Below are 54,507 nucleotides of genomic sequence, written 5' to 3' on the forward strand. Positions count from 1 at the left end.
CTGCTTACCATGCAGGGGATAATTAATCGGGCAAATTAGCTACAGCCTGAGCCTGTTTTAATAAAGCAGGCAAATCTGCAATAATTTCAAGAACACCGTTAATCATAAATTGAACACCCATACAGATTAATAAAAATCCCATTACACGAGAAATAGCATCAATACCACTGTGACCTAAATATTTCATAATCCTGGTGGAGCCACGCAGTGACAGCCAAACAATCACGCTAATTAAAAAGAAGGTCGTTACAGGGGCAACATATAATACCCATTGTGCAATATCAGTACGCGAAGGAATTGATGCTGCGGTACTGATTATCATTGCAATAGTTCCTGGCCCTGCAGTACTTGGCATTGCTAAAGGAACAAAGGCAATATTGGGTTCTTTGGGGTTGTGGTGAGGATTATTATCGTCGGCAATAGGATCATCAACATTAGGTGTATTAGGAAATAACATACTAAAGCCAATAAAAGCCACTATCATCCCACCAGCAATACGAAGACCGGGTATCGAAATACCAAACGTTGTCATTATGACGCGACCCGCATAAAACGCGATGGTCATAATAAGGAAAATATAGACACATGCCATTAAAGATTGTTGATTACGCTGTTCTTTGGTCATATTTCCTGAAAGACCAAGCCAGAGAGCAACAGTCGTTAATGGATTAGTTAAAGGTAAAAGTAAAATAAGACCAAGGCCTATAGCCTGAAAAAACTGGTAAGCAGAGTGCATGGAATATAAAAGCTCCTATAATAACAGGTAATTAAGGAGCAATTATGATAACAAATTAAACAGCAAAAAAGTTATTTTTAAGCATAATTATCTTAATGTTTATTGGTATTTCTTCATTAACCACTCTAAATGTATTTTTACTGAGTGCCAGTCATAATCAGTAATACTATAAATACATGTATCCCTTTTTTGACCGCCTGTTGTTAGTCGATGATTGCGTAAAATACCATCAAGTTTTGCACCTAGGCGTTCAATTGCTTTGCGGCTTGTTTGGTTTAATATGTGAGTACGAAATTCAACCGCAATACACTGTAACTCTTCTAGCGCATATTTAAGTAATAGGTATTTAGCTTCAGTGTTAATTCCTGTTCTTTGTACTTCTTTTGCATACCACGTTGAGCCTATTTCTAACCGTGGTGTTTGGTTATCAATATTCATAAATGTTGTTATACCTACAATACGGTTATTTGCTTGAGAATAAATGGTGAAGGGCAACATTAATCCTTTTTGTTGTAATTGAAGCTTATGTTCAATATCACGTTTCAATTCTGTTACTGAAGGAACAGTCGTAAACCAAAGTTCATCGGGTTTATCTTTCTTAATTAACTCATATAAGTCTGAATAGTGATCCATACTAAGTGGTACTAAGCGTACGAGCTTTCCTTCAAGAGTTACCCAGTCTGTTATTTTTTTCATTTCATATTTTCCCGCTTTAGCATGAAAAGACTCACCATTAAGAATACTTTTTATACATAACAAATTTATGAAATGGTACGACTATTTAAATAATGGTTAAAAATACGGAAAATTATTAATAATTTAAATAGTGAAAAAATAGAATAGGATGATTCTTTCTCAACAGAGAATGATTGTCTTGCTACAGGTGAGGTTGCATGATGCATGTTAATCTATAACTCAGTAATCAAGATGTCACTGTAAATAAAATAGATTGGTAAAAAATGATAAATGTAATTGAATGGGATGATTTTCTCCGTGTAGAAATGCGTGTAGGAACAATTATTAGTGCCGAAATTAATAAAAAAGCGAATAAACCTGCTTATGTTATGGAGGTAGATTTAGGTGAGTTGGGTATTAAACGGTCTAGTGCCCAAATTACGGTAAATTACACACCTGAAGAACTTGTTGGACGCCGTATTTTATGTGTTTGTAATTTCCCTGTTAAGCGTATAGCTGGCATTAAATCCGAAGTGCTAATTACCGGAGCACCAGATGAAACCGGTGCGATTGTATTAGCTGAATTTAATTTACCTTTACCAAATGGCTCTCGTTTGGCTTAAGTTTGTTTAACATAATAATTTTCTAACAAGATACTCTTCGATAGTGATGTTCGGTTGAGTTTTGATATAGTGTTTATCAACCAGTGTATTGAAAAGGAGGAGTGTCTTTTGTTATTACCTCAATTACATTTACGATGTTATACACAAGAGACTGTATCTCATCAGCATGATAATTTATGGCAGATTATTTTTGGTTTGTCTGGCTCGATGGAGGTTAACTTTAATCGAGAAGATTTTCTTATTTCTAATCAAAATTGCTTAATTATCCCTCCAACTATTAATCACGCTTTTTCTGGCAATAAAGATAATAAAAATCTTATCTTAGAATTGCCCGTAACTTCGCAATGGCAATTGAGTGAAAAGGGGGGGCAATTCGCTTTGTCACCAGCTGCTATAGGGTTATTAGAGTGGTTGCATCAATATCCCCAGCCTCCCGAGCAATATTCAACCATAACACGACTTTTACTTGCTCAAATGGAAATACAAAAAGATTGGCGTGATAATCTTGATGCGTGGTTAGCAAATAAGTTACATACGCCACTCACAACACATGATATTGCATTAGCATTTAATACTTCAGCAAGTACGTTACAACGAAAAATGAAATCTGAGCTGGGCATGTCTGTTATGCAATATGTGACTAAACAGCGACTTAATAAAGCCGCTGAGTTATTGAAATATACATCCACAAATATTGAGAATATTGCTTTAGTGGTAGGTTATGATTCTCATTCCGCATTTAGCCAGGTATTCCGCCAATACTTTAATAAAAGTCCTACAGAATATAGGGAAACCTAATTATTGCGTTGCTTTATTTTCATTTTCGGCTGAGTAAATTCGAGGACATAATTTATCGAAAATTAGCGTAAACAAATAGGTATAGATAAAAAAGAACACCAAAATGGTGATTTCCATACTTATGGCTTTTATAAAAACAACGTTATACCACCACATATAGAGTGGGATCGTAAAGAAAAACAAACCTAATTCAAAGCTAATAGCATGGATAAGACGTATAATAATTGTACGTTTTTCTATTTTTAGCTTTAGCTCAAAAAATTCAAAGAAAGAATTAAAGATATAATTCCAAATTAGGGCAATAACAGAAACAGCAATTGCAACAGGCAGTGAATTATGTGATTGGCTTTGGCTTAATATTGCAAGTAAAACAGTGCTTAATAAAATCGCGAGAGTTTCAAAAGTAATGGCATAGACTAACTTACGAGGACGAGGCTTTAGATAAAACACGTTATACACCTTTTATATTAACGATGAAAGTTCTGGCCCGCCCCAGAGTCTATTATTTTTAAAGCCACGGTTTCCGCTTGGTTACTAGTGATGGTAATAAAACCCTATAAAAAAAGCAAAGTTTGTCTATAACAAGAATATACTTAATTGGTTCGGATGGAGACTAGATAATAACTTTGTAAATACAAGTGATTATCACTGTAATGGATATAACTATGTTAGCGAATAAATTAGGAAAAGAAAAATTTGCGTTAGCTATTTACTTCGATATTTTAGATATAACCCTGTCTTCAAAAATATAGATAATAAAAAAGAGATAGAGAAAAGGATATCAATCAATTAATACAATATGATGTGTGCATTTTCTTGTGGTTTCTATTTGGTATTTTCTTGAGGAAAGAAAGACAGATAAATGTATAAATCTTTACTGTCTGTGATAATATCCCCCCTGAGTTGCGATAAGGCTCAGTGATGCTATGGATATTTATATAATAAATATTGTGTACATAACTGAGTACAAACCTCGCGAGGTAAAGTGAGAAATTGTCGTAACGTACTGAATATATATGAAATAAAAAGCTTACAAGTGATCTTGCGTATGGGTCACCACTGTAAATAAGGATTTTAAATGCCAATTATTACTCTTCCTGACGGAAGCCAACGTCAATTTGAAAATGCAGTTTCTGTCATGGATGTCGCTGCAGATATCGGTCCTGGACTTGCAAAAGCATGTATTGCAGGCCGTGTTAATGGTGAACTGGTAGATGCCTGTGAGTTAATCGAACATGATTCAAATCTAGCGATTATTACAGCAAAAGATGATGAAGGTCTTGAAATTATTCGTCACTCTTGTGCTCACTTATTAGGGCATGCCATTAAACAATTATGGCCACAAACCAAAATGGCGATTGGTCCTGTTATCGAAAATGGTTTCTACTACGATGTAGATTTAGACCATTCTCTCACGCAGGAAGATTTAGAAACTCTAGAAAAACGCATGCTAGAGTTGGCGAAAACAGATTACGATGTTATTAAAAAACGCGTAAGCTGGGCTGAAGCTCGAGAAACATTTGTTTCCCGTGGTGAAGATTATAAAGTTGCTATTCTTGATGAAAATATTAGTCAAGATTCCCAACCGGGTCTTTATCATCATCAAGAATATGTTGATATGTGCCGTGGACCACATGTTCCAAACATGCGTTTCTGTCATAACTTTAAGTTACAGAAAATCGCAGGTGCATATTGGCGCGGTAATAGCGATAATAAAATGCTACAACGCATTTATGGTACAGCTTGGGCTGATAAAAAACAGCTAAAAGCCTACTTAGATCGCTTAGAAGAAGCCGCAAAGCGTGACCATCGTAAAATAGGTAAACAGCTTGATTTATATCATATGCAAGAAGAAGCTCCAGGTATGGCTTTCTGGCATAATGATGGTTGGACAATTTTCCGTGAGTTAGAAACATTTGTACGTTGTAAATTAAAAGAATATGATTACCAAGAAGTAAAAGGTCCATTTATGATGGATCGTGTTCTTTGGGAAAAAACAGGTCACTGGGAAAACTACAAAGAAAATATGTTCACAACTTCTTCGGAAAACCGTGAATATTGTATTAAACCAATGAACTGTCCTGGCCACGTACAAATCTTTAAACAAGGTTTACGTTCTTACCGTGATTTGCCATTACGTATGGCTGAATTCGGTAGTTGTCACCGTAATGAACCATCAGGTGCATTACATGGTTTAATGCGTGTTCGTGGCTTTACACAAGATGATGCGCATATCTTCTGTACTGAAGAACAAATTTTAAGTGAAGTAAATGACTGCATCAAATTGATTTATGATGTATATTCTACTTTTGGATTTGAAAAAATCGTTGTTAAGCTGTCTACTCGCCCAGAAAAACGTATCGGTGAAGATGCATTATGGGATGTTGCGGAAGCAGACTTAGCAAAAGCCTTGTCTGATAATAATATTGAATTTGAATATCAGCCGGGTGAAGGGGCATTTTACGGCCCTAAAATTGAATTTACACTTTACGATTGTTTAGATCGTGCATGGCAGTGTGGTACAGTACAATTAGACTTCTCACTACCAGGTCGTTTAGGCGCATCTTATGTCGCTGAAAACAACGAGCGTAAAGTACCTGTTATGCTTCACCGAGCAGTGCTAGGATCCTTAGAGCGTTTTATTGGTATTCTGACAGAAGAGTACGCAGGATTCTTCCCAACTTGGTTAGCACCACAGCAGGTTGTCGTGATGAATATCACGGATGGACAGGCTGATTATGTACAAAAACTCGTCAAAGAATTGCAAGATGCCGGAATTCGCGCAAAAGCAGACTTGAGAAATGAGAAGATTGGCTTTAAAATTCGTGAACATACTTTACGTCGTGTTCCGTACATGCTTGTCTGTGGTGATAAAGAAGTTGAATCAGGCAAAGTGGCGGTTCGTACTCGTCGAGGAAAAGACCTTGGCAGTATTGACGTTAACGAATTTAAAGAAAAGCTTCTGCAAGAAATTAGAAGCAGAAGTCTTCATCAGTTGGAGGAATAAGGTATTAAAGGCGGAAAAAGAATTCAATCAACGCGTCAGAATCGCATCAATGGTGAGATTCGCGCTCATGAAGTTCGTTTAACAGGTTTGGATGGCGAACAGATTGGAGTTGTTAGTCTGAAAGAGGCTCTTGAGAAAGCCGAGGAAGCAGGTGCTGATTTAGTTGAAATTAGTCCTAATGCCGAGCCGCCGGTTTGTCGTATTATGGACTACGGCAAATTCCTCTATGAGAAAAGTAAGACTCTCAAAGAACAGAAAAAGAAACAAAAAGTTATTCAGGTCAAGGAAGTTAAATTCCGTCCTGGTACAGATGAAGGCGACTATCAGGTCAAACTACGCAACCTGATTCGTTTTCTTGAAGATGGCGATAAAGCTAAAGTCACGCTACGTTTTCGTGGTCGTGAAATGGCACACCAACAAATCGGTATGGAAATGCTTAACCGTATCCGTGAAGATTTGGATGAACTGGCTGCTGTTGAATCTTTCCCTAATAAGATTGAAGGGCGTCAGATGATCATGGTGTTAGCGCCGAAGAAGAAATAGTCGGGCAATTCAAGTAATAGCGTCAGCCTTAATGGCTGATTGCTATTCGCCTCATTATTTTATGTTATCAACAATGCGAAGTGGATTATAGAAATGCCAAAGATTAAAACAGTACGCGGCGCAGCTAAGCGCTTTAAAAAAACTGCTGGTGGTGGCTTTAAGCGTAAACATGCTAACCTCCGTCACATTCTGACTAAAAAATCAACTAAGCGTAAACGTCATTTACGTCCAAAAGGCATGGTCTCTAAAGGAGATTTAGGTCTGGTCGTAGCTTGCTTACCATACGCATAAGTATCATTTTTTTAACAGAATATAGACATTAGGAGTTTAATATGGCTCGTGCTAAACGCGGCGTTGTTGCCCGTGCTCGTCACAAGAAGATTTTAAAGCAAGCTAAAGGTTATTACGGTGCACGTTCACGCGTATATCGTGTAGCTTTCCAGGCTGTTATCAAAGCTGGTCAATATGCGTACCGTGACCGTCGTCAGAAAAAACGTCAGTTCCGTCAGCTGTGGATTGCGCGTATCAACGCAGCAGCTCGTCAGAACGGTATGTCTTATAGCCGTTTCATCAATGGTCTGAAAAAAGCATCCATTGAAATCGACCGTAAGATTCTGGCTGACATCGCTGTATTCGACAAAGTAGCATTTGCTGCTTTAGTTGAAAAAGCGAAAGGTGCTCTGGCTTAATTATTAAGTCAATGGAAGAGGGAGTTTTCTCCCTCTTTTATTTTATCTAAATTTGTGGCTTAATGATATAAATTCAATAAGTTAATATTTGAAGAGACATTACTCATGTTAAATATCGCTTTTTTCCGTTTCTTTTTTTACTTTAGCGCCTAAATTAAGGGGCTTTTGCGCGTAAGAAAAGAAACGAAAAGTAGCGCCTGAGCCTCCAATATGGAGGCTTTTTTGTTTTCAGATCCCAATACTGGGTTAGAAACCAAAAAGGGCAATTTTATTCGTCATCATTGATAACAACTAATAGACCTCATCAGGTCAAAGGAAGAGGAAACGATGCCACATCTCGCTGAACTCGTTGCTCAAGCTAAAGCAGCTATCGAAGAGGCACAGGATGTTGCTGCGCTGGATTCGGTTCGTGTTGAATACTTGGGGAAAAAAGGTCATTTAACGCTTCAGATGTCCACGCTGCGCGACTTACCCGCGGAAGATCGTCCAGCTGCAGGGGCTGTCATTAACCAGGCTAAACAAGAGGTTCAGCAAGCGCTGAACTCTCGTAAAGAAATTATGGAATCAGCATTATTAAACGAACGTTTATCTGCTGAGAAAATTGATGTTTCTTTACCTGGTCGCCGTATTGAAAACGGTGGTCTACACCCAGTAACTCGTACAATTGAACGTATTGAAACTTTCTTTGGCGAATTAGGGTTTTCTGTAGAATCAGGCCCTGAAATTGAAGATGATTATCATAATTTTGATGCATTAAACATTCCTGCTCATCATCCAGCGAGGGCTGATCACGATACATTCTGGTTTGATGCGAAACGTCTACTGCGTACGCAGACATCTGGCGTGCAAATTCGTACCATGCAAGATAAACAACCACCTATCCGCATTATTGCACCAGGTCGTGTATATCGTAATGACTACGATCAGACTCACACACCAATGTTCCACCAAATTGAAGGTTTAATTGTTGATAAAGATATTAGCTTTACCAATTTGAAAGGAACACTGCACGATTTCCTAAAAAACTTTTTTGAAGAAGATATGGAAATCCGTTTCCGTCCTTCCTATTTCCCATTCACAGAACCTTCTGCTGAAGTTGATGTTATGGGCAAAAATGGTAAATGGTTAGAAGTGCTGGGTTGCGGTATGGTTCACCCAAATGTATTACGTAATGTAGGTATCGATCCTGAAGTTTATTCAGGTTTTGCGTTCGGTATGGGTATGGAACGTCTAACTATGTTGCGTTACGGTGTCACCGACTTGCGTTCATTCTTCGAAAACGATCTTCGTTTCCTCAAACAGTTTAAATAAGGTGGGATTATCTCATGAAATTCAGTGAACTTTGGTTACGTGAGTGGGTAAACCCAGCGATAAGTAGCGAAGAACTTTCTGAACAGCTGACAATGGCTGGTCTTGAAGTTGATGGTGTTGAAGCTGTTGCCGGTGATTTTCACGGTGTGTTTGTTGGCGAAGTTGTTGAATGTGGGCAACATCCAAACGCAGATAAATTACGTGTGACTAAAGTCAACGTAGGTGGTGAGAGATTATTAGATATCGTTTGTGGCGCACCAAACTGCCGCCAAGGCCTAAAAGTTGCAGTCGCAACAGTAGGAGCTGTATTACCAGGCGATTTCAAAATTAAAGCAGCAAAACTGCGTGGTGAACCTTCAGAAGGTATGCTGTGCTCATTTTCTGAGTTGGCTATTTCAGAAAATCATGAAGGCATTATTGAATTGCCTGCCGATGCACCTATTGGTATGGATATTCGTGAATACTTAAAATTAAATGATAATACTATTGAAATTAGCATTACACCAAACCGTGCTGATTGCTTAGGTATTTTAGGTGTTGCTCGTGATATCGCTGTTATCAATAAAATGGAATGCCAAGTACCTGATATGTCGCCGGTTGCAGCAACTTCTTCAGCGACATTTCCTATTCGTGTTGAAGCACCAGAAGCGTGTCCTCGATATTTAGGTCGTGTTTTCACCAATATGAATGTGAAGGCAAAAACACCTTTATGGATGCAAGAAAAATTACGCCGTGGTGGTATTCGTTCTATTGACCCAATTGTTGATATAACTAACTTAATTCTACTCGAAATGGGTCAGCCTCTGCATGCGTTCGATCTTGATCGCGTTGAGGGAGCTATCGTTGTTCGCATGGGTAAAGAAGGTGAAAAACTAACTTTACTTGATGGCAATGAAATTACATTAAAAGATGATGTTCTAGTTATTGCTGATGAAAAACACGCATTAGGTATGGCGGGTATTTTTGGTGGCGAATCCTCAGGTGTTAATGAAGAAACTAAAAATGTATTTTTAGAGTGCGCATTCTTTTCTCCATTATCCATCACAGGCCGTGCACGCCGTTATGGTTTACATACAGATGCTTCTCATCGTTTTGAGCGTGGTGTTGATTCTGAGCTTCAATACAAGGCAATGGAACGTGCAACTAAGCTACTGTTAGAGATTTGTGGTGGTGAAGTTGGTGAAGTGATTGATGTAACCAATAAAGCATATTTACCTAATATTGCACCAGTTAAATTAACTCGTAACAAGTTAGACCGTTTATTAGGTCACGTTATTGATGATGCACAAGTTCTGGATTCATTAACTCGTTTAGGTTTCACCGTTACTGTTGAAAATGATGGTTGGTTAGCAAGCGTTCCTTCATGGCGTTTCGATGTTCAAATCGAAGAAGATCTTATTGAAGAAGTCGCTCGTATTTATGGTTACAACAATATTCCTGATGTGCCATTACGTGCTGATTTAGTGATGACTAATCATCGTGAAGCGAACTTGTCATTGAAACGCGTTAAAACAATGCTGGTAGACAATGGTTTCCAAGAAGCTATCACTTATAGCTTTGTTGATCCGAAGATCCAAGCTTTGTTACACCCAAATGAAGAAGCATTAATTCTACCTAATCCAATTTCAGCTGATATGTCAGCAATGAGATTGTCTCTACTAACCGGATTATTAACGACCACTGTATATAATCAAAACCGTCAACAATCTAGAGTTAGGTTATTTGAAGCAGGTCTGCGTTTTGTTCCTGATAATCAAGCAGAATATGGAATACGTCAGGAACTGATGCTGGCTGGTGTGATCGCGGGCAACCGTTATGAAGAACATTGGGCTTTAGAGAAGCAAACTGTTGATTTCTTTGATTTGAAAGGTAATATTGAATCAATTCTGGAATTGACAGGCCAGCTAGATGAAATTACATTTAAAGCAGCTAATCATTCAGCGCTTCATCCGGGACAAAGTGCTGGGATTTATCTGAGAAATGAATACATTGGCTGTATTGGCGTTGTTCATCCAGAGCTTGAACGCAAACTTGACTTAAACGGTCGTACGGTAGTATTCGAAATACGTTGGAATGCAATTGCAAATCGTAGTTTACCACAAGCAAAAGCAGTTTCTCGTTACCCTTCGAATCGTAGAGATATCGCTGTAGTTGTTCCGAATGATGTAGCTGCAGAAGATATTTTAGCTGAATGTAAGAAAGTTGGCGGAAATCAAATAGTTGGCATAAACTTATTTGACGTGTATTGTGGTAAGGGAGTAGCAGAGGGCTATAAAAGCCTCGCTATTAGCATAATCTTGCAGGATATCGAGCATACACTGGAAGAAGATGAGATTGCTGCAACAGTAAGTAACTGTGTCGCAGCATTGAAACAGCGATTCCAAGCATCCTTGAGGGACTAGACCTATGGCGCTTACAAAAGCTGAAATGGCAGAAAATCTGTTTGAAAAACTTGGTGTTAGCAAACGCGATGCAAAAGACCTTGTAGAAGCCTTTTTTGAGGAAGTGCGTCGTTCTCTTGAAAATGGAGAACAGGTGAAGCTGTCTGGATTCGGAAACTTTGACCTGCGTGATAAAAATCAGCGCCCAGGTCGTAATCCGAAAACAGGGGAAGACATTCCTATTACGGCTCGCCGTGTTGTTACTTTCCGCCCTGGACAAAAGTTAAAAAGCCGGGTTGAAAGCGCAACACCAAAAGAGTAAAAATTAAAAACACCCAAAACGGCTTTCTATTGAAGGCCGTTTTTTTTGCTTTTTTATCCATAATTTTATTATGGAGCTCCAATTTAGAGGATGTTTTATTTATCAGATATTATCTGAATAAACATTTGTCTTTAGATTGAGAATTTTTTGTTTTTTTAATAATCTTCGTTTCTTATTGTTTATCATTTAGTTAAATACTGTAATCATAAACACATCTCTCTGTCATTATTCACTCCCAATTAAGGTGTTTTAAAATTAGCTTTTCATCATTGAATACGAACATGTTATGTTGCATTAAAGGTATTTTATAAATAAAAACGATGAAAAAAGCGGTAGTGTTAATAGGGAATAAAATGAGTAAAGATAATCCTCTTATTGAACTTAAAAAAAAGCAAAGTATTGGCGATAGAAAAAAATTATTCTTGATGGCATCAATATTGAGTCTGCTTTTTGTTTTTTCCCTTTCTCTTGGTGAAATTTCCTTATTTCCACATCAGTGGTTAACCGATGAAGCTAAATTATTTATTTGGCAAATTCGGTTGCCAAGAATACTTGCTGTCATGATGGTAGGAGCAAGCTTAGCCATTGCTGGCGCTATTATGCAGGCTTTGTTTCAAAATCCGTTGGCAGAGCCAGGATTATTGGGAGTAAGTAGTGGTGCTGGTGTGTGTATTGTATTACTGATTGTCTTACACGTTGGTTCAAATCCTTGGTTAATAAGCAGTGTGGCAGTATTAGGTGCGTTAGGTATTACTATTTTATTAATGTGTTTTGCTCAAATAAAAAAACTGTCTAATGCCCAGTTGCTATTAATAGGTGTAGCATTAGGTGTTATGGCGAGTGCCGTCATGACTTGGTTAGTTTATTTCAGTTCAGCTTTAGATTTAAGACAATTAATGTATTGGTTGATGGGGAGCTTTGGGGGAATTGATTGGCGTCATCAAGTATTATTTTGGGCTCTTATTCCGATAATTGCGATCCTAATTTCACACGCAGATACTCTGAATTATTTATCATTAGGTTCGTTTAGGGCAAAGCAATTAGGAGTATCAGTTAATCGATGGCGCAATGGATTTATCTTAGCAGTCGGTTTATTGATAGGGCTAAGTGTGGCGATAGCAGGTGCTATTAGTTTTATAGGTCTTGTTGTACCTCATTTATTACGATTAAGTGGCATAACTCATTATAAAACACTGTTACCCGCGTGCGCACTCACGGGGAGTGGATTGTTATTACTTGCTGATCTTTTATCTCGCTTGATGCTAAATGGTGCAGAAGTTCCGATAGGTGTGATTACGGTAACACTTGGTGCCCCTGTGTTTATCTGGTTATTAGTAACAAAAGAGATGGGACGTTTGTAATATGGCGTTGCTTAAGCTTGATAATTTGAATGTTGATAACCGACTTCATACATTTACAGAGATTGTGGATTATGGTGAACGTATTCACTTAATTGGCGCGAATGGTGCAGGAAAAAGTACGCTTTTAATGGCTATAGTGGGAGAAATTTCATTTAGAGGCGGAATTATTCTAAACGAAACCTCAATAAGACATTATAAATATGATGATCTTTCTAGAATGCAAAGCATTGTTATACAACAATTAGAGGCTTTGTCGTTTATGCCCGTTTTTCATTATCTTGCTTTATATCACAAAGTGTCTGAAATGGACGTTGAGCTATTAAATGTATTGTTGAGTGATTTTCAGATTGATGGTTTATTATCAAAAAATATTCATCATTTGTCTGGGGGGGAGTGGCAACGTATCAGGCTCGCTGGCGCATTTATTCAGTTATGGTCAAGTTACGATTTAAAAGGAAAGTTAATGTTACTTGATGAACCAACGAATAATCTAGATGTCGTACAATTGGCAATTTTGGACAAATGGCTTGATATATTTTGCCAACAAGGTGGTACAGTTATTATGAGTACGCATGATTTAAATCATTCCTATCAAAAAGCAGACAGAATTTGGCTAATAAAAAATGGATATTTGGTTGATTCTGGATCACCTGCGCTTTTATTGGACGAAAAATTATTATCAACTACATTTAATACAAATATCAAATGCATCAATGATGTTGATCATATTGATTGGCAAATTTTTTAATATTATGGCTATTGATATGATTATCTCCAAGTAATTATTAAGGTTTTTTTAATGTTTTCTTAATAAGACGGATGTCGGTGAACAATAGTTTGTATATAATTGTATTTATTCATTCATTAATTAGGCTACATTTTTATGAGTCATTTCCTTCCTTTCTCTCGCCCTGCGATTGGCGATGAAGAAATCAAAGCCGTTGAAGATGTATTACGTTCAGGTTGGATCACAACAGGCCCTCAGAACCATCAATTAGAGCAAGACTTCTGTGAAAAATTTGGTAGCAAACATGCTATTGCAATTTGCTCGGCCACTGCGGGTATGCATGTTGTTCTAATGGCTATGGGAATTGGCGCAGGTGATGAAGTTATCACACCATCACAAACGTGGGTGTCAACCATTAATATCATTACATTACTAGGCGCAGAGCCGGTGATGATTGATGTTGACCGTGATACTTTGATGGTAAGTGCAGAGGATGTCAAAAAGGCGATTACCCCTAGAACGAAGGCAATTATTCCGGTTCATTATGCCGGTGCGCCTTGTGATCTGGATGCATTACGAAAAGTAGCACGAGATGCGGGAATTCCTCTTATTGAAGATGCAGCACATGCGATTGGCACACGCTATAAAAATGAATGGATTGGTGAAAAAGGAACCTCTATTTTCTCTTTTCACGCTATTAAGAACGTAACTTGTGCTGAAGGTGGGTTGGTTGTTACTGATAATGACGAATTAGCCAATCGAGTACGTTGCTTAAAATTTCATGGCTTAGGTGTTGATGCTTTTGATAGACAAATTCAAGGGCGTAAGCCTCAAGCTGAAGTTGTTGAACCTGGTTATAAATATAATTTATCTGATATTCATGCCGCTATTGCTGTGGTGCAATTAGGGCGTTTAGAGGAAATGAACGCGAAACGTGCTGAATTAGTGGCACTATATCGTGAAAAACTAAAAGACTCACCATTAGAGATGTTGAGTATTCCTGAGTATCCTCATTTGCATGCTAATCACCTATTTATGGTGAGAGTAGATAAAAGCATTTGTGGTATCGATCGTGATACTTTTATGGAAAAATTGAAGCAAAAGGAAATTGGTACAGGGCTTCATTTCCGTGCGGCGCATACACAAAAATATTATCGTGAGCGCTATCCCGCTTTATCACTTCCTCAATCAGAGTGGAACTCTGCAACGTTATGCTCGCTGCCATTGTTTCCTGATATGAGTAATCAAGATGTTATTCGCGTTGTAGATGCGATCAATGAAATTCTTTCGGAGCATATCTAAGTGTCAACATTTGATAAAATCAAAAAAGTATCGGTTGTAATCCCCGTTTATAACGAAGAAGAGAGCCTCCCTCAACTTTTAGAGCGTACTATAAAAAGCTGTAAGCAATTAAAACAAGCGTATGAGCTGATCTTGGTTGATGATGGTAGTAGTGATAATTCAGCCAAAATGTTAGAAGAAGCCGCTGCTATTGAAGAAAATCACGTAATTGCAATTATTTTGAATCGTAACTACGGTCAACACTCTGCAATTATGGCTGGCTTTAATCAAGCTGATGGTGATTTAATCATTACATTAGATGCAGATTTACAAAACCCACCTGAAGAGATCCCTAGACTCGTTACAACTGCAGAAGAAGGTTATGATGTTGTGGGAACCCGTCGTCGCAATCGTCAAGATTCATGGTTTCGTAAAACAGCTTCAAAAATGATTAACTCCATGATAACCAAGGCGACAGGTCGTTCTATGGGAGATTATGGATGTATGCTACGTGCATATCGTCGCCATATTGTTGAAGCGATGTTACAGTGTCACGAAAGAAGTACCTTTATTCCTATTCTTGCGAACACATTTGCTCGTCGTACTATTGAAATTGATGTCGCACACGCAGAGCGTGAATATGGTGATTCAAAATATAGTTTTTTAAAGCTAATTAATTTGATGTACGACCTTTTAACTTGTCTTACTACAGCACCACTACGTTTATTAAGCATTGTCGGCAGTGTGATCGCTGTTTCTGGCTTTGTTTTAGCATTACTTCTAATTGTTTTGCGTATTATTTTCGGTGCAATGTGGGCCGCTGAAGGTGTATTCACACTTTTCGCAATCTTATTTATGTTTATCGGTGCGCAGTTCGTTGCAATGGGCTTATTAGGTGAATATATAGGCCGAATTTATAATGATGTAAGAGCGCGTCCTCGGTATTTTATCCAAAAAGTGGTTGGTGTTAACAAACCCAACGAAGATCAGGAAAAAGACTAATGAAAGCAATAGTATTTGCCTATCACGATATCGGCTGTGTTGGTTTAAAAGCACTTGAAAAAGCGGGTTATGATATTCAGGCTGTATTTACCCACACTGACGATCCAAACGAAAATCATTTCTTCTCATCAGTGGCTCGTGTGAGTGCAGAAATGGGATTGACAGTATTCGCGCCTGAAAATGTCAATCATCCATTATGGATTGAACGTATTCGTGAAATGAAACCTGATGTCATTTTTTCTTTCTATTATCGTCACATGTTAAGTGATGAGATCCTGAATTTGGCACCTAAAGGCGCATTTAATTTACACGGTTCTTTATTACCAAAATACCGTGGACGTGCACCAATTAATTGGGCGATTGTGAATGGTGAGACAGAAACGGGTGTTACTCTGCATAAAATGACAGCGAAAGCTGATGCGGGTGATATCGTTGCTCAAGAAAAAGTTACCATCACAGACAATGATACTTCTCTGATTTTACATGAAAAAGTAAGAGAAGCAGCGAATAAATTACTCTCTAGTGCATTACCACATATTGCATCAGGTGATTATTCAACAACTGCACAAGATGAAAGCCAAGCTACTTACTTTGGTCGTCGTTGTGCTGATGATGGTTTAATCGACTGGAATGCGGACGCAAAAACAGTTCACAATTTAGTGCGTGCCGTTACTGAACCATACCCAGGTGCATTTACTTTCTTAGGTGAACGTAAAATGATTATCTGGCGTTCTCGTGTTGTTGCAGATAATCAAGGTAAGCGTCCAGGTACGGTTATATCAACAGAACCTTTAGTGATTGCATGTGAGAAAGGCGCAATCGAAGTGGTAACAGGTCAAAGTGAAAATGGCCTTTATGTTCAAGGAAGCCGTTTAGCGGCTGAAATGGGCATTGTGACAGATGTTCGCGTTGGGCCAAAAGCAACGGCACAGGTTAAACGTCGTAAACGTGTTCTTATTTTAGGTGTGAATGGCTTTATTGGTAACCATTTAACAGAGCGCCTATTGAAAGATGATAACTATGATATCTATGGTATGGATATCGGTTCTTCAGCAATTGAACGCTTTATTGGTAACCCACGTTTCCACTTTATCGAAGGTGACGTGAGTATTCATACAGAATGGATTGAATATCACATTAAAAAATGTGATGTTATTCTGCCATTAGTGGCTATTGCAACGCCTATCGAATATACCCGTAATCCATTACGTGTTTTTGAATTAGACTTTGAAGAAAACTTAAAAATCGTACGTTATTGTGTTAAGTATAATAAACGTATTATTTTCCCATCCACATCAGAAGTTTATGGCATGTGTGATGATAAAGAATTTGATGAAGATAATTCACGTCTGATTGTTGGCCCTATCAATAAACAACGTTGGATTTACTCTGTATCTAAACAGCTATTAGACCGAGTTATTTGGGCTTATGGTGCTAAAGAAGGTCTTAAATTTACATTATTCCGTCCGTTTAACTGGATGGGACCTCGTTTAGATAACTTAAATTCAGCGCGTATTGGTAGTTCTCGAGCCATTACACAATTAATTCTAAATTTAGTTGAAGGTTCACCAATTAAATTGGTTGATGGTGGTGAGCAAAAACGTTGTTTCACTGATATTAATGACGGTATTGAAGCTTTATTCCGTATTATTGAAAATCGTGATAACAAATGTGATGGTCAAATTATCAATATTGGTAACCCAACTAACGAAGCAAGTATTCGCGAATTAGCAGAAATGCTGTTAGATTGCTTTGAAAAACATGAGTTACGTGGTCATTTTCCTCCATTTGCTGGCTTCAAGAAAATCGAAAGTAGTAGTTACTATGGTAAAGGCTATCAAGATGTTGAACACCGTAAGCCTAGCATTAAAAATGCAGAGCGTTTATTGGACTGGAAACCAAGTATTGAAACCCGTCAAACTGTAGAGGAAACATTAGACTTCTTCTTACGTGGTGCGGTTGAAGAATTAGGCGATAAATAGGATCAGATAATGAAGAAAGTTGGTTTGAGAGTTGATGTGGATACTTATCAAGGAACGAAGCAAGGTATTCCACAGCTACTGGATGTATTTGCCAGACATAACATTCATGCCAGCTTCTTCTTTAGCGTAGGTCCAGATAATATGGGGCGCCATTTATGGCGCCTTTTAAAACCAAAGTTTTTATGGAAAATGCTGAGATCTAACGCTGCATCGTTGTATGGATTAGATATTTTATTAGCAGGAACAGCATGGCCAGGCAAAAAAATTGCTAAGAATCTAGGTTATTTGATGAAAGAAACCCAAAATGCTGGGCATGAAGTAGGGTTACATTCATGGGATCACCAAGGTTGGCAAGCAAAAGTTGCTCGTTGGTCAACAGAAGAATTAATGCAACAAGTTCGTTTAGGTGTAGAAGCACTGGAAAAAGCACTTGAAAACCCTGTAAAATGTTCAGCAGTTGCTGGATGGCGTGCTGATGAACGCGTATTAACAGTTAAAGAAACTTTTCAATTCGATTACAATAGCGATTGTCGAGGAACGCATCCTTTTAGACCTATTTTAGAAAATGGTTCTATCGGTACGGTGCAAATTCCAGTAACATTACCAACTTATGATGAAGTCGTCGGCACAAAGGTAAAGGATGAGGATTTTAATCAATTTATTATTGATGAAATCAAAAAAGACAGTGGAATACCTGTTTATACTATCCATACCGAAGTTGAAGGAATGTCAAAAGCAGCTCAGTTTGAGCAGTTACTGGCAATGATTGCAAATGAAGGCATCGAATTCTGTCCGTTAAGCGATTTATTACCACAAGATAAAGAAACGCTTCCGATGGGTAAAGTTGTTCGATCTGACTTTCCAGGTCGAGAAGGCTGGTTAGGGTGCCAACAAGAGGTCTAACGAAACTATGTTGAATAACCGGGCGAGTAAAATCGGGGCCATCCTCTTGGCTCTTTTTTTTGTTCTTACCTACTTATTTCCATTGAACAGCCGGTTATTATGGCAACCAGATGAAACCCGTTATGCGGAAATTAGCCGCGAAATGGTGGTGAGCGGGAACTGGATTGTTCCTCATATGCTCGATATTCGCTATTTCGAAAAACCCGTTGCAGGTTATTGGATCAATAATGTTAGCCAATTAATATTTGGCCACACAAATTTTGCTGTGCGTTTTGGTTCAGTTATTTCTATTCTATTAAGCACATTACTTGTTTATTTACTGGCAAGAATGATGTGGCGTAACCGTCAAGTCGCTTTTGTTTCTAGCTTAATTTATTTATCCATGTTTTTAGTGTTTAGCGTAGGCACTTACAGTGTGTTAGATCCTATGTTAGCACTTTGGGTTACCGCGAGTATGGTCTGCTGTTTTTGGGCACTGAAAGCGACGACGGTAAAGACACGAATATTAGCTTGGATAACATTAGGTTTGGCTTGTGGTATGGCATTTATGACTAAAGGGTTTTTAGCATTAGCTATCCCTGTCATTGTGATGATACCTATTACTCTTTATCAAAAGCAATTTACTCAAATGTTGCTCTATGGCTTACTTGCGGTATTTAGTGCTGCATTAATTAGTTTGCCGTGGGCATTAGCTATTGCAAAAGCAGAGCCTGACTATTGGCATTATTTCTTTTGGATTGAACATATTCAGCGTTTTTCTGGTGAAGATGCTCAGCATAGTTCCCCATTCTGGTACTATATCCCTATTATATTATTAGGAGTAATACCTTGGCTTGGTTTATTGCCTGGCGCATTAATGGGGGCATGGAAGAAAAGACGTAAACGCCCAGAACTGTTTTTCTTATTGTGCTGGTTTGTTGTTCCGTTTTTATTCTTTAGTATTGCGAAAGGAAAGTTACCAACATATATGTTGCCATTTATGGCGCCGCTTGCAATGCTAATGGCAAAATATGGCGTAGATTGTGCACGTAAATTTAGAATGAAAGCACTGCGTATTAATGGCTATATCAACATTTTTATTGGTGTTGCCGCCGTTGTCGCTATCTTAATCATTCAACTTGCTTCTTCAAAACCTATATACATGCCTTATGAGTGGTCTAAATGGGTTTTAGCCATCGTCGCATTCTCTTTATGGGGTATTATTGGTTATCTTTGCTCTACGCTTAATGGTAAACATTGGCTATGGGCAGCATCTTGCTCGTTAGGTGTGAGTTTGTGCATTGGGCAGGCAATACCTAACAGTAGTGTTGATGGAAAGTTACCTCAAGAATTTATTCGTCAAAATATTGATACACTCAATGCGAGCAAATACATTGTAAGTAACAGTGTAGGGATTGGTGCTGGATTGGCGTGGGAATTACAGCGTAGTGATATTTATCTTTATGAAAGAACGGGTGAGTTAACTTATGGTATTAGAGAATATCCTGATTCTCAGCATAAATTAATTAAACCTGATAATTTTGCTCAATGGTTAGAGCAAGCAAGAAAAGAAGGTAATGTATCAGTCGTTATTACGTTTAAAGATCCGAAAAAATTAGCTCAACTACCAAGACCTGAAGAGCTTGTGACAAATCATCGAGTTGCTATTTTGACGTATGAGAAGCGTAATTAATGTCCTTTGTTTTATTGCTAATTGTGAGCTTTTTGACCTGCATAGGGCAAGTATGTCAAAAACAAGCGGTGGTTAGCTGGCAAAGTGACTCATTAACAAAAGCCAGAAAAACGATTTTCTGGCTTTTTGTTGCCATTGCGATGCTTGGTTTAGGGATGCTGTTTTGGTTACGACTATTACAAATTCTTCCTCTAAGTATTGCTTATCCTATGTTAAGTATTAATTTTATTGTGGTGACATTAATCGGGCAGTTTGTGTATAAAGAGCCTGTAAATGTGAAGCATTGGATTGGTATTGCATCGATTATGATTGGTATTGTATTGATGAGTATGCAAGCATGAAAGGCTATTTATGGGCGATGGGAAGCGCACTATTAGTCACTGCTGCTCAATTATTGTTAAAGTTTGGTATGTCTGAGCTACCGGATTTACAGCTAGAAAAACGGTGGTTTGATTTTTCATGGCTATGGGACAATATTACACCTTTAAGCATTGTATTTGCTGGGCTTGTAGGGTATATACTGTCAATGGTTTGTTGGTTATTTACTTTACGTACTATCCCTTTAAATAAAGCTTACCCACTTATTAGTTTGAGCTATGTTTTTGTTTATATCCTTGCAGTGATATTACCTTGGTTTCAAGAAACCCCTTCATGGACAAAAACAGCAGGTGTTATTTTTATTATGATAGGCGTTTGGCTGATTAGCCAGAAACCCAAAGAGTCAACATCACACTAAATTCAAAGTTTGGGTTTTATTTTCTGTACCTTGTTGGTTATTGTGCGATTTATTCTATTAATCTTGATTCATTCACCTTCAATAACTTGTTTTTGCTTAAAAAAGCAGATAGATTTTAAAATCTCACATAATAATAATGGTGGATGCAATGAGAAAGTCCGTTTTCTATCCTTTCTTACTCTGTATTATCCTGTTGGCTGGATGTTCATCTAGTCCGTCAAAGCGCATTCCACCAGCGCCTCCTTTAAAAACGCAGCTTTCCGATCCTATTATGGTGATAGTGCAGCTTAAATCACAACTTGAGCAGTGGTATGGTACACCTTATAGTTATGGCGGAATGACATCTTCAGGTATTGATTGTTCAGGGTTTGTCTATAAAACGTACAGTGATCGTTTTGATATTAAATTACCTCGGATGACTATCGATCAAACCAAATATGGAACACAAATCAGTAAAAGTGACTTAATGCCAGGGGATTTAGTATTTTTCAAAACTGGTGGTGGTGAAAATGGACTTCATGTTGGTATTTATGACACTGACAACACATTTATTCACGCATCAACTAGTAAAGGAGTTACTCGCTCCTCTCTTGATAATGTCTATTGGAAAAAAACATTCTGGCAAGCTCGCCGATTGTAATTTAGTGCCATTTAAGACCCTAATATATTGAGAGTTATGCTATCTTATACCTTATTTTCTTCATATAGGTATTCCTTATGTCAGGTAAGTTGCGACTGTTAATTTCCGAATCTTATGATCCTTGGTTTAACCTTGCTGTTGAAGAGTGTATTTTTAGACAAATGCCAGCGGATCAGCGTGTACTTTTTCTGTGGCGTAATGATAATACGGTAGTTATTGGACGAGCCCAAAATCCGTGGAAAGAGTGTAATACGCGAAAAATGGATGAAGATGGCGTGAAATTAGCACGGCGTTCAAGTGGTGGTGGTGCTGTTTTCCACGACCTCGGTAATACCTGTTTTACCTTTATGGCGGGAAAACCAGAATATAATAAAACGATCTCAACTCAAATTATACTTGATGGCTTATCAAAGGCAGGTATACAAGCTACAGCATCAGGGCGTAATGATTTAGTCGTACCGCAAGAAGAGGGTGAAAGAAAAATTTCAGGCTCGGCTTATAAAGAGACTAAAGATCGTGGTTTCCATCATGGCACATTATTAATAAATGCTAATTTATCTAGATTAGCCAATTATCTCAATCCAGATCCGAAAAAACTTCAAGCTAAAGGGATCACTTCTGTACGTTCTCGAGTGACTAATTTAGTCGAACTGAAAACTGATATTACTCACGAAAAACTTTGTGAAACTATTACCGAAAGCTTTTTTGAATACTATGGTGAACGAGTAGATGCAGAGATTATTTCTCCGCAAAAATTACCTGACTTACCTGGTTTTGAAGAGACATTCGCTAAGCAAAGTAGTTGGGAATGGAATTTTGGACAAGCCCCTGCATTTTCTCATTTGTTAGATAATCGTTTTAAATGGGGGGGGGTTGAACTACATTTTGATATTGAGCGTGGTAATGTAGTCAGAAGTCAAATCTATACTGACAGTTTAGATCCCGCACCGTTAGAAGCACTGTCAGATATGCTTGTTGGGCAACGTTATACACCAGCATCTTTAAATGTGTTGATAGAACAACTGATAACACGTTATCCCAGTAATAAAATGGAGCTTAAAGAGCTTCAAGAGTGGCTAGTGACAGCAATCGCTTAATTTTTTTGCTCAAAAAATAGTAGAACACAAAAAAACCAGCTCGATGATAGCTGGTTTTTTTATGACACCTTATAAAGGCTAAATTAATCAGTGAGTTTCACATGACATAAAGCAATGTGTATCTGGCATAGTGCCATTTTCTCTAAACTTAGCAGGTGTAGTATTAAAATGTTTTTTAAAAATACGAGTAAATGTTGCTTGAGAGCTAAAGCCATACATTAAAGCGATGTCTAAAATAGACATATCTTTTTCTTGTAATGATTTAGCCGCTTCTAATAAGCGACGTTTGCGGACATATTCGCCTAATGTGCAGCCTTTAAAATCTTTAAATATGCGTTGTAAGTGCCATTTTGAATAACCACTTTTGTTCGCAATAGTATCGATTTTTATACCTTCGTTACGTTGTAACTGGGTTTCTAACCATTTTAGAATATCATTAACGACATTTTCAGCCATAAAACCTCCCACAAAAATGGTGGGGACACAGTGCCCAAGTAAATAGAATAGTAACGTATGTTATTTATAACCTATTTTAAGCATGGGGAAAATAACTGGTAGGCAAAAAGTGCTTTTCGTTATTGATAATCATTATCAAATTAATAGGTGAAAGCTATATATATCAAGTAAGGTAGAGCTTAATGGAAATTTTTGATTAAAAAAATTGCTTTTAATGCATTTTATTTTGTTGAATTTATTGATTTATTTTTTCTTTCGTCATTCTGTTATACCATTTATTTTTCAGATTGTTATATTTTTCCGTGTGATTTATAATCCAATCAATGATTAAGGTGTATTTTAAAGTCAATTTATTTGACCAAATAGGGAAGTTTAAAAATAAGATTTATTAATTAATTTAGGTGGTGTTACTTAGTGCATTTTATTTGAAATAAATAAGCATATAAAAATAAATTAACTCAGTCACAATCTAGAAAACATATGTTAGAAGGTAACTGAGTAAAACTAAGGTAACTTATGGACGGAGAAAAACTTGTGGATACGAATGCTCTGGATGGGTATCAACACTCACATCTGCACCATACCATTTTTGGATATTTTCTGTTGTAAGGACATTGTGTGGGGTACCTTCACAAACTAATTTCCCTTGATGTAATAATAAAATTCTATCAGCATAAAGTGAGGCTAAATTAAGGTCGTGTAGAACGCAACAAACCATAAGATGTTGTGTTTTTGCTAATTGCTTTAGTAAGCGCAAGCTATGTTGCTGATGGTAAAGGTCAAGTGCTGAAGTCGGCTCATCGAGGAATAACACCGCTTCTTGTGGTGTTGGATGCCATAATTGAGCTAATACTCTGGCAAGTTGCACTCTTTGTTGTTCGCCGCCTGATAATTGACGATAGTCTCTATCTTTAAACTTTAAACAATCTGTTTGTAGTAGAGCCGTTTCGATAGCTATTTTTTTATGTTGTTGCCCATGAGGGCTTCTTCCCATTGCAACCACTTCTTCTACAGAAAAAGAAAATGAGAGTTGGCTATTTTGGCGCATAACAGCCCGGTTTTGTGCTAATTGTTGGCTATTCCATTGCGAATAAGTCTTTTGTTTAAAATAGCACTCACCTTGTGTTGGTGTCGTATAACCTGTCAATAAACGTAGTAATGATGATTTTCCTGCACCATTAGGTCCAATTATAGTGACTAACTCTCCGGCATTAAGTGAAAGAGACACATCATCAATAATGTTTTTTTCACCAATTTGATACGTCAAATTATTTCCATAGAGCAACGAAGTGTTTTGTTTTTGAATCATGACATCCTTCCCGCGGGTTGTCGTAAGATAAGCCAAAGGAAATAAGGGCCACCAATTAATCCAGTAATGAGCCCCACAGGGATTTCAGCAGGAGATACCAGTGTTCTTGATAATGTATCAGCGGCCAGCAACAGTGTTGCACCACCTAAAATGGTAGCAGGTAATAACCATACGTGATTACTACCAACACGCATGCGAATAAGATGTGGAACCACAAGGCCAATAAATCCAATGACACCACTGAGAGCAACAGCACAACCAATTAAAATGGCACTAAGAAGTAATAAAATAAATTTGGTTCGCCTTACGTTTAATCCTAAATAGTGCGCTTCTTCGTCACCAAGTTGTAATAGGTTTAATTTATAGCTTTGCCAACAAGCTAAAAGGCTGACAGGGATAATCACAAGGGTTGCAATTGATAAGGTTTTCCAGTCAATTTGGCTTAATGACCCCATCATCCACAGTGAAAATTGACGTAATTGTTGATCTGTACTGATATAGCTTAAGACACCAATAAAGGACATACAAAGTGCATTGATAGCGATCCCTGCAAGTAGTAACCTTGCTAAATTACCATCGCTCAATTGATGTAATGAGAAAATGATCATTGCCACAATTAAGCCGCCAACAAAGGCGGCAATGATATGACTGTAAAATGCGAATACAGGTGAAAAAGAGAAGGGTAATATAATCACGATAGCAACCATTAGTGCTGCACCGCTACTTATGCCAAGTAACCCAGGGTCAGCTAATGAGTTTCTAAATAATCCCTGCATGATCGCACCTGATATCGCCAATGCCCCACCGACAAGAATAGCCAAAAGCACACGAGGTAAGCGTATATCAAGCCAAATTTGCCATTCCATATCATCAAAAGAGCTATTCCATAATGTATGAAATGAGAGTGCCAATGCACCGCTATTCACAGAGATTAATGTAACAATGGTGAGCAAACAGAGTAAAACTAAAATACTCATCCACGGTGAACGAAAACGAGACATTATTGCTCCAATGCTTGACGAATTTGATGCATGACATCAGGTGTTGAAAGCGTAAAACCTAACAAACCCATATCATCGACGACGACATAATGTTTATTTTTACCTGCAGGTGTGTACTTTATACCGGGTAAATTCCAAAGTTTTTCAATACCGCCAATGCCTTTAATACCTTCTTTAGTCACCAGCAAAATATCAGGTTGGCTTGCAATGACACCTTCTTGAGAAAGAGGGCGATAACTCGTAAAGCCTTGCATTGCATTCTTACCTCCAACTAGTGAAATAATGGTATCTGCTGCAGTATTTTGACCAGCGGCCATAGGAACAACACCACCATGACTCATGATATAAATGACTTTTTTATCTATAGGAGTTGTGGGTATTTGGTTAATAGATAGGGTGAGTTTTTCTTTTAGTTGCTCACCTTCTTTTTGTTTATTTAAAATGGTGGCAATGGTGTCTATTTTTTCATTAATGGCTTCTAATGAATGTGTACCTGTAATCGTTTTAACAGTGACTCCTGCCTCTTTTATTCGGCGTAGTGCTAAAGAAGGGCGAGCGAGTTCACTGGTTATAATTAATGTTGGTTTGACCGATAAGATACCTTCGGGATTTAGCATTCGCATATAACCCACATCAGGGAGTGCTTTCACTTGTTCAGGGACTAAACTAGTGCTGTCTCTTGCAATAATTTGTTCACCTGAACCTAATGCGAAAACGATCTCTGTGATATCACCACCAATAGTGACAATACGTTCATTGGCGGAGCTGGCAAACGACATTACGCTACACAGGATCAAAAGAAGCCATTTTTTCATTAACTCATTCTCCGATTAGGCTATTTTGGCAAGAGTATTAACTTGCTCGCGCCATTGTTGTTGCTCTGCAGTGCCTTCAGTTCGTTGTCCATAAAGCTGGGCAATCTGTTGGCCTTTGCTATCAAAGATTTCAAGACTGGTGACAAAACCATCCTGAGTTGGTTTGCGAGTGATCCAGCTTTCAGCGATTTCACTTTCAATTAAATGAAGTGTAAATGCAGGATTGAAAACGTTAATCCAGACTTGATCGCTATTCTCAAATTGATGAGGAACTAAACGGTCAATTTGCCCTGTAAAGATTTGCACACAACCACGGCTTCCGACAAAAATCATGATCTCATTTTGCGCTTCTTTAGCGAGGGTTAATAAGGTTTTCAGTGCACTGTTATCGACTTGATAAGCAAGGTCATCGGCAACAGCTTTAAAGGCTTGTTGACGACTCAAATTATTTTCTTTTAGTAGTTTGAAAAATTGGTGAACATCGGTCATTGAACGCCATTGTTGTTCAAGTTGCTCTGCCAATTCATGACTAACCGGTGTGTTTGAATAAGGTTCGATAGGGGTAATGTCGAGAGCTGGATTTTCTTCCAATAAGAATGATTGGATTAGCGCATTCCATTCATCCATATTGGTATTGTCAGTTGCATAGACTTTATGTAATGCATCGCCATGCATATCAAAAAACTGAATGCTATAACGAGTTCCTTTTGAGGTTTCTTCAGCAAGTGAGAAAATGCTAGACCAATAAGCGAAGAAAAAGCGTAAATCCATTGCTCGAGGATTTAAAATCAAACCAGCGTGATCGTTAAAGCGAGCATTATTGTATTCACCAAGATGTTCGTGAACGGCGATATCGTTACGAGTAATGGCTTTGACTTCACCTACTTTACTTAAGGCTTTTAATAATTCTTGCACATCGTTACGTAAGCGTTTTGCATCATGTCCTATGCGTGCATGTGTTAATTCGGCTTCACTTACATTTAAGTATGCAGCCAGATCACGGGCATAAGGTGCTTTTTTATCCGCTTTAGCTTGCAGGTAGCTCTCATAAAGAGGTTTATTCACAGAAACTCCTATTGTATCTATCGTTGATTTTATTGTTAATTACCATTGATAACTCACAAGTACTTTTGCATTACGACCTTCCTGAGGAATACCAGCAGAAGAATAATAAGTTTTATCAAATGCGTTACCCAGCACAAATGAGGTTGTTAATCCTTTTAATGAAGCACTTCCTTCATAGCGAAGGTAAAAATCATTGACGCCATAACCTGCTTGTTGATTATTAACTGGGCGATTAAAGCGATTATGTTTAGTAAAATCTGTTTTTTTCGTAAATTGACCGACCCAACCCACTGAAAAGTCTGTGCTTGGAACTGGAACATCAAAGCGACTGGTTAAAGTATCCGGTTCAATCGAAGTAATTGAGGCATTTGTAGCATTATCTTTTCCTTTGGTGTGGTTATATGCTAAGTCCCAATTAAAGAATTTAGATTGGTAGCTCATAGAAACATCCCACCCCCAAATAGTTGCTCTTGGAATATTTGTTGATTGTGTATATCCCTGAAAAATAGCGACATCTGCATCAATATAATCTTTTGCGCGAGTATTGAAATGGGCAGCTTTAATTTTCAGATTATCATTATTAGATAATAAGTCATCGAATTGAAAACCAAATCCGTATTCAGTGGTTGAATTGGTTTCAGGCTTTAAATTAGGGTTAGGACGCCAATAGTTTGTTGGTGCTCCTGGGAACGGGGCATCAAAATGCTTAGCATCGTTGTACATTTCGCCTAAAGAAGGTGCCCTAAACGCTTGTGAATAAGAGGTATAAAGCATTGACCAATCGGTAGGTGTGATGCTGATGGCTCCTTTGGACGACCATTTATCAGCGGTAATATCATCATAACGATCGTTTTGGCTTTTATATTTATCAAAACGGGTTCCTAAAATTAAGGAGACAGGCAAATCACGTAAAGTGACTTCATCTTGAACCCAACCTGACATAAAACGAATATCTGCTTGTGGGAAGCTTTCTGTATTTTGACTTGGTGATTGTTTCTGTTTATATACTTCACCACCATAAGTAAAACCATGTGATGCGAAACTCTGCATGGCGAGTTGTGAGCGGTTTTCTAGTTTTACGCCATACGTCTTTTGTTCTCGACCTTCAAATCCTTTTTGTACTGTTTTGGCGTTGATATCAACTTCACTGTAATAGGCTTGTGTTTTTAGATTAATCCATTGTAAATCTGAAGGATTGTATTGATAGGTTAACTGTGCATCTTTTTGTGTTGTTGTTCGGTCAGTTTCCACATTTGTCAGTGTGGAATTTCCAGCAATTTGAGGGTTTTTAGGTTGATGAGCATTATTATGGTAATAGCGGAATTGACCACTTAAAGTATTGCTATCATCAATAAACCAACGCCCTTTGGAGAGTAGGTTAATAATGGTTTCATCATTTTGTGCACGATAACCTCCACCATAACGAGTATCACCTTTATCACGAGCTGATAATGCAACAAGACCATCAAGCTTCTCGTGTTTACCAAAAGCGGTAACTCCTAAACCTTGGCTATGTTGTGCGGTATTACCAAGACCAGTGACACGTACACCGCCTTGTTCATTTTTTGAAAGTAGATCGCTCGCATCAACTGTATCGTAAGCAATAACACCACCAAGTGCCCCACTACCATACAACAATGCAGAAGGCCCCCTAACCACTTCAACTTGCTTTATAAGAAGGGGGTCAACAAAAATACTATCAATATGGCCAGTGTCAGTTCCTTGACGTACACCATCTACAAGTGTCAATATTCCATTTTTACTGTATCCACGCATACTGATGGTTTCACCATTAGTACGACCTGCGCCTGAAATAGAAATTCCGGGCACATGACGAAGTAGTTCAGATGCACTACCCGCGGTTTCTGACAACGCATTGTTATTTTTAATAACGGTTGACATCATAGGTAACGTAAAGCTATCACGCTCATTACCAGTCGCATAAACGGTAAGTACTTCTGTTTTTTTCTCCTCGCCAGTTTGTGTTTTTTCTTGTGCTGACACACAAGCAGAAGAAACAGCAACAGCAAGTAAACTAAATTTAATTAATAGGAATGACTGAGACATGCAGATGGATCTCCATTATTTTAATGGGCTGTTTAAACAGCCCTCTGTTATGTAAATCATTGCTCCTCATCTACCAGCGATAACTGACGGACATTTTGATATTTCTGCCTTCTTGAGGTACACCTCGAGTTGAGAAATACTCATAATTAAAGGCATTTGCCAACATAAGTGTTGCTTGTAGATCTTTATTTTTCTTAGATTGATAGCTGAGTGAAAAATCGTGGACAGCATATCCAGGAAATTGTTGAACAACTTCTTGTAATCGAGTGACTTCTTTCCCCCGATTATGTGGAGCAACCATGCCCTTGTAGCTACTTTTAGAATCAGTAGCACTGGCAAATTGCCCAGACCAACCTAATGAGAAAGGTGTTTTGGCGATAGGAACTTGTATAAATGCAGTAAGAATTTCTGGTCTTACGGGGGAGATGGTTTCACTATCTGTAAGTTGGAATGTATTTGTACGGTTATAGCTTAACCCAGCAGAGAGCCAAGTGTGGGTGTAACGTAAAGCAATATCGGCACCTTCAATATAAACATTCGCAATGTTATAGGCTTTTAGGCTCTGTTTGCCAAGAATTGTTCCCATCCAATGAGCATAGGAAATATAGTCTTTTGACAATGTATCGAAATAAGCCACTTTAATTTCTAGTGCATCATTTTCGGATAGCAATTGTTGGAATGAGAATTTTCCACCATATTCCCAAGTTCTGTTTCTTTCTGGGTTTAAGTAAGGATTAGGTATCCAATAAGATGTTAAAAATCGTCCTTTATTATAATGAAGTGAATCATTAAACATCTCACTTAATGTAGGTGCCCTAAATGCAGTTGAGTATGACGTGTAAAGCTGTAACCACGGTGTTGCAGAAAATGTTAATTTTACATTTTCAGTGGTACCACGATAACTTGCTTTATGCATGAGTTTATTTTCATCTACACTTCTAATGCTAGCTGCATGATTGTAAATGAAACTATCAATCTTTTTATTTGGAGAGCTTTCATAATAGTGATAGCGAACACCGGCTGTTAAGGATAAAGGGAATAGCGGTGTTGATAGCGTGCTTTGTAACCATGCAGCGGCATAATCCATTTTTGCCAATGGGAAGTTTTTTGCTTTTTCGTTGGATGTCATTTTCTGTCGGTAAGCTTCAGTACCCAGAATGACTGATAAATTAAGATTATTATGAGGAGTAATATTAGTGTAATTTTCTAATTTTCCACCATAAGTTGATTGTGTTCGTGCTTCGAAAGTACCGATCTTACCTTTTAAATTTTTTTTAAGTTCACTTTCTGTAAGTTTTACATCGGTTAAGAAAGTTTGCTCAATATTAAACTGTGAGTAATAAAGATGAGTTGTTAAATCAATCCAAGAATTACTTTCAGGGGCATAGTGATGGGTTAGAGAATAATTTTTTTGCTGAGTATCCCGATATACTTGGTTGCTTTTATTTTTACCATATCCACTCATACGATATAATACTTCTCGTTGTTCACCTGAATTATCATAATGGCGAGCTGAGAAAATAAAGGTTTGGTTATTTGTGGGATAGAGATAGATTTTAGCAAAGTAGTTATTAATGGATTCATTGTTATCCATTTTCTGCCCATCAGCCAATAAGATAGGACCACGCTGACGTTGAGTGTAAGAGATTAAACCAGAAAATAATTTATGTTGGCCCGCAATTATTCCGCCATAAGAAAAATGGCGATCAGCAGAAGAATAAGAGCTGAATAATTTAGCTCCTAAGTTTTTATTCTTTGCCAATATTGATTGAGGATCGAGAGTGTTAAAAGCAACAACACCTCCCATAGCGCCTTCGCCATGAACAGTTGAGGCAGAACCGTGTTTGACATTAATACTTTTGATTAAAGAAGGGTCAAGAAATACCCCCCCTAAGTTATTCATTGTATTTTCGAGTGGTTGATGAATGCCATCAACGAGAATTTTGACGCCTTTTTGATCATATCCTCGCATTAGAATGTTGGCACCATTAGTCACTCCCGTTCCTGAAAGAGTGATACCCGCGACTTCTTTTAACATCTCACCGGTTGTTGAAGCTGTTTTTGCCTGGGGGGTTGAGGTTTCAATTGTAGATTGAAAGTTATGCTCAATTTCATGATATTTATGACCAATAACAGTAAGAGAGTCCGTTTGTGTGTTTTCAGCGTGTGCAGAGGCAATAGGGGAATACAACAGACAAAGTGCTGTTGCTATACCTGAATATTTGAAATGTTTTTTCAGCATACACATACCATAAATATCCATAGAAAGTCCTTGTATATGGAGTTATTTAGCTGGCTGCCTAGCTGAATCGATAGGTGGCTTGCGAGTTATTGTCAAAAATGATTATTTAGTCAGGATCAGTTTTCCTGCTTTGGTCTGACGTAGTTGATACAACTCTCCGTTATGTTGAATGTAAACCACGCCATCTTTGCCCAATAATTCAATACTATTAATAGATTGAATTATTGAAGAATGAGAGTCCTGTTTAACTAATGAACTATCCAAATTATTGGCTTTTTTATTCATAATACACTAAGAGTAATAAGCGTTATCATTATGATAATCATTATCGTTAACAAATGTATTTAGACAAGCTTTTTTTAACGTAAACAGGTAAATTTAAGTCATATTGTGAGTGATAAAGCGGTATGTGATGAAATTTAAAACAAAGGAATAAAAGAGGTTTATCTTTTTACTGAAAAATAAGAACAATACAGAATGAATATAGAAGAAAAATAATAGGGGATAGGATTATCCCCTTAAGAAGTAAGTTTATTAAAATCGACTTTCAACGGCTTGTGCTAATAATTCAAGCAATTGCTCGGTATCATTCCAACTTAAACATGGGTCAGTAATAGATTGTCCATAAATAAGAGGTTTTTCTGGCAAGACTTTTTGCGAGCCTTCCTGTAAAAAACTTTCAGCCATCACACCAACAATTGCTTGCGAGCCATCTTTAATTTGTTGACTGACATTGCGAGCCACTTCTAATTGACGGCGATGGATCTTTTCACAATTACCATGACTAAAGTCGATAATAAGATGCTCAGGTAAATCCACTTGTTTTAGTGCATCAATAGCATCTGCAATATCGCTTGCATGATAATTTGGTTTTTTACCACCTCGCATAATAATGTGCCCATAAGGGTTACCGCTAGTTTGGTAAATTGTCATGCGGCCATTTTTGTCAGGTGATAAGAAAGTGTGACCTACGCGAGAGGCACGAATTGCATCAATAGCAATACGAGTATTACCATCCGTACCGTTTTTAAAGCCCACAGGACAAGAAAGTGCAGATGCCATTTCACGATGAACCTGACTCTCTGTAGTTCTTGCGCCGATAGCCCCCCAACTAATTAAGTCAGCAATATACTGACCAGTTACCATATCAAGAAACTCGGTTGCAGTTGGTAAACCTAATGTATTTATCTCAATTAATAATTTTCTTGCAAGGCGGATACCTTCATTTACATTGCAAGAATTATCAAGATAAGGATCAGAGATTAAGCCTTTCCAACCAATAACTGTACGTGGTTTTTCAAAGTAGGTTCTCATGACAATTTCTAAGCGGTCATGATAGCGTTCTTTTTGTTGGTTAAGTTTCGTGGCGTACTCTTTGGCAGCTTTGGGGTCATGAATAGAACAAGGACCCACAATCACTAAAAGCCGCTTGTCTTCACCAGTGAGGATAGCTTCAATTCGTTTACGTGCTGATGTGATATTTTGGATTATCTCATCAGAAATGGGGAACTCTTTTGCTAAGGTTTCTGGTGTCACCAGACTGTCTAAAGCCTTAGTCCGTAGTTCGTCTGTCTTTAACATAATTCATCTCAATAAATATACAGGGTAAGTCTACCCAGTGATTAAGATCACAATAAACGAAATTCAGCTAATTTCAACAGCGTTATTAGAGAAAAACTAATAAAAAAATACGGTTAAGACTTAGAACATCCTTCTCGCTAATCCCATAGAATCAATTACCTTAGTTGAAATTTCTTCAACAGAATAATTTGTGGTATTGAGATAAGGAATATTGTTTTTTCTAAAAAGAGCTTCCACTTCGGCTAATTCGATTCTACATTGGCGAATTGATGCATAACGGCTATTTTCACGACGTTCACCCCGGATAGCAGCAAGGCGTTCTGGTGCAATGGTTAAACCGAATAATTTATGTTGATACTCTTTTAATTCAGCAGGGAGTTTTAAAAAATCCATATCATCAGCAGTAAATGGGTAATTGGCCGCTTGAATACCAAATTGCATAGCTAAATAGAGGCTGGTGGGTGTTTTACCACAACGAGAAACACCAATTAAGATAACTTGTGCTTGATCGAGATTACGTAATGATATTCCATCATCGTGAGAAAGCGTGTATTCAATAGCCGCAATACGGGCATCGTATTTACTAAGATTTTTCTCTGTTAACCCATGTGTTTTATTTAATTTTGGTGAGGCTTGAATACCCATTTCTTTTTCAAGCGGTAATACAAGAGATTGCACAATATCCTGACAAAAACCTTCACTACTATTTATTACTCGTTTAACTTCAGGGCTAATAATAGAATAAAAAACAAGGGGTTTAGCGCCACTCTTTTTATAAATTTCAGAGATTTTCTGTTTTATTTCTTCAGCTCTTTCTACCGTAGAAACAAAAGGTAATGTATAACTTTTCATTCTTAGTGGAAATTGAGAAAGTACGGCGTGGCCTAAAACTTCAGCTGTAATAGCTGTACCATCAGAGATAAAAAAGACTGTTCTATCAATGGGTTCATTATTATCACAATTAATAGAATTTAAGCTTAATATCATAACGCTCACCTTTTTTAGCTGAATTAGCGAATCAAACAACATTATCTATAGCATTTTTATTGATTATAAAGGATAAAAAAATAAAGTTTTCTGGTTGATCGATTCACCTTTCTATATTCACTATAACATTGTGATACGCTTATTTAAGTTGTCGTTTTGACAGCGGGTTTTTCTTTTTTTCTCTCTCTCATAATTGTTTAAAAAAGGATTGTTCTCAATGTCCAGCAATAGCCTCACCCCGTGCAATGTACTTTGGTATAACCAATTAGGTATGAATGACGTTGATCGTGTTGGTGGGAAAAATGCTTCCCTCGGTGAAATGATCACAAACCTCGCGGAACTAGGTGTTTCTGTTCCTAATGGGTTTGCTACCACAGCGCAAGCGTTTAATGATTTTCTGGAACAGAGTGGTATCAATCAGCGTATTTATGAATTACTTGATAGTGTTGATGTTGACGATGTTAATCAACTGGCTCAAGCAGGTAATCAAATTCGTCAATGGGTAATTGATACACCTTTTACGCCTCAGTTTGAAAAAGATATTCGCGATGCTTATCTCACATTAAGTGAAGGTGAGTCAGAAGCTTCTTTTGCCGTTCGTTCATCTGCAACCGCAGAAGATATGCCTGATGCTTCTTTTGCGGGCCAACAAGAGACGTTTTTAAACGTTCAAGGTATCGATGCCATTCTCGTTGCAATTAAACATGTATTTGCCTCGTTATTTAATGACCGAGCAATTTCTTATCGTGTCCATCAAGGCTACGATCACCGCGGTGTTGCGTTATCTGCAGGTGTTCAACGCATGGTGCGTTCTGATCTTGCCTCTTCTGGTGTGATGTTTACCATTGATACTGAATCAGGCTTCGATCAAGTTGTCTTTATTACATCAGCTTATGGTTTAGGCGAAATGGTTGTTCAGGGAGCAGTAAACCCTGATGAGTTTTATGTACACAAGCCAACTTTAGCAAAAGGCCTACCTTCAATTGTTCGTCGTAACTTAGGTTCTAAAAAGATCCAAATGGTTTACGCAGACAGTGTAGAGCATGGTAAACAAGTACGTATTGAAGATACGCCAGAATCACTGCGCAATCGTTTCTCTTTGACAGATAATGAAGTTCAAGAGTTGGCAAAACAAGCTGTATTGATTGAACGCCACTATGGTCGTCCAATGGATATCGAGTGGGCTAAAGATGGGCATAATGGTCGTTTGTACATAGTACAGGCTCGCCCTGAAACCGTTCGATCTAACCAGCAAGTGATGGAACGCTATCAGTTAAATGAAAGTGGCTCTGTAATCATTGAAGGCCGTGCTATTGGTCATCGTATTGGTACAGGCGCAGTCAAAGTTATTCATAACTTAAATGAAATGGATAGAATTGAAGCTGGTGATGTACTAGTTACTGACATGACAGACCCAGATTGGGAACCTATTATGAAAAAGGCCTCTGCGATTGTGACAAATCGTGGTGGTAGAACATGTCATGCTGCGATTATTGCTCGTGAATTAGGTATTCCTGCTGTTGTCGGTTGTGGTGATGCCACTGAATGTATTACAGAAGGGCAAGTCGTTACAGTTTCTTGTGCTGAAGGTGATACGGGATTTGTCTATGATGGCAAACTAGATTTTTCTATTCAAAGCTCCGCAATCGATAACATGCCTGAACTTGATCTAAAAATCATGATGAACGTTGGCAATCCTGATCGTGCATTTGATTTTGCTGGTTTACCAAATGACGGTGTGGGTCTTGCGCGTTTAGAATTTATTATCAACCGTATGATTGGTGTCCATCCTCGTGCATTATTAGAGTATGACGATCAAAGCGAAGCATTAAAAGCTGAAATTAATGAGATGATGGCTGGCTATGAATCTCCTGTTGAATATTACATTAGTAAATTAACAGAAGGGATTGCGACATTGGCGGCAGCATTCTGGCCTAAACGTGTGATTGTTCGTTTGTCTGACTTTAAATCTAACGAATATGCCAACTTAGTTGGTGGTGACCGTTATGAGCCGGATGAAGAGAACCCAATGTTAGGATTCCGTGGAGCAGGTCGTTATGTATCCGATGATTTCCGTCGTTGTTTTGCGCTTGAGTGTGAAGCAGTAAAACGTGTTCGCAACGATATGGGTTTAGATAATGTTGAAGTGATGATCCCATTTGTTCGTACGGTACGCCAAGCTGAAGAAGTTATTGAAGAATTAGCTGCAAACGGTTTAAAACGTGGTGAGAATGGCTTAAAAGTGATTATGATGTGTGAAATTCCATCAAATGCACTATTAGCTGATCAATTCTTAGCGCATTTTGACGGTTTCTCTATCGGTTCTAATGATATGACTCAATTAACATTAGGTCTTGATCGAGATTCAGGAGTGGTTTCTTCGTTATTTGATGAACGCAATGACGCTGTAAAAGCGCTGTTATCAATGGCGATCCAAGCGGCTAAACGTAACGGTAAATATGTGGGTATTTGTGGTCAGGGGCCTTCTGATCATGAAGATTTCGCACAATGGCTAATGGAAGAAGGGATTGATAGTTTATCTTTAAATCCAGATACCGTAATTAAAACTTGGGTGAAATTAGCACAATAGAATTAATATAAAGGTTATAAATGAAAGCTCACAAAATAATGTGAGCTTTTTTTATACAATTATTAAATAATAGGCAAAAAAAAAGCCTATCATGGGCTGACAGGCAAAGACTACACACAGCAATATTTTATATTCTTTAATTTCGCCAATTAATTTATTAATATGAAAGGCGAAATCATTAATTCGGTGAAACATTTGTTTCGTTGATATTTATATTAAGAGAAATGAGTTAATTATGCTCTAAGAATTATCTCAATAAAAATAATATTAGTCTATTTCAAAGTGAATATAACTAGCTGGTAACAAACAGGTTTAAAAAAATGTAATTTGTTTCAAATTGTAAGTTTGAATATAAAAATATAATAATTCATTCCTAAATTGATAATCTTTATTAAACTTTAGTCTATTATTTTTAGAGCATGTAAGTAGCTACACTTACATGCCCCATTATTATTTATTCTTTCTCAATAAAGTTTTTATTCATAAATTCTACGGTTTCAGTTAGATCAGGATTAGGCTTTGGTACTTCATTTATCCATGCATTTAATAAACTATGTGTAACAGCAAGAACAACAGGACCAATAAATAATCCAATCATACCTAATGTCAAAATGCCGCCAATAACCCCCGTTAGAATTAATACCATCGGTAAATCAGCCCCCATTTTGATTAAGTATGGGCGTAATACACCATCCATAGTTGCCACGGCACCTCCCCAAATTACCATGACAATGCCCCAAGTTGTATCACCAGTCCAAAATAGCCATAGAACAGAAGGGATTAGCACTAATAAAGGGCCTATTTGAGCAAGGCAACAAATGAACATGACAACGGTAAGTACTGTGGCATAAGGCACGCCTGATACCGCAAGGCCAATACCACCGACAATGGCTTGAATTAAGGCGGTTAATACCACGCCCAGAGCAACGGCACGAATAGACATTGATGCTAGTAAAATGGCCGCATCACCACGTTGACCCGCTAAGCGAATAGCAAAATGACGTAACCAAGCAACAACGTTCTCACCTTGTAAAAACAGTAAGCCAGAAAATAACAACATCACTCCTAAATGCAGAGCAAATCGACCGATATTTAGGGCTTGAGCGAAAAACCAGTTAGCGGCTTGTCCAACATAAGGTTGAATTTTGGCAATTAACGCATTGCCACCAGAAACGAGAATAGAGTGCCATGTATCATAAAGCTTGCTTCCTATCATCGGGATATCATTAAGCCATAATAATTGAGGAGGCTGAATATTCGAAGGTGACTTAGCTAACTCAATTAGTGGGGCACTATTATCAATAACACTGCTAATTAACAAGATAATAGGGATAACAAAAATCAGTAATATCAAGATCATCATTATCATGGTAGATAGCCAACGATATTTTACTCGTTTTTCAATAATAAGGAGCAAAGGCCATGTGGCAACAACAATCATTCCAGCCCAAATAAAACCCACAATAAAAGGGTTGAGTATCCAAAAACTGGCGATAATAAAAAAAGAAATAAAAAGAACAGTGAATAAAACTTTGGGTATATCTGTATGGATCTGCGGTTTTTCCATGGTTTTAAATCCCTACACGAATAAAAATGCTAGAAGCAGATGAATAAACATTGCAAATATCACGTTGTTTATATCACTACGCAATTTGCCAGAATTGTATGATAAGGTGAACAGGTATCGGTCTGAAAGTACAAAATGAGTAAAAGTACCTCTTAGCATACATTTCAATATCAAAAATTAAGCAATGTGGACTATTAGATTAAAGAGCTATAACAAATGATCCCACGTATATCGCAAGCACCGCAAGTTAGTGAACTCACAACAGAATTTCTTGATACTCTCCGTAAGAATGGCTTCACTGGTGATATCTCCAGCAGTTATGCTGATAGACTCACTATGGCAACAGATAATAGTATTTACCAGTTATTGCCACAGGCGGTGGTTTTTCCTCGCTCAACGGCTGACGTTACTATTGTTGCACGCCTAGTCGATGAACCCAAATTTCATTCGCTTTCTTTGACACCAAGAGGCGGAGGTACCGGCACCAATGGGCAGGCATTGACTGATGGTATAGTGGTTGATTTATCTCGTTATATGAAACGTATTATTGAGATAAACCCAGAAGAACGTTGGGTTAAAGTTGAAGCTGGTGTGATAAAAGATGAGCTCAATCTGTTTTTAAAACCCTATGGCTTTTTTTTCGCACCAGAACTTTCTACCAGTAACCGAGCCACATTAGGTGGAATGATTAACACCGATGCCTCAGGGCAAGGTTCTATGGTTTATGGTAAAACCTCTGATCATGTCCTCGGTATTCGGGCGGTCTTGTTAGGTGGCGAACTCCTTGAAACCCGCTCCATGGATACGGCATTAGCCGAAAATATCGCCCAAGAAAGCTCTGCTATTGGGAAGGTTTATCGAACAGTTTTATCCCGTTGCAAAGAGCAACGAAAACTTATTCTTGAAAAATTCCCTAAATTAAACCGCTTTTTAACGGGATATGATTTGCGTCATGTTTTTAGTGATGACATGAAACGCTTTGACTTAACGCGAATTTTAACCGGTTCAGAGGGCACACTGGCATTTATTACTGAAGCAACGTTGGATATCACGCCCATTCCAAAACAACGCAGCTTAGTAAATGTAAAATATGACTCTTTTGATTCTGCATTGCGTAACGCACCTTTTTTAGTTAAAGCCAATGCACTTTCTGTTGAAACCGTTGATTCCAAAGTCTTGAATCTTGCTCGTGAAGATATTGTGTGGCATTCCGTCAAAGAACTGATCACGGATGTGGCAGATAAAGATATGCAAGGCCTTAATATTGTTGAGTTTGCGGGGGATGATGAAGCATTAATTTATTCTCAAGTTACATCATTATGTCAGCGTTTAGACTCATTAATGAAAGAGGGACAAAGCGGTGTTATTGGTTATCAAGTGTGTGATGATTTAGCGGATATTAACCGCATTTATGCCATGCGTAAAAAAGCAGTTGGTTTATTAGGTAATGCAAAAGGGCAAGCAAAGCCTATACCTTTTGTAGAAGATACCTGTGTACCACCAGAACATCTTGCTGATTATATTACAGAATTTAGAGCGTTACTTGACAGTCATCAACTCAATTATGGCATGTTTGGGCATGTTGATGCGGGTGTATTGCACGTAAGACCTGCACTCGATATGTGCGATCCACAACAAGAATTGCTGATGAAATCTATCTCAGATGACATTGTTACGTTAACAGCCAAATATGGTGGGTTACTTTGGGGTGAGCATGGAAAAGGCTTTAGAGCGCAATACAGCCCTGAATTTTTTGGTGAAACGCTCTATCACGAACTTCGCCAGATAAAAACGGTGTTCGATCCTCGAAATCGACTTAATCCTGGGAAAATCTGTCCTCCGTTAGAGGTCGATGAACCTATGAAACAAGTTGATACCATTAAACGAGGTACCTTTGATCGCACCATCCCTTTATCTGTCCGTCAAGATTTTAAAGGGGCTTTAGACTGTAATGGTAATGGGCTTTGCTTTAATTTTGATGCGAAAAGCCCGATGTGTCCTTCCATGAAAATTAGTGGGCAACGCATTCATTCACCCAAAGGGCGAGCTGCACTTGTAAGGGAGTGGCTACGCTTATTAACAGAGCAAGGTGTTAACCCAAAACAACTTGGATCTAGCCTAGAAAATAACAAACCTAGCTTAAGAAGTTTGATTGAAAAAACACGTAATACATGGAAAGCCAAACGTGGCGAATATGACTTTTCTCATGAAGTAAAAGCGGCTATGAATGGCTGTTTAGCTTGTAAAGCCTGTTCAACTCAGTGTCCGATTAAAATTGACGTACCGTCATTTCGTTCTAAATTTACTGAATTGTACCACCAGCGCTACTTACGGCCATTAAAAGATCATATTGTTGCGAATGTTGAACTAACAACTCCTGTCATGGCTAAGGCGCCGGAATTCTTTAATTTCTTTATGAAGCAGCCTTTGGTGCAGTCATTAAGTAAACATACCATAGGAATGGTAGATTTACCGTTGCTGTCATCGCCAACATTAAAACAACAACTAGCTGGTCACCACGCTCTAGATATGACGTTAGAAGATTTAGAACGTTTATCAGATAAGCAACGAAGTCATTATGTGTTGGTGGTGCAAGATCCTTTTACTAGCTATTACGATGCAAAAGTGGTCGCAGATTTTATCAAACTCATTGAAAAAATTGGGTTTAAACCTGTTTTACTGCCTTTTTCACCTAATGGAAAGGCGCAACATATTAAAGGCTTTTTACAAAAATTTAGTAAAACAGCACAAAAAACGTCAATTATGCTTAATCGTGTTGCAAAATTAGACATTCCAATGGTGGGAGTTGATCCCGCATTAGTGCTTTGTTATCGCGATGAATATCGTGAAATACTGGGTGATAAGCGTGGTGATTTTAATGTTCAGCTCGTTCATGAATGGTTAAATAAATTAGTGAGTGAACCAATAGCTGTTCGCGATGATGCTGAAAAATGGTATCTTTTCGGGCATTGTACGGAAGTGACGGCACTACCACAAAGTATGAAACAGTGGCAGACAATTTTCCAACGTTATGGGCAACAACTCGAATTTGTAAGCACTGGATGTTGTGGAATGGCTGGTACTTATGGACATGAACTGAACAATTATGAAAACTCATTAGGCATTTACCAACTCTCATGGGGTAATGCACTAAAAACATTGCCGACAATGCGTTGCTTAAGCACAGGGTATTCGTGTCGTAGCCAAGTAAAACGTATTGATAATATTGAGCTTAAACACCCACTACAGGCGCTATTGGAGATTATGCCATGATATGGAAACGTGAAACGACAATCGAGCATCTTAATCATATTGGGCAAAACAATATGATGAGCCATTTAGGTATTGAATTAACGTGCCTCGGTGATGATTATCTTGAAGGAACAATGCCTGTTGATCATCGTACAAAACAACCTCTAGGTTTGTTGCATGGCGGCGCTTCTGTTGTTTTAGCTGAAACCCTAGGATCGGTTGCTGGGTATCTTTGTACCGAAGGAGAACAGAAAATTGTGGGTTTAGAAATTAATGCCAATCATATTCGTTCAGCCAGAGAAGGTAAGGTGAGAGGGGTATGTAAACCTATTCATTTAGGGCGTTCTCATCAAGTGTGGTCAATAGAAATATTTGATGATGAGGATCGTCAAGTGTGTATTTCAAGGTTAACCACATCGGTTATTTCTTAAGAAAGTAAAAAATTAAATGCACAAAGTGAAATACTCGCTTTGTGCATTTTTATGTTTATAGGTAATGAGAAAAAGAATAAAAATAGAGAACGAAAATAGAAATTATTCTTTATTTAGACTTTATTTTTAATGATAATCATTATCTTCATAATAAAAGAAAAGACGCTCATAATGTTAACTATTTCAAAATTCAACACCGCAGCATTATTAATTGCAGGTTTATTACTCACCGGATGTGATAATAATTCTACCTCTAAAGCGAGTAACAATATAAGTAATATTCCAGTACAAAATATTTCTGGTTTTAATATGGCATATCCCACTTCATTTTCAATGAGCAGAGAGGATACTGAAAACTATTTTAAAATATTGCCTGATAATGTTCAGGACGTTACAACAGAAATGATAGTTTATAAATCAAATCCTATTTGTGATTTGTCGGAAGTTCGTCTGGTTTATTTTAAAATGGCCGATGCAATGACTTACGATGTGGATGCTGGAGCACAAGGCATCATTGATAATATTGCGATAATTGATGGTATGAATGAGATTTTCACATCAATAAAACCATTAACCATTCCAAATGTTGAAAGCCGTCATGTTCTTTTTGAAGGAAATATGGCAAGAGAAAATGTGAGCTATGAAGGTGTTTTAGTGGCAGACCTTAGCACTAATCGCGTTTGGCAATTGCAATTTATTAGTACAATAAATAGCCAGTCTAACAAGCAAAAATACAAACAACTTATTGAATGTACAAGAGAACATATTCAAACTATTTCAATTAATAAATAAGTTCAGCAAACACACAATACAATAAGAAGTTATTCCATCAGTGGTGCTATCTTATCCCTCATGACAAGCATAAAAATGAAATGTCTGTATTGTAAATACCATCGTGTAGATACATATTTTTATGCTTTTTTCTCTCGATTTCAGTGATAACATATAAAGTGCATTTATATTGCAACTTATATGCTTATTGTGCGAATTATAAGAAAAATTAAAAGTTTTATTTTTTGTTATAAAAAAAGACAAAAGTGATATATTACATAGCGTTAAAAATAAAATTTAACAAATTTAACGCAACAATAGAACAAAAAACATACATTTGCATAATATCCTTTCAAAAGACATGGTTGAAGTGATAAGGGTTATCATTACCATTAGTGTCAGGAAAGATATCAATCTCCTTTCGAAATGAGGTCAGAAATGACAAACAACGTTGAAACTTTTTCTCTTAACGACACAGCTTGGCAAGGCATTGTACTGACGGATGATGCAGCAAAACATATTTGCCATTTAGTTGAGAAAAACCCTGAAAAACAGGGGCTTTCCTTAAATATCAAACCCTCTGGTTGTACTGGGTATGGTTATGTTATTGAACTCGTAGCCGGCCCTAATGAAGATGATATTGTGTATGAACATAATGGCGCAAAACTGTTTGTTTCATTGAAAGCAATGCCATTCATCGATGGGCTTGTTGTTGATTATGTTCGTGAAGGACTTAATCAAATGTTTAAATTTAATAATCCTAAAGCTCAAAACGTCTGCGGATGTGGTGAGAGCTTTGGGGTATAACATAGTGAAGTCAGATTATGTCTCAGAGCAATGTTGAAATTGGTGATGAAGTTCAGGGATGGCTAAGCGATCACCACTATAAAGAAGGTTTTTATACCGATATATCAACTGACACCTTAGAAAAAGGATTAAATGAAGCGGTTGTACGTGCAATATCGGCAAAAAGAAACGAGCCAGAGTGGATGCTGGAATTTCGTTTAGATGCATATCGGCATTGGCTAGAAATGGAAGAGCCACATTGGCTAAAAGCGGATTATCCATCGCTTAATTACCAAGATTATAGCTATTATTCTGCACCTTCTTGCAGTTCATGTTGTGCTAACGGCAGTTGTGCTGGTGGTACAAATGAAGCAGTAACCAGTGATAAGCAAGCTGTGCAAGATTATTTAACTAAAGAAGTTGAAGATGCCTTTAACCAACTGGGTGTCCCTGTAAGAGAAGGGCAAGCGGTTGCAGTTGATGCAATTTTTGACTCTGTTTCAGTTTCAACAACATATCGTGAAGAGCTTGCTGAACATGGCATTATTTTCTGCTCATTTAGCGAAGCTATTCAAGAATACCCTGATTTAGTGCGTCAGTATTTAGGTACTGTTGTATCAAGCCATGATAACTACTTTGCCGCACTGAATGCCGCCGTCGCGTCTGATGGAACTTTTGTCTATATTCCAAAAGGGGTACGTTGCCCAATGGAGTTATCGACTTATTTCCGTATTAATGCGGCTCAGACAGGTCAATTTGAACGAACTATTTTGGTCGCTGATGAAGGCAGTTATGTCAGTTATATCGAAGGTTGTTCAGCGCCAGTTCGTGATAGTTATCAACTTCACGCCGCTGTGGTTGAAGTCATTATTCATAAAGATGCTGAAGTAAAATATTCTACTGTACAAAACTGGTTCTCTGGTGGCGATAGTGAAGGTGGCATTCTTAACTTTGTAACTAAACGTGCTATCTGCGAAGGCGAAAATGCCAAGATGTCGTGGACGCAGTCAGAAACCGGTTCTGCAATCACTTGGAAATACCCAAGCGTGATTTTAAAAGGGGATAATTCTACGGCTGAATTTTTCTCGGTTGCCCTAACTAACGGCAATCAACAAGCAGATACTGGTACTAAGATGATCCATATTGGCAAAAATACCAAATCAACCATTATCTCTAAAGGCATTTCAGCGGGTAAAAGTCAAAATAGTTACCGTGGACTTGTGAAAGTTCTCCCTGGTGCAAAAAATGCCCGTAATTTTACACAATGTGATTCTATGTTAATTGGTACGCAATGTGGCGCACATACTTTTCCATATGTTGAGGTAATGAATAACTCAGCACAGCTTGAACACGAAGCGACAACGTCACGTATTGGTGAAGATCAACTGTTTTATTGTCGTCAACGTGGATTAAGTGAAGATGATGCAATCTCAATGATTGTAAACGGGTTTTGTAAAGACGTGTTCTCAGAATTACCGCTGGAATTTGCTGTAGAAGCACAAAAATTATTAGCAATCAGCTTAGAGCATAGCGTTGGTTAAGTATTAATCAAATTCTGGGTGTAACGATACCTAAGGCATATATTATGTTAGATATTAAAAATTTACATGTCAGTGTTGAAGGCAATGAAATCCTGAAAGGGCTAGATTTGCAAGTTCGTGCAGGTGAAGTTCATGCGATTATGGGGCCAAATGGTTCAGGTAAAAGTACCTTATCTGCAACACTCGCTGGCCGTGAAGAATATGAAGTAGATGAAGGTTCTATTACTTTCAAAAATAAAGATTTATTAGAATTAGAACCTGAAGATCGCGCAGGTGAGGGTATTTTTATGGCATTTCAATACCCTGTTGAAATACCCGGTGTCAGTAATCAGTTTTTCTTACAATCTTCAGTGAATGCGGTAAGAGAATATCGTGGACAAGAGCCATTAGATCGCTTTGATTTTGAAGATTTTATTGAAGATAAAATCAAATTACTGGATATGCCTCAAGATTTGTTAACACGTTCTGTTAACGTGGGCTTCTCAGGTGGTGAGAAAAAACGTAACGATATTTTGCAAATGGCCGCCCTAGAACCAGAACTGTGCATTTTAGATGAAACAGACTCAGGCCTTGATATTGACGCATTAAAAATCGTGTCTAATGGTGTTAATAGCCTACGTGATGGTAAACGTGCGTTTATTGTTGTAACACACTATCAACGTATTCTTGATTATATTAAACCTGATTTTGTACATGTGCTTTATCAGGGAAAAATCATTAAATCAGGTGATTTTTCATTGGCGCAAAAATTGGAGGAACAAGGTTATGGCTGGCTTATTGACCCTCAATGAAAAGCGTGAAAAGCAGCGCCAAGTTGAATTACGTAATCAACAAGCACTAAAAATATTTTCTGAATTATATCATCAACGTAAAGGTGACGATAACTTCAACGCTCGTAATCATTGGTTGCAAGTTGAGAAAGTAGGTTTTCCTATTTATCGCCATGAAGATTGGCACTATACACCATTAGATGAGACGTTAAGCCAAAGTTATCAACAGTTACCCCCTTTTGATGTGCAAAGCTTAATTACTAAACATGCTTTAGCACTTGATTGCTATCGTGTTGTAATGGTGAATGGTACGTTTTCGCCAACAGAAAGTAGTAAAGAATTCGGCCCTTATCAGGTGACCTTACTTGATAATCAGAGTGAGCTACCTGAGGCCGTCAATGGTGAAATTTTTCTGCATTTAGTTGAAAGTTTAGCGCCACACCCTTTGCTTATTACACTGAAAAAGGGTGTTATTGCGGATAAACCGCTTTATATCCTTAATATTACACAAGGTGAGCATGGTGCTAAGGTGAATAACGCGAATTATCGTTTTCATCTTGATGTGGGTGCTAATACACAAATGCAGGTCATTGAGCATTATATCAGCAGTAATAATGAAAATCGCCATTTTACTGGCGCGAGATTAACGGCAACGATTGGTGATAATGCCTCTTTTAGCCATATCAAATTAAGTTTTGAAAATGCAGAAAGTCAGCACTTTGCACATAACGATCTGACTATTGGTCGTGATGCTCGTGTTAATAGTTATGCTTTCTTATTGGGTGCTAAACTCAGTCGGCACCATACTAGCTCTGCGCTAAAAGGTGAAAATACAGAGCTTTCGATGAATAGCGTTGTATTACCTAAGGCCGGAGAAATTGCTGATACTCGTACTTGGTTGGTTCATGGTGAGAAAAATTGCCAAAGTCGTCAACTACATAAAAGTATTGCAATGGATGCAGGAAAGGCCGTATTTAACGGTATGATCACTGTTACGCCACAAGCATTAAAAACAGACGGTCAAATGACGAATAACAATCTGTTGCTGGGTGATAAGGCGCAAATCGATACTAAACCACAACTTGAAATTTATGCTGACGATGTAAAATGTAGCCATGGCGCTACAGTGGGTAGAATTGATGATGAACAGTTGTTTTATTTACGCTCACGCGGCATCCCTTTAAGTGATGCTCGTAAAATGATTATTCATGCATTTGCTGCTGAATTAACTGAATCGTTAGAAAATAAAGTGATTAAATCGCTTGTATTAGACAGAATTAATCAGCGCTTATTAGAGGTATAAAATAAGGCATTATGACGCATTCCATTGAAAAAGCGCGAGATGACTTTCCAATTCTTTCACAACAAGTGAAAGGAAAACCACTGGTCTACCTCGACAGTGCCGCAAGTGCTCAAAAACCGGCTTGCGTCATTGAACATGAAAAACAGTTTGCCTTAACACAATATGCCGCGGTTCATCGCGGCATTCATACGTTAAGTGCAAATGCGACAACGTTGGTTGAAAATGTCCGTAAAAAAGCCTGTGATTTTTTAGGTGCCAATAGTGAAGAAGAGATTGTTTTTGTTAAAGGAACAACGGAAGGGATCAACCTAATTGCAAATGTTTATAGCCAACGATTTTTAAATGATGGTGACAATATCATCATCACAGAAATGGAGCACCATGCGAATATTGTTCCATGGTATATGCTGGCAAAACAGTATGGTTTTCATGTTCGCATTTTACCGTTATTACAAGATGGTACGCTGGACTTAAGTCAGTTACCTAGTTTAATTGATGAGCGAACAAAATTACTTAGTATTACTCATCAATCAAATGTATTAGGCACAGTGAACCCAGTTGCAAACATTATTTATGATGCTCGGCAATATGCTTCTCAACAAGGTGGTGAATTACATATCTTGGTTGATGGTGCGCAGAGCGTAATGCATCAACCCATTAATGTTTCACAACTTGATTGTGACTTTTTTGTTTGTAGTGCTCATAAGCTTTATGGACCGACAGGGATTGGTTTGTTGTACGGTAAAAAGGTAGTTCTCGATGAATTGCCACCTTGGGAAGGTGGTGGTGCAATGATAAAACATGTCCATATCAATGGTGATATTACCTATGCGGATGCGCCTTGGCGTTTTGAAGCGGGTACGCCTAACATTATGGGGATGATTGGATTAGGTGCAGCATTAGATTATCTTTCAGATTTAGGCATGAATAATATTGCGAAATATGAAAATAGTATAATGAAGTATGCACAAGAGCAGCTACAAAAAGTAAAATCATTAACGCTGTATGGCAATGATTTTCGCCAAGGTGTGATAGCCTTTAATTTAGGTAAACATCACGCTTATGACGTAGGTGCTTTTCTTGATAATTATGGTATTGCGATCCGTACTGGCCATCATTGTGCTATGCCAATTATGGATTATTATCAGGTTCCTGCAATGTGTCGTGCATCTCTTGGGTTGTATACTAATAAAAACGATATAGATGCACTGGTTAATGCACTATTGCGTGTCGAAATGCTATTAGGTTAAAGATTAAAACAAAGAGGTTATTCATGGCAGTTGCTAATTTGCCAGATGAAGCAAAATTATTACGCAATTTCTCTCGTTGTCAGGATTGGGAGCAACGTTATCTTTATATGATGGAGCTAGGTGAGCGTCTTCCTTCTCTAACAGAAGAACAACGTATTTCAGCTAACTTTATTGAAGGTTGCCAAAGCCAAGTTTGGATCGCTGTTTCTCTTAATGAGAATAAACAACTTATCCTTGCTGGTGATAGTGATGCAGGCATTGTTAAAGGGTTAGTCGCCTTGGTTATTATCTTATTCCAAGGTAAAACAGTTGAGCAAGCTTTAGCGACGGATGTAAAACATTATTTCTCATCATTAGCACTGGAAAGTCATTTAACGCCATCTAGAACACAAGGTTTACATGCAATGGTGACAACGCTTATTAGGCGTTTTTCAGAATACACTGTAGCGTAAATGTTACCTTATCCCTCATTAATGATCTAAACTGACTAATTATATGAATAGCATAACAATGATAATGTTATCATCATAATAGTCAGTTTATTTTATTTCTAACACACGGGATAAACGATGAAAAAATGGTTAACTCTCTTGGGTGCATCGCTATTAGGAATGAGTAGTCACTTATCTTATGCTACAGAATACCTATTACCCGATGATGGCCAGCGTATTATTGGTAATAATCAATCTTACATTGTGCCGGATGATAAGCGTTCACTAGAAGCGATAGCGTCTGAATATCAAGTGGGATTGCTCAATATGATGGAAGCAAACCCAGGCATTGATCCTCTTTTACCCGATGCCGGTAAAGCATTAACGATCCCGTTACAGATGATTTTACCGGATACTGTGCGAAAAGGTATTGTTATCAATCTTGCCGAATTGCGCCTTTATTATTATCCCAAAGAAGGTGGTACGGTTGATGTTTATCCTATCGGTATTGGTCAATTAGGGCGTGAAACACCTGAAATGGTGACTTCTATTTCTCAACTTATAAAAGATCCCACTTGGACACCAACGACCAATATTCGCAAAAATTATGCAGCAAAGGGGATAACATTGCCTGCGGTTGTTCCTGCTGGCCCTGAAAACCCTATGGGAGCTTATGCGTTAAGATTGGCTCATAGCAGGGGGGAATACCTTATTCATGGTACTAACGCTGATTTTGGTATCGGTTTAAGAGTGAGCTCAGGTTGCATTCGTTTACGTCCAAATGATATTGAGACATTATTTAATGTTGTACCCAAAGGAAGCCGAGTTCAGGTTATCAATAAACCGATTAAATTTACTGAAACTGCAGACGGTAGGCAATTTATTGAAGTTCATCAGCCACTATCACGCAATGAAAATGACGACCCCCAAACCATGCCTTTTACATTTACAAAGCAATTTAATGCTTGGTATGAAAGTGGCAAAGTCGATAAAGATAAAGTCGATGCAGAGCTTATTCGTCGTTCTGGTATACCTGTGGATGTGACTATTGATTAAATATCCCATAAAGTTATAGAAATAAAAAACAGATGCTTATAAACATCTGTTTTTTTTATGGGTAGCTAACTTAGATAAAAACAACTTAAAGTCATAAAAGGTGTATTTTTAACATTAAATAAACAATTATTTCTTTAATATCAAAAACGTCTTTTGCTGATATAGGGAAATTACAGTTATGAAAATTGATTTAAATAAAGGGATTAGTACTTTTGAACGTGTCACTTCTAGTATTGAAAACAAATTTGGCCAGCTATCCGATTTATTAATATCAGTTAAAAATAGCGCTAAAACGTTGTTATTCGGTAGCGAATATCGTAAAAATGAAAATATAAACTGGATATGTGCAAAGCTCATGAATCGCATCGAAGTACCGATTAATGGTGTACATGACACCATAAATGAAAAAAAACTGTCGCTTGACACCACTATTAGTTCTCGATTTAAGCATGATTCATTGTCTGGAGATGCAACTAAATTATTTAACTTAGTCAAGAATGAGCTTTTAAAACAACAGAATAATAAGTTATCGTTTACTGATGGGCATTCAAGTAAGCAAGTTAACTTAATGTTGGCGACATTGTATGAGGTGTATAAACATGCTAATGAATTCGAAGAAAAAGGAATTCATCCTGGGTCGAATTCTTTCTTGAAATCACAAATAGAGAGTTTAATTAAAGATAAATTTATTATTGAAGAGCAAATAGGAAATGAAAAGAGGGTTGTAAATAATGAAGATGGTAAAGTTATTGGTTTCCTTAAGGATATGCATAATAAATATAAAGAAGAATTGGAACCTCATAAAGACGCATTGAAAAAAAGAATAGATTATGAAATGAAGAAATTCGAAAAGCTTCAAGAGGCTCTAAAAGAATATAATCTTCTATAAAACCTAATAGTGTATAAACCAAAGCCCTAACATTGTTAGGGCTTTATGATTAATATTTACCTAAAGCTGTTTTCAGCCTATTGGTGAGTCAAATTACTTTTTATAAGTAGTGACTTGGTTATCTAAACGTTGATTAGCACGAGCTGCTTCGTCATAAGCTGATTTAGCTTCAGCACGCGCAGATTGTACATCACTACTTAGTTGTTGAACTTGAGAGTTCAGGCTACTTACATCAGAAGAGATTTGATCTAACTGTGCATTATTACTAGAAGAACAACCTGCTAATAAGCCTGAAGCCAGAATTACCGCACCTAGTACAAGTTTCGCTTTCATAGTTACAACCTCTATTATTAATTTGTGTAAAGGAACAAGTAGCATTTATATGAAACCATTAATAAGTATGGCACAGATATAAGAAAATGCTGGATTTATTTACTATATTCTACTTACTCATTAACTGAACAATAGAAAAAATAACACCTAAAACGCAAATATTCAGTACAAAAAATGCGTGTTATTTCACAAAAGAATTTTATTCATAAAAGTCTGATAGAAAAATATATTATCTGTCCTTTTTTATTATTGCTTATGCTTTTATCTATAAATGACCTTCTAAATTTACTTTTATGAAAATAGGCTCTGCTTCATTTTTAAATGCTTCAAGCGTAAACTTTTGAAAGTTAAGATTGTTATACCCTCTAAAAAAGAGTATTCCTCGTTCTAAATCGGTGAGCGTTGTCCACACTGAAAATTCACTTGTATGAAGCGCTTTTAACGAGTCATGGCCTAGCAATGGATCGATTGTGGAATTTTTAGGGCGATCGAAACGATTCATGATATGCGCTAATTCAACAAGTTGTATATCAGGATCAGACACCTGGTGATAATACGTTGTATAGTAAACTGCACGAATAAATCTATCGACAGAAGTATCAGAGCTTGGTAAGGAAGCTAAAGCAATTCCACTATCTGGTTGTTTGACTTTAATATTTCCCAATGTGCTGGTGGAAATATTAACATTAGAAAGGTGAGTGTAATTATTTAAGTTAGTAAGATGCCATGGGAATAATGGGCCATTGGTCATGCAATAAGTAGGATTATCATAAATATGCAATTTCCCTTCTGAAACCTCAACAACAATGCAAGCTCCTGTTTTATCATAAAAAGCATAATGAAAAGGGCTGGGCAAGTTGCGTAAAAGTAATAGTTTTTGTGACCAAAAAGCCGTTTTAGGAATGGCTTTCCTTAACTCTTCAACGGTTGCATATTGTGCTAAAGCCCATTCACCGATTGCCGCAATAGGTACTGACGTTGAGTAATCTTGCGGGGTAATATCATCGAGCTTTGAATCAGGAAGCATATTTAAGCTAAAAGAAAGACCTTGAGTATTGATGCCCTCAAGTACGTCTTTTGTCCCTTCTAAATTAATGGGGGCTGTAATGGCAATAAAAGGGTATTTAACAGTATATTTTAGCCCTGGTGTACCGTCTGGTGCATTCTGTTGGAAAGTATGTGCTTTAGGATAATATGCAAATATTGAAGCGGGTTTATCTGTTGAGAACTCCATTGTTCTACCATGGTAAATACGATTTTTTTTATCTTTAATCGCGAGGGTAGTACAAGCGAAGACATTAGTATTTATTGTATCATCAGGCATTTTATATCCTTATTTAGCGTATATGAATAAAAGGCTTACTAAAAGGATAGAAGAAGTGGTAAAGAAAAGTGAATAAATAAACGAGATGTGGGTGAATAATAAAAAACGCCACTTAAAAAGCGGCGTTTTGAACAATTAATATACTGTGTAAATTACAGAACGTGAACAGATGAAGTATTTGTTGTACCACTATCAACTAATGCGCCTGTTACCATAACAACGCGATCACCAGCATGAGCTAAACCACTCGCTAATGCGGCTTCTTTACCGATACGGTAGAAGTCATCAGTAGAAGAAATTTCATTAACTAATTGAGTTGTTACACCTTTAACTAATAGAAGTTGACGAGCGGTTTCTTCGTTGTTTGTTAATGCTAAGATTGGCGCAGTTGGGAAATATTTACGGATAGAACGAGCTGATTTACCACCGAAAGTTGCAACAACAATCAGAGGTGCATCTAAGTTTTCAGCCATTTCTACCGCACCGCGACAAACTGCTTCTGTGACGCGTAATTTTGCAGCGGTTTGTTTGTAATCAAGGCGAGATTGCATGATACGGTCTGTACGATCACAGATAGTTGCCATGATAGTTACCGCTTCTACTGGGTATTTACCTTTAGCACTTTCACCTGACAGCATAACCGCGTCAGTACCATCTAAGATAGCATTCGCAACGTCACCTGCTTCAGCACGAGTAGGGCGTGGATTTTTGATCATTGAATCTAACATTTGCGTTGCAGTGATAACTACTTTGCGCGCCGCGTTACATTTTTCAATCATCATTTTTTGTGCAAAGATAACTTCTTCAACGGGGATCTCAACACCTAAGTCACCACGAGCAACCATGATACCGTCAGAAGCTTCTAAGATCTCATCAAAATTGTTTAAACCTTCTTGGTTTTCAATTTTTGAGATGATCATGATGTTTTCGCCACCGTGTGCCTTTAAGTGTGCACGCATTTCTTCAACATCAGAACGTTTACGAATGAATGATGCAGCAACGAAATCAACGCCTTGTTCGCAACCAAAGATAAGATCTTGTTTATCTTTTTCAGCTAATGCGGGTAAACCGATAGAAACGCCCGGTAAGTTAACACCTTTGTTTTCACCTAAGTCACCGTTGTTTAAAACTTCACAAACAACTTCAGTATCAGTAACTTTTGTTACTTTCATACCGATAAGACCATCATCAACTAATACAGTATTACCAACGGTTAAATCTTTTGCGAAACCTTCATAAGTTACAGCTACACGATCTTTATTACCAACAACAGATTTGTCTGTAGTAAAAGTGAAAGTTTGGCCAGCAACTAAAGCGACATCGTTACCACCTTCTAATTTGATGGTGCGGATTTCTGGGCCTTTAGTATCTAATAAAATAGCGGCTTTTTTGCCTGTTTTAGCACATACGTTACGCAGGTTTTTGATACGGTTGCCATGCTCTTCATAGTCACCGTGAGAGAAGTTTAGACGCATAACATTCATGCCTGCGTCCAGTAATTGATTCAGTTTTTCTTCAGATTCGGTTTTTGGTCCGATGGTGCAAACAATTTTTGTCTTTTTCATGGCAGTCTATTTAATGGTTGTATTGTAATGGATGAATAAGGGTTAATGTCGCTATTTTTAATCAACTGTGCGAAACAGAATATGTAAACTCATCTCTAATGGATAAGTTGCGCAACATGTTAATGATCTAGCAACACCATAAAAAACTTGTCACTATTTTGTATCAATGGTTGGTAGACATCTTACATTATAGTCTATCACGTTTCATTTGTTCTGTTTTCTAAAGATGCCCGTAAATCAATACGCTGAAACCTTTCAACAAAATTATGTTTCGTATTATAGAGGTTAATTTCTATGAAGAAAATCGAAAAAAGGTAAATTTAAGTGATGTGATCAAAATACGGTGCTGACTGCTTGTTTTTTAAACGTTTTGTTGCGCAATAAATTTTTGCAAGCTGAATTAATTATTTTGTAGGGTAGGTAAGATGAGAAAATATTAGAAAAAAGGATAAAGAGAAATGGTGCGTCCAAGTGGACTCGAACCACCGACCCCCACCATGTCAAGGTGGTGCTCTAACCAACTGAGCTATGGACGCACTGTATTGAGATGTTGTTGAAAAACAAATGGTGCGTCCAAGTGGACTCGAACCACCGACCCCCACCATGTCAAGGTGGTGCTCTAACCAACTGAGCTATGGA

Annotated in this window: 50 protein-coding genes, 1 tRNA gene and 1 other annotated feature (1 of these 52 cut by a window edge); of the genes, 33 read left to right on the top strand and 18 right to left on the bottom strand. The window is 37.7% G+C overall.

The window, feature by feature from the left end; translation table 11 throughout:
• Positions 1-26, top strand: the 3' portion of a protein-coding gene (locus tag ABN080_RS02030; RefSeq protein WP_349440231.1) for a transglycosylase SLT domain-containing protein. The gene continues 646 nt to the left of window position 1, outside the view; the window shows 26 of its 672 coding nt (coding positions 647-672); the start codon falls outside the window, past its left edge; the stop codon is at positions 24-26.
• Here ABN080_RS02030 and ABN080_RS02035 read toward each other — a convergent pair.
• The gene (locus ABN080_RS02035; protein WP_166541387.1) at positions 23-736 is read right to left on the bottom strand and encodes a MarC family NAAT transporter; all 714 of its coding nucleotides are present in this window, start codon (positions 734-736) and stop codon (positions 23-25) included. The two genes, ABN080_RS02030 and ABN080_RS02035, sit on opposite strands and share 4 nt — an antisense overlap.
• 99 nt (positions 737-835) lie before the next feature.
• Positions 836-1,432: a GNAT family N-acetyltransferase gene (locus tag ABN080_RS02040; RefSeq protein ID WP_196553177.1), complete on the bottom strand. Its 597-nt coding sequence runs from the start codon at positions 1,430-1,432 to the stop codon at positions 836-838.
• A 263-nt stretch (positions 1,433-1,695) separates the two neighbouring features.
• Between ABN080_RS02040 and ABN080_RS02045 the strand changes: the two genes are divergently transcribed.
• Both ABN080_RS02045 and ABN080_RS02050 read left to right on the top strand, forming a co-directional pair.
• On the top strand, positions 1,696-2,034 hold the full coding sequence (locus ABN080_RS02045; protein ID WP_181879807.1) for a tRNA-binding protein: 339 nt from the start codon (positions 1,696-1,698) through the stop codon (positions 2,032-2,034).
• Between the two features lie 108 nt (positions 2,035-2,142).
• The gene (locus ABN080_RS02050) at positions 2,143-2,832 is read left to right on the top strand and encodes an AraC family transcriptional regulator (RefSeq protein WP_197269318.1); all 690 of its coding nucleotides are present in this window, start codon (positions 2,143-2,145) and stop codon (positions 2,830-2,832) included.
• Here ABN080_RS02050 and ABN080_RS02055 read toward each other — a convergent pair whose 3' ends face one another.
• Positions 2,833-3,282, bottom strand: coding sequence for a PACE efflux transporter (locus ABN080_RS02055; protein WP_197269317.1), 450 nt, complete (start codon positions 3,280-3,282; stop codon positions 2,833-2,835). It lies immediately after the preceding gene.
• Positions 3,283-3,910: 628 nt separating this feature from the next.
• On the opposite strand from ABN080_RS02055, the gene thrS reads away from it, so the two are divergent.
• The 18 genes from thrS (at position 3,911) to lplA (ending at position 22,486) form a co-directional block, all read left to right on the top strand.
• Positions 3,911-5,839: a threonine--tRNA ligase gene (gene thrS / locus ABN080_RS02060; RefSeq protein ID WP_349440232.1), complete on the top strand. Its 1,929-nt coding sequence runs from the start codon at positions 3,911-3,913 to the stop codon at positions 5,837-5,839.
• Between the two features lie 3 nt (positions 5,840-5,842).
• Positions 5,843-6,382, top strand: coding sequence for a translation initiation factor IF-3 (gene infC, locus ABN080_RS02065; RefSeq protein WP_036937410.1), 540 nt, complete (start codon positions 5,843-5,845; stop codon positions 6,380-6,382).
• Positions 6,383-6,475: 93 nt separating this feature from the next.
• The gene (gene rpmI, locus ABN080_RS02070) at positions 6,476-6,673 is read left to right on the top strand and encodes a 50S ribosomal protein L35 (RefSeq protein WP_004263702.1); all 198 of its coding nucleotides are present in this window, start codon (positions 6,476-6,478) and stop codon (positions 6,671-6,673) included.
• 41 nt (positions 6,674-6,714) lie between these two features.
• Positions 6,715-7,071, top strand: a complete 357-nt coding sequence (gene rplT, locus ABN080_RS02075; protein WP_036937406.1) for a 50S ribosomal protein L20 — start codon at positions 6,715-6,717, stop codon at positions 7,069-7,071.
• 104 nt (positions 7,072-7,175) lie between these two features.
• Positions 7,176-7,298 (top strand) — a sequence feature (Phe leader region).
• A 100-nt stretch (positions 7,299-7,398) separates the two neighbouring features.
• A complete protein-coding gene (pheS, locus tag ABN080_RS02080) occupies positions 7,399-8,382 on the top strand; it encodes a phenylalanine--tRNA ligase subunit alpha (protein ID WP_072070368.1) in 984 nt (327 codons plus the stop codon).
• 14 nt (positions 8,383-8,396) lie between these two features.
• Entirely contained in the window at positions 8,397-10,784 is a 2,388-nt protein-coding gene (pheT, locus tag ABN080_RS02085; protein ID WP_349440233.1) for a phenylalanine--tRNA ligase subunit beta, read from the top strand.
• A 4-nt stretch (positions 10,785-10,788) separates the two neighbouring features.
• Positions 10,789-11,085: an integration host factor subunit alpha gene (ihfA, locus tag ABN080_RS02090; RefSeq protein WP_036937394.1), complete on the top strand. Its 297-nt coding sequence runs from the start codon at positions 10,789-10,791 to the stop codon at positions 11,083-11,085.
• Between the two features lie 353 nt (positions 11,086-11,438).
• On the top strand, positions 11,439-12,446 hold the full coding sequence (gene btuC, locus ABN080_RS02095; protein WP_349440234.1) for a vitamin B12 ABC transporter permease BtuC: 1,008 nt from the start codon (positions 11,439-11,441) through the stop codon (positions 12,444-12,446).
• Position 12,447: 1 nt separating this feature from the next.
• Positions 12,448-13,194 carry a vitamin B12 ABC transporter ATP-binding protein BtuD gene (locus ABN080_RS02100; protein ID WP_349440235.1) on the top strand — a complete coding sequence of 249 codons (747 nt, stop codon included), beginning with the start codon at positions 12,448-12,450 and terminating at the stop codon, positions 13,192-13,194.
• A 135-nt stretch (positions 13,195-13,329) separates the two neighbouring features.
• On the top strand, positions 13,330-14,475 hold the full coding sequence (gene arnB, locus ABN080_RS02105) for a UDP-4-amino-4-deoxy-L-arabinose aminotransferase (protein WP_196553170.1): 1,146 nt from the start codon (positions 13,330-13,332) through the stop codon (positions 14,473-14,475).
• On the top strand, positions 14,476-15,456 hold the full coding sequence (arnC, locus tag ABN080_RS02110) for an undecaprenyl-phosphate 4-deoxy-4-formamido-L-arabinose transferase (RefSeq protein WP_197269263.1): 981 nt from the start codon (positions 14,476-14,478) through the stop codon (positions 15,454-15,456).
• Complete coding sequence (gene arnA / locus ABN080_RS02115) at positions 15,456-17,438, top strand: bifunctional UDP-4-amino-4-deoxy-L-arabinose formyltransferase/UDP-glucuronic acid oxidase ArnA (RefSeq protein WP_072070358.1); 1,983 nt, start codon at positions 15,456-15,458, stop codon at positions 17,436-17,438. The genes arnC and arnA overlap by 1 nt, the downstream gene beginning before the upstream one ends.
• A 9-nt stretch (positions 17,439-17,447) precedes the next feature.
• Positions 17,448-18,341, top strand: a complete 894-nt coding sequence (gene arnD, locus ABN080_RS02120; protein ID WP_109408669.1) for a 4-deoxy-4-formamido-L-arabinose-phosphoundecaprenol deformylase — start codon at positions 17,448-17,450, stop codon at positions 18,339-18,341.
• A 7-nt stretch (positions 18,342-18,348) separates the two neighbouring features.
• On the top strand, positions 18,349-20,013 hold the full coding sequence (gene arnT, locus ABN080_RS02125) for a lipid IV(A) 4-amino-4-deoxy-L-arabinosyltransferase (protein ID WP_072070354.1): 1,665 nt from the start codon (positions 18,349-18,351) through the stop codon (positions 20,011-20,013).
• The gene (gene arnE / locus ABN080_RS02130; RefSeq protein ID WP_072070353.1) at positions 20,013-20,354 is read left to right on the top strand and encodes a 4-amino-4-deoxy-L-arabinose-phosphoundecaprenol flippase subunit ArnE; all 342 of its coding nucleotides are present in this window, start codon (positions 20,013-20,015) and stop codon (positions 20,352-20,354) included. The genes arnT and arnE overlap by 1 nt, the downstream gene beginning before the upstream one ends.
• A complete protein-coding gene (arnF, locus tag ABN080_RS02135; RefSeq protein ID WP_196553166.1) occupies positions 20,351-20,749 on the top strand; it encodes a 4-amino-4-deoxy-L-arabinose-phosphoundecaprenol flippase subunit ArnF in 399 nt (132 codons plus the stop codon). The genes arnE and arnF overlap by 4 nt, the downstream gene beginning before the upstream one ends.
• A 148-nt stretch (positions 20,750-20,897) precedes the next feature.
• Positions 20,898-21,389 carry a C40 family peptidase gene (locus ABN080_RS02140; RefSeq protein ID WP_036913240.1) on the top strand — a complete coding sequence of 164 codons (492 nt, stop codon included), beginning with the start codon at positions 20,898-20,900 and terminating at the stop codon, positions 21,387-21,389.
• Positions 21,390-21,466: 77 nt separating this feature from the next.
• Positions 21,467-22,486: a lipoate--protein ligase gene (gene lplA, locus ABN080_RS02145; protein ID WP_340896370.1), complete on the top strand. Its 1,020-nt coding sequence runs from the start codon at positions 21,467-21,469 to the stop codon at positions 22,484-22,486.
• Between the two features lie 87 nt (positions 22,487-22,573).
• Here lplA and ABN080_RS02150 read toward each other — a convergent pair whose 3' ends face one another.
• The 10 genes from ABN080_RS02150 to ppsR all read right to left on the bottom strand — a co-directional run bounded on the left by ABN080_RS02150 (position 22,574) and on the right by ppsR (position 34,009).
• Positions 22,574-22,942, bottom strand: a complete 369-nt coding sequence (locus tag ABN080_RS02150) for a helix-turn-helix domain-containing protein (RefSeq protein ID WP_196553164.1) — start codon at positions 22,940-22,942, stop codon at positions 22,574-22,576.
• A gap of 514 nt (positions 22,943-23,456) precedes the next feature.
• Positions 23,457-24,251 (bottom strand): heme ABC transporter ATP-binding protein, encoded by a 795-nt coding sequence (locus tag ABN080_RS02155; RefSeq protein ID WP_196553163.1) that lies wholly within the window; start codon positions 24,249-24,251, stop codon positions 23,457-23,459.
• Entirely contained in the window at positions 24,248-25,252 is a 1,005-nt protein-coding gene (locus ABN080_RS02160) for a FecCD family ABC transporter permease (RefSeq protein ID WP_349440236.1), read from the bottom strand. Before ABN080_RS02160 ends, ABN080_RS02155 begins: the two co-directional genes overlap by 4 nt.
• On the bottom strand, positions 25,252-26,067 hold the full coding sequence (locus ABN080_RS02165; protein WP_349440237.1) for a heme/hemin ABC transporter substrate-binding protein: 816 nt from the start codon (positions 26,065-26,067) through the stop codon (positions 25,252-25,254). Before ABN080_RS02165 ends, ABN080_RS02160 begins: the two co-directional genes overlap by 1 nt.
• Before the next feature lie 15 nt (positions 26,068-26,082).
• Positions 26,083-27,132 carry a hemin-degrading factor gene (locus ABN080_RS02170; protein ID WP_349440238.1) on the bottom strand — a complete coding sequence of 350 codons (1,050 nt, stop codon included), beginning with the start codon at positions 27,130-27,132 and terminating at the stop codon, positions 26,083-26,085.
• Positions 27,133-27,171: 39 nt separating this feature from the next.
• Positions 27,172-29,199, bottom strand: coding sequence for a TonB-dependent hemoglobin/transferrin/lactoferrin family receptor (locus ABN080_RS02175; RefSeq protein WP_349440239.1), 2,028 nt, complete (start codon positions 29,197-29,199; stop codon positions 27,172-27,174).
• Between the two features lie 70 nt (positions 29,200-29,269).
• A complete protein-coding gene (locus ABN080_RS02180; protein WP_349440240.1) occupies positions 29,270-31,462 on the bottom strand; it encodes a TonB-dependent receptor domain-containing protein in 2,193 nt (730 codons plus the stop codon).
• Positions 31,463-31,543: 81 nt separating this feature from the next.
• Complete coding sequence (hemP, locus tag ABN080_RS02185) at positions 31,544-31,705, bottom strand: hemin uptake protein HemP (RefSeq protein ID WP_231619304.1); 162 nt, start codon at positions 31,703-31,705, stop codon at positions 31,544-31,546.
• A 270-nt stretch (positions 31,706-31,975) separates the two neighbouring features.
• Positions 31,976-33,022, bottom strand: a complete 1,047-nt coding sequence (locus tag ABN080_RS02190; protein WP_349440241.1) for a 3-deoxy-7-phosphoheptulonate synthase — start codon at positions 33,020-33,022, stop codon at positions 31,976-31,978.
• 120 nt (positions 33,023-33,142) lie between these two features.
• Positions 33,143-34,009: a posphoenolpyruvate synthetase regulatory kinase/phosphorylase PpsR gene (gene ppsR, locus ABN080_RS02195; protein ID WP_115349637.1), complete on the bottom strand. Its 867-nt coding sequence runs from the start codon at positions 34,007-34,009 to the stop codon at positions 33,143-33,145.
• 217 nt (positions 34,010-34,226) lie between these two features.
• Here ppsR and ppsA point away from each other — a divergent pair, with 217 nt between their 5' ends.
• Positions 34,227-36,599, top strand: coding sequence for a phosphoenolpyruvate synthase (gene ppsA, locus ABN080_RS02200; protein ID WP_349440242.1), 2,373 nt, complete (start codon positions 34,227-34,229; stop codon positions 36,597-36,599).
• A gap of 454 nt (positions 36,600-37,053) precedes the next feature.
• Here ppsA and ydiK read toward each other — a convergent pair whose 3' ends face one another.
• Positions 37,054-38,166, bottom strand: a complete 1,113-nt coding sequence (gene ydiK / locus ABN080_RS02205; RefSeq protein WP_349440243.1) for an AI-2E family transporter YdiK — start codon at positions 38,164-38,166, stop codon at positions 37,054-37,056.
• A gap of 216 nt (positions 38,167-38,382) precedes the next feature.
• Between ydiK and ydiJ the strand changes: the two genes are divergently transcribed.
• The 11 genes from ydiJ to ABN080_RS02260 all read left to right on the top strand — a co-directional run bounded on the left by ydiJ (position 38,383) and on the right by ABN080_RS02260 (position 50,646).
• Positions 38,383-41,439, top strand: coding sequence for a D-2-hydroxyglutarate dehydrogenase YdiJ (gene ydiJ, locus ABN080_RS02210; protein WP_349440244.1), 3,057 nt, complete (start codon positions 38,383-38,385; stop codon positions 41,437-41,439).
• Entirely contained in the window at positions 41,436-41,849 is a 414-nt protein-coding gene (menI, locus tag ABN080_RS02215; RefSeq protein ID WP_072070326.1) for a 1,4-dihydroxy-2-naphthoyl-CoA hydrolase, read from the top strand. Before ydiJ ends, menI begins: the two co-directional genes overlap by 4 nt.
• A gap of 171 nt (positions 41,850-42,020) precedes the next feature.
• Positions 42,021-42,641 (top strand): hypothetical protein, encoded by a 621-nt coding sequence (locus ABN080_RS02220; protein ID WP_349440245.1) that lies wholly within the window; start codon positions 42,021-42,023, stop codon positions 42,639-42,641.
• A 417-nt stretch (positions 42,642-43,058) separates the two neighbouring features.
• Positions 43,059-43,427 (top strand): Fe-S cluster assembly scaffold SufA, encoded by a 369-nt coding sequence (sufA, locus tag ABN080_RS02225; protein ID WP_196553154.1) that lies wholly within the window; start codon positions 43,059-43,061, stop codon positions 43,425-43,427.
• Positions 43,428-43,444: 17 nt separating this feature from the next.
• Positions 43,445-44,947, top strand: a complete 1,503-nt coding sequence (gene sufB / locus ABN080_RS02230) for a Fe-S cluster assembly protein SufB (protein ID WP_072070320.1) — start codon at positions 43,445-43,447, stop codon at positions 44,945-44,947.
• A 44-nt stretch (positions 44,948-44,991) separates the two neighbouring features.
• On the top strand, positions 44,992-45,738 hold the full coding sequence (gene sufC / locus ABN080_RS02235; RefSeq protein WP_072070316.1) for a Fe-S cluster assembly ATPase SufC: 747 nt from the start codon (positions 44,992-44,994) through the stop codon (positions 45,736-45,738).
• The gene (gene sufD / locus ABN080_RS02240) at positions 45,713-47,020 is read left to right on the top strand and encodes a Fe-S cluster assembly protein SufD (RefSeq protein ID WP_349440246.1); all 1,308 of its coding nucleotides are present in this window, start codon (positions 45,713-45,715) and stop codon (positions 47,018-47,020) included. Before sufC ends, sufD begins: the two co-directional genes overlap by 26 nt.
• 11 nt (positions 47,021-47,031) lie before the next feature.
• A complete protein-coding gene (gene sufS / locus ABN080_RS02245) occupies positions 47,032-48,270 on the top strand; it encodes a cysteine desulfurase SufS (protein ID WP_340896382.1) in 1,239 nt (412 codons plus the stop codon).
• Positions 48,271-48,293: 23 nt separating this feature from the next.
• Complete coding sequence (sufE, locus tag ABN080_RS02250; RefSeq protein ID WP_072070310.1) at positions 48,294-48,722, top strand: cysteine desulfuration protein SufE; 429 nt, start codon at positions 48,294-48,296, stop codon at positions 48,720-48,722.
• A 117-nt stretch (positions 48,723-48,839) separates the two neighbouring features.
• On the top strand, positions 48,840-49,757 hold the full coding sequence (locus ABN080_RS02255; RefSeq protein WP_115349641.1) for a L,D-transpeptidase family protein: 918 nt from the start codon (positions 48,840-48,842) through the stop codon (positions 49,755-49,757).
• 178 nt (positions 49,758-49,935) lie between these two features.
• Positions 49,936-50,646: a hypothetical protein gene (locus ABN080_RS02260; RefSeq protein ID WP_349440247.1), complete on the top strand. Its 711-nt coding sequence runs from the start codon at positions 49,936-49,938 to the stop codon at positions 50,644-50,646.
• A 93-nt stretch (positions 50,647-50,739) separates the two neighbouring features.
• On the opposite strand, the gene ABN080_RS02265 is transcribed toward ABN080_RS02260, so the two are convergent.
• From ABN080_RS02265 to ABN080_RS02280, 4 genes are all read right to left on the bottom strand, one after another.
• Positions 50,740-50,979, bottom strand: a complete 240-nt coding sequence (locus tag ABN080_RS02265) for a major outer membrane lipoprotein (protein ID WP_036937280.1) — start codon at positions 50,977-50,979, stop codon at positions 50,740-50,742.
• 265 nt (positions 50,980-51,244) lie between these two features.
• Positions 51,245-52,303: a linear amide C-N hydrolase gene (locus ABN080_RS02270; protein WP_349440248.1), complete on the bottom strand. Its 1,059-nt coding sequence runs from the start codon at positions 52,301-52,303 to the stop codon at positions 51,245-51,247.
• Between the two features lie 152 nt (positions 52,304-52,455).
• Positions 52,456-53,868, bottom strand: coding sequence for a pyruvate kinase PykF (gene pykF, locus ABN080_RS02275; protein WP_196553148.1), 1,413 nt, complete (start codon positions 53,866-53,868; stop codon positions 52,456-52,458).
• A 459-nt stretch (positions 53,869-54,327) separates the two neighbouring features.
• Positions 54,328-54,404 (bottom strand) — tRNA-Val (locus ABN080_RS02280).
• Positions 54,405-54,507: the final 103 nt, after the last annotated feature.

The sequence above is a fragment of the Proteus sp. fly-1089 genome (genome assembly GCF_040138965.1).
GTDB classification, from domain to species: Bacteria; Pseudomonadota; Gammaproteobacteria; order Enterobacterales; family Enterobacteriaceae; genus Proteus; species Proteus vulgaris_B.

Coding starts and splice junctions, on each gene's coding strand:
- arnD (WP_109408669.1), top strand. CDS start 17,448: ATGAAGAAAGTTGGTTTGAGAGTTGATGTGGATACTTATCAAGGAACG.
- ppsA (WP_349440242.1), top strand. CDS start 34,227: ATGTCCAGCAATAGCCTCACCCCGTGCAATGTACTTTGGTATAACCAA.
- ABN080_RS02150 (WP_196553164.1), bottom strand. CDS start 22,942: ATGGCTGAAAATGTCGTTAATGATATTCTAAAATGGTTAGAAACCCAG.
- ABN080_RS02100 (WP_349440235.1), top strand. CDS start 12,448: ATGGCGTTGCTTAAGCTTGATAATTTGAATGTTGATAACCGACTTCAT.
- rpmI (WP_004263702.1), top strand. CDS start 6,476: ATGCCAAAGATTAAAACAGTACGCGGCGCAGCTAAGCGCTTTAAAAAA.
- ABN080_RS02175 (WP_349440239.1), bottom strand. CDS start 29,199: ATGTCTCAGTCATTCCTATTAATTAAATTTAGTTTACTTGCTGTTGCT.
- arnA (WP_072070358.1), top strand. CDS start 15,456: ATGAAAGCAATAGTATTTGCCTATCACGATATCGGCTGTGTTGGTTTA.
- ABN080_RS02265 (WP_036937280.1), bottom strand. CDS start 50,979: ATGAAAGCGAAACTTGTACTAGGTGCGGTAATTCTGGCTTCAGGCTTA.
- sufD (WP_349440246.1), top strand. CDS start 45,713: ATGGCTGGCTTATTGACCCTCAATGAAAAGCGTGAAAAGCAGCGCCAA.
- ABN080_RS02035 (WP_166541387.1), bottom strand. CDS start 736: ATGCACTCTGCTTACCAGTTTTTTCAGGCTATAGGCCTTGGTCTTATT.
- pheT (WP_349440233.1), top strand. CDS start 8,397: ATGAAATTCAGTGAACTTTGGTTACGTGAGTGGGTAAACCCAGCGATA.
- ABN080_RS02155 (WP_196553163.1), bottom strand. CDS start 24,251: ATGATTCAAAAACAAAACACTTCGTTGCTCTATGGAAATAATTTGACG.
- ydiJ (WP_349440244.1), top strand. CDS start 38,383: ATGATCCCACGTATATCGCAAGCACCGCAAGTTAGTGAACTCACAACA.
- lplA (WP_340896370.1), top strand. CDS start 21,467: ATGTCAGGTAAGTTGCGACTGTTAATTTCCGAATCTTATGATCCTTGG.
- arnE (WP_072070353.1), top strand. CDS start 20,013: ATGTCCTTTGTTTTATTGCTAATTGTGAGCTTTTTGACCTGCATAGGG.
- pheS (WP_072070368.1), top strand. CDS start 7,399: ATGCCACATCTCGCTGAACTCGTTGCTCAAGCTAAAGCAGCTATCGAA.
- arnT (WP_072070354.1), top strand. CDS start 18,349: ATGTTGAATAACCGGGCGAGTAAAATCGGGGCCATCCTCTTGGCTCTT.
- sufB (WP_072070320.1), top strand. CDS start 43,445: ATGTCTCAGAGCAATGTTGAAATTGGTGATGAAGTTCAGGGATGGCTA.
- ppsR (WP_115349637.1), bottom strand. CDS start 34,009: ATGATATTAAGCTTAAATTCTATTAATTGTGATAATAATGAACCCATT.
- ABN080_RS02190 (WP_349440241.1), bottom strand. CDS start 33,022: ATGTTAAAGACAGACGAACTACGGACTAAGGCTTTAGACAGTCTGGTG.
- sufA (WP_196553154.1), top strand. CDS start 43,059: ATGACAAACAACGTTGAAACTTTTTCTCTTAACGACACAGCTTGGCAA.
- sufC (WP_072070316.1), top strand. CDS start 44,992: ATGTTAGATATTAAAAATTTACATGTCAGTGTTGAAGGCAATGAAATC.
- arnB (WP_196553170.1), top strand. CDS start 13,330: ATGAGTCATTTCCTTCCTTTCTCTCGCCCTGCGATTGGCGATGAAGAA.
- arnF (WP_196553166.1), top strand. CDS start 20,351: ATGAAAGGCTATTTATGGGCGATGGGAAGCGCACTATTAGTCACTGCT.
- sufS (WP_340896382.1), top strand. CDS start 47,032: ATGACGCATTCCATTGAAAAAGCGCGAGATGACTTTCCAATTCTTTCA.
- ydiK (WP_349440243.1), bottom strand. CDS start 38,166: ATGGAAAAACCGCAGATCCATACAGATATACCCAAAGTTTTATTCACT.
- ABN080_RS02165 (WP_349440237.1), bottom strand. CDS start 26,067: ATGAAAAAATGGCTTCTTTTGATCCTGTGTAGCGTAATGTCGTTTGCC.
- ABN080_RS02270 (WP_349440248.1), bottom strand. CDS start 52,303: ATGCCTGATGATACAATAAATACTAATGTCTTCGCTTGTACTACCCTC.
- menI (WP_072070326.1), top strand. CDS start 41,436: ATGATATGGAAACGTGAAACGACAATCGAGCATCTTAATCATATTGGG.
- ABN080_RS02045 (WP_181879807.1), top strand. CDS start 1,696: ATGATAAATGTAATTGAATGGGATGATTTTCTCCGTGTAGAAATGCGT.
- ABN080_RS02260 (WP_349440247.1), top strand. CDS start 49,936: ATGAAAATTGATTTAAATAAAGGGATTAGTACTTTTGAACGTGTCACT.
- ABN080_RS02040 (WP_196553177.1), bottom strand. CDS start 1,432: ATGAAAAAAATAACAGACTGGGTAACTCTTGAAGGAAAGCTCGTACGC.
- ihfA (WP_036937394.1), top strand. CDS start 10,789: ATGGCGCTTACAAAAGCTGAAATGGCAGAAAATCTGTTTGAAAAACTT.
- ABN080_RS02220 (WP_349440245.1), top strand. CDS start 42,021: ATGTTAACTATTTCAAAATTCAACACCGCAGCATTATTAATTGCAGGT.
- ABN080_RS02180 (WP_349440240.1), bottom strand. CDS start 31,462: ATGGATATTTATGGTATGTGTATGCTGAAAAAACATTTCAAATATTCA.
- ABN080_RS02160 (WP_349440236.1), bottom strand. CDS start 25,252: ATGTCTCGTTTTCGTTCACCGTGGATGAGTATTTTAGTTTTACTCTGT.
- thrS (WP_349440232.1), top strand. CDS start 3,911: ATGCCAATTATTACTCTTCCTGACGGAAGCCAACGTCAATTTGAAAAT.
- ABN080_RS02255 (WP_115349641.1), top strand. CDS start 48,840: ATGAAAAAATGGTTAACTCTCTTGGGTGCATCGCTATTAGGAATGAGT.
- sufE (WP_072070310.1), top strand. CDS start 48,294: ATGGCAGTTGCTAATTTGCCAGATGAAGCAAAATTATTACGCAATTTC.
- pykF (WP_196553148.1), bottom strand. CDS start 53,868: ATGAAAAAGACAAAAATTGTTTGCACCATCGGACCAAAAACCGAATCT.
- rplT (WP_036937406.1), top strand. CDS start 6,715: ATGGCTCGTGCTAAACGCGGCGTTGTTGCCCGTGCTCGTCACAAGAAG.
- btuC (WP_349440234.1), top strand. CDS start 11,439: ATGAGTAAAGATAATCCTCTTATTGAACTTAAAAAAAAGCAAAGTATT.
- ABN080_RS02140 (WP_036913240.1), top strand. CDS start 20,898: ATGAGAAAGTCCGTTTTCTATCCTTTCTTACTCTGTATTATCCTGTTG.